Source organism: Pseudogemmatithrix spongiicola (genome assembly GCF_030623445.1).
GTDB classification, from domain to species: domain Bacteria; phylum Gemmatimonadota; class Gemmatimonadetes; order Gemmatimonadales; family Gemmatimonadaceae; genus Pseudogemmatithrix; species Pseudogemmatithrix spongiicola.
This window is the reverse complement of record NZ_CP130613.1, coordinates 919,103-976,773: the sequence shown is the minus strand read 5'-3', so window position 1 is coordinate 976,773 and position 57,671 is coordinate 919,103. Positions and strand designations below refer to the sequence as shown.

At 69.8% G+C, this 57,671-nt stretch carries 48 protein-coding genes and 1 riboswitch (2 of these 49 running past the window's edge); of the genes, 14 read left to right on the top strand and 34 right to left on the bottom strand.

Annotation, left to right across the window (positions count from 1 at the left end; translation table 11 throughout):
- Positions 1-49: the start of a YgaP family membrane protein gene (locus Strain318_RS04340; protein ID WP_367887307.1), read on the bottom strand. The gene continues 155 nt to the left of window position 1, outside the view; 49 of the gene's 204 nt are visible here — the first part of the coding sequence; the start codon lies at positions 47-49; the stop codon falls past the left edge of the window.
- 187 nt (positions 50-236) lie between these two features.
- On the opposite strand from Strain318_RS04340, the gene Strain318_RS04335 reads away from it, so the two are divergent.
- Together Strain318_RS04335 and Strain318_RS04330 are read left to right on the top strand one after the other, a co-directional pair.
- Positions 237-2,273 (top strand): Ig-like domain-containing protein, encoded by a 2,037-nt coding sequence (locus Strain318_RS04335; protein ID WP_367887306.1) that lies wholly within the window; start codon positions 237-239, stop codon positions 2,271-2,273.
- Positions 2,270-3,544: a YncE family protein gene (locus Strain318_RS04330; protein WP_367887305.1), complete on the top strand. Its 1,275-nt coding sequence runs from the start codon at positions 2,270-2,272 to the stop codon at positions 3,542-3,544. Before Strain318_RS04335 ends, Strain318_RS04330 begins: the two co-directional genes overlap by 4 nt.
- Positions 3,545-3,688: 144 nt before the next feature.
- On the opposite strand, the gene ahcY is transcribed toward Strain318_RS04330, so the two are convergent.
- The 4 genes from ahcY to Strain318_RS04310 form a co-directional block, all read right to left on the bottom strand.
- Positions 3,689-5,206: an adenosylhomocysteinase gene (ahcY, locus tag Strain318_RS04325; protein WP_367887304.1), complete on the bottom strand. Its 1,518-nt coding sequence runs from the start codon at positions 5,204-5,206 to the stop codon at positions 3,689-3,691.
- Positions 5,207-5,329: 123 nt separating this feature from the next.
- Entirely contained in the window at positions 5,330-6,268 is a 939-nt protein-coding gene (locus Strain318_RS04320; protein ID WP_367887303.1) for an ArsR/SmtB family transcription factor, read from the bottom strand.
- A gap of 43 nt (positions 6,269-6,311) precedes the next feature.
- Positions 6,312-6,959, bottom strand: a complete 648-nt coding sequence (locus Strain318_RS04315; RefSeq protein WP_367887302.1) for a phosphoribosylanthranilate isomerase — start codon at positions 6,957-6,959, stop codon at positions 6,312-6,314.
- A 30-nt stretch (positions 6,960-6,989) separates the two neighbouring features.
- A complete protein-coding gene (locus Strain318_RS04310; protein WP_367887301.1) occupies positions 6,990-7,589 on the bottom strand; it encodes a class I SAM-dependent DNA methyltransferase in 600 nt (199 codons plus the stop codon).
- A gap of 40 nt (positions 7,590-7,629) precedes the next feature.
- Between Strain318_RS04310 and Strain318_RS04305 the strand changes: the two genes are divergently transcribed.
- Positions 7,630-8,886 carry an NAD(P)/FAD-dependent oxidoreductase gene (locus Strain318_RS04305; protein WP_367887300.1) on the top strand — a complete coding sequence of 419 codons (1,257 nt, stop codon included), beginning with the start codon at positions 7,630-7,632 and terminating at the stop codon, positions 8,884-8,886.
- Here the strand turns inward: Strain318_RS04305 and Strain318_RS04300 are convergent, their stop codons facing one another.
- Both Strain318_RS04300 and lspA read right to left on the bottom strand, forming a co-directional pair.
- Positions 8,887-9,570 (bottom strand): hypothetical protein, encoded by a 684-nt coding sequence (locus Strain318_RS04300; RefSeq protein ID WP_367887299.1) that lies wholly within the window; start codon positions 9,568-9,570, stop codon positions 8,887-8,889. It lies immediately after the preceding gene.
- Complete coding sequence (lspA, locus tag Strain318_RS04295; RefSeq protein WP_367887298.1) at positions 9,567-10,118, bottom strand: signal peptidase II; 552 nt, start codon at positions 10,116-10,118, stop codon at positions 9,567-9,569. The genes Strain318_RS04300 and lspA overlap by 4 nt, the downstream gene beginning before the upstream one ends.
- A gap of 124 nt (positions 10,119-10,242) precedes the next feature.
- Here lspA and hrpB point away from each other — a divergent pair, with 124 nt between their 5' ends.
- A complete protein-coding gene (hrpB, locus tag Strain318_RS04290) occupies positions 10,243-12,714 on the top strand; it encodes an ATP-dependent helicase HrpB (protein ID WP_367887297.1) in 2,472 nt (823 codons plus the stop codon).
- A gap of 1 nt (position 12,715) precedes the next feature.
- Here the strand turns inward: hrpB and Strain318_RS04285 are convergent, their stop codons facing one another.
- Positions 12,716-13,279 (bottom strand): hypothetical protein, encoded by a 564-nt coding sequence (locus tag Strain318_RS04285; RefSeq protein WP_367887296.1) that lies wholly within the window; start codon positions 13,277-13,279, stop codon positions 12,716-12,718.
- A 95-nt stretch (positions 13,280-13,374) separates the two neighbouring features.
- Here Strain318_RS04285 and Strain318_RS04280 point away from each other — a divergent pair, with 95 nt between their 5' ends.
- Positions 13,375-15,582, top strand: a complete 2,208-nt coding sequence (locus Strain318_RS04280) for a BamA/OMP85 family outer membrane protein (protein ID WP_367887295.1) — start codon at positions 13,375-13,377, stop codon at positions 15,580-15,582.
- Positions 15,583-19,920: a translocation/assembly module TamB domain-containing protein gene (locus Strain318_RS04275; protein WP_367887294.1), complete on the top strand. Its 4,338-nt coding sequence runs from the start codon at positions 15,583-15,585 to the stop codon at positions 19,918-19,920. It begins immediately after the preceding gene.
- Positions 19,921-19,938: 18 nt separating this feature from the next.
- On the opposite strand, the gene Strain318_RS04270 is transcribed toward Strain318_RS04275, so the two are convergent.
- Positions 19,939-20,382 carry a DinB family protein gene (locus Strain318_RS04270; RefSeq protein WP_367887293.1) on the bottom strand — a complete coding sequence of 148 codons (444 nt, stop codon included), beginning with the start codon at positions 20,380-20,382 and terminating at the stop codon, positions 19,939-19,941.
- Between the two features lie 84 nt (positions 20,383-20,466).
- Between Strain318_RS04270 and Strain318_RS04265 the strand changes: the two genes are divergently transcribed.
- A complete protein-coding gene (locus tag Strain318_RS04265; protein WP_367887292.1) occupies positions 20,467-21,192 on the top strand; it encodes a DUF481 domain-containing protein in 726 nt (241 codons plus the stop codon).
- Between the two features lie 84 nt (positions 21,193-21,276).
- On the opposite strand, the gene Strain318_RS04260 is transcribed toward Strain318_RS04265, so the two are convergent.
- Genes Strain318_RS04260 through Strain318_RS04245 form a run of 4 tightly spaced genes read right to left on the bottom strand, consistent with a single transcriptional unit; the run spans position 21,277 to position 25,895 of the window.
- Positions 21,277-21,819, bottom strand: a complete 543-nt coding sequence (locus Strain318_RS04260; RefSeq protein WP_367887291.1) for a DinB family protein — start codon at positions 21,817-21,819, stop codon at positions 21,277-21,279.
- Positions 21,820-21,850: 31 nt separating this feature from the next.
- Positions 21,851-23,422 carry a GAF domain-containing sensor histidine kinase gene (locus Strain318_RS04255; RefSeq protein WP_367887290.1) on the bottom strand — a complete coding sequence of 524 codons (1,572 nt, stop codon included), beginning with the start codon at positions 23,420-23,422 and terminating at the stop codon, positions 21,851-21,853.
- A gap of 31 nt (positions 23,423-23,453) precedes the next feature.
- Positions 23,454-25,355: a monovalent cation:proton antiporter-2 (CPA2) family protein gene (locus Strain318_RS04250; RefSeq protein ID WP_367887289.1), complete on the bottom strand. Its 1,902-nt coding sequence runs from the start codon at positions 25,353-25,355 to the stop codon at positions 23,454-23,456.
- A 3-nt stretch (positions 25,356-25,358) separates the two neighbouring features.
- Positions 25,359-25,895, bottom strand: a complete 537-nt coding sequence (locus Strain318_RS04245) for an NAD(P)H-dependent oxidoreductase (RefSeq protein ID WP_367887288.1) — start codon at positions 25,893-25,895, stop codon at positions 25,359-25,361.
- Between the two features lie 177 nt (positions 25,896-26,072).
- Here Strain318_RS04245 and hemN point away from each other — a divergent pair, with 177 nt between their 5' ends.
- On the top strand, positions 26,073-27,416 hold the full coding sequence (gene hemN, locus Strain318_RS04240) for an oxygen-independent coproporphyrinogen III oxidase (protein WP_367887287.1): 1,344 nt from the start codon (positions 26,073-26,075) through the stop codon (positions 27,414-27,416).
- Positions 27,413-28,000, top strand: coding sequence for a bacteriochlorophyll 4-vinyl reductase (bchJ, locus tag Strain318_RS04235; protein ID WP_367887286.1), 588 nt, complete (start codon positions 27,413-27,415; stop codon positions 27,998-28,000). The genes hemN and bchJ overlap by 4 nt, the downstream gene beginning before the upstream one ends.
- 19 nt (positions 28,001-28,019) lie before the next feature.
- On the opposite strand, the gene Strain318_RS04230 is transcribed toward bchJ, so the two are convergent.
- The 5 genes from Strain318_RS04230 to Strain318_RS04210 all read right to left on the bottom strand — a co-directional run bounded on the left by Strain318_RS04230 (position 28,020) and on the right by Strain318_RS04210 (position 35,398).
- Positions 28,020-30,419, bottom strand: a complete 2,400-nt coding sequence (locus Strain318_RS04230) for a zinc-dependent metalloprotease (RefSeq protein ID WP_367887285.1) — start codon at positions 30,417-30,419, stop codon at positions 28,020-28,022.
- Positions 30,420-30,452: 33 nt separating this feature from the next.
- Positions 30,453-31,934, bottom strand: a complete 1,482-nt coding sequence (locus Strain318_RS04225) for a SulP family inorganic anion transporter (protein ID WP_367887284.1) — start codon at positions 31,932-31,934, stop codon at positions 30,453-30,455.
- 32 nt (positions 31,935-31,966) lie between these two features.
- Complete coding sequence (locus Strain318_RS04220) at positions 31,967-32,632, bottom strand: hypothetical protein (RefSeq protein ID WP_367887283.1); 666 nt, start codon at positions 32,630-32,632, stop codon at positions 31,967-31,969.
- 66 nt (positions 32,633-32,698) lie between these two features.
- A complete protein-coding gene (locus Strain318_RS04215) occupies positions 32,699-34,957 on the bottom strand; it encodes a serine/threonine-protein kinase (protein ID WP_367887282.1) in 2,259 nt (752 codons plus the stop codon).
- A gap of 6 nt (positions 34,958-34,963) precedes the next feature.
- Positions 34,964-35,398 carry a hypothetical protein gene (locus Strain318_RS04210; protein WP_367887281.1) on the bottom strand — a complete coding sequence of 145 codons (435 nt, stop codon included), beginning with the start codon at positions 35,396-35,398 and terminating at the stop codon, positions 34,964-34,966.
- A 154-nt stretch (positions 35,399-35,552) separates the two neighbouring features.
- Here Strain318_RS04210 and Strain318_RS04205 point away from each other — a divergent pair, with 154 nt between their 5' ends.
- Both Strain318_RS04205 and Strain318_RS04200 read left to right on the top strand, forming a co-directional pair.
- On the top strand, positions 35,553-35,978 hold the full coding sequence (locus tag Strain318_RS04205) for a DUF4399 domain-containing protein (RefSeq protein ID WP_367887280.1): 426 nt from the start codon (positions 35,553-35,555) through the stop codon (positions 35,976-35,978).
- 19 nt (positions 35,979-35,997) lie between these two features.
- Positions 35,998-36,402: a DUF2177 family protein gene (locus Strain318_RS04200; protein ID WP_367887279.1), complete on the top strand. Its 405-nt coding sequence runs from the start codon at positions 35,998-36,000 to the stop codon at positions 36,400-36,402.
- Here Strain318_RS04200 and Strain318_RS04195 read toward each other — a convergent pair.
- The 7 genes from Strain318_RS04195 to Strain318_RS04165 form a co-directional block, all read right to left on the bottom strand.
- Positions 36,385-38,652: a hybrid sensor histidine kinase/response regulator gene (locus Strain318_RS04195; protein ID WP_367887278.1), complete on the bottom strand. Its 2,268-nt coding sequence runs from the start codon at positions 38,650-38,652 to the stop codon at positions 36,385-36,387. The two genes, Strain318_RS04200 and Strain318_RS04195, sit on opposite strands and share 18 nt — an antisense overlap.
- A gap of 167 nt (positions 38,653-38,819) precedes the next feature.
- Positions 38,820-40,859 (bottom strand): phenylacetic acid degradation bifunctional protein PaaZ, encoded by a 2,040-nt coding sequence (gene paaZ / locus Strain318_RS04190; protein WP_367887277.1) that lies wholly within the window; start codon positions 40,857-40,859, stop codon positions 38,820-38,822.
- Positions 40,856-41,458 (bottom strand): acyltransferase, encoded by a 603-nt coding sequence (locus Strain318_RS04185; protein ID WP_367887276.1) that lies wholly within the window; start codon positions 41,456-41,458, stop codon positions 40,856-40,858. Before Strain318_RS04185 ends, paaZ begins: the two co-directional genes overlap by 4 nt.
- Before the next feature lie 12 nt (positions 41,459-41,470).
- Positions 41,471-42,682 (bottom strand): 3-oxoadipyl-CoA thiolase, encoded by a 1,212-nt coding sequence (pcaF, locus tag Strain318_RS04180; RefSeq protein ID WP_367887275.1) that lies wholly within the window; start codon positions 42,680-42,682, stop codon positions 41,471-41,473.
- Positions 42,679-43,086: a PaaI family thioesterase gene (locus Strain318_RS04175; protein WP_367887274.1), complete on the bottom strand. Its 408-nt coding sequence runs from the start codon at positions 43,084-43,086 to the stop codon at positions 42,679-42,681. Before Strain318_RS04175 ends, pcaF begins: the two co-directional genes overlap by 4 nt.
- Positions 43,083-44,279, bottom strand: a complete 1,197-nt coding sequence (locus tag Strain318_RS04170) for a 3-hydroxyacyl-CoA dehydrogenase NAD-binding domain-containing protein (RefSeq protein ID WP_367887273.1) — start codon at positions 44,277-44,279, stop codon at positions 43,083-43,085. The genes Strain318_RS04175 and Strain318_RS04170 overlap by 4 nt, the downstream gene beginning before the upstream one ends.
- 2 nt (positions 44,280-44,281) lie before the next feature.
- Entirely contained in the window at positions 44,282-45,067 is a 786-nt protein-coding gene (locus Strain318_RS04165) for an enoyl-CoA hydratase-related protein (protein ID WP_367887272.1), read from the bottom strand.
- A gap of 229 nt (positions 45,068-45,296) precedes the next feature.
- Between Strain318_RS04165 and Strain318_RS04160 the strand changes: the two genes are divergently transcribed.
- Together Strain318_RS04160 and Strain318_RS04155 are read left to right on the top strand one after the other, a co-directional pair.
- Positions 45,297-47,399: a transketolase C-terminal domain-containing protein gene (locus tag Strain318_RS04160; protein ID WP_367887271.1), complete on the top strand. Its 2,103-nt coding sequence runs from the start codon at positions 45,297-45,299 to the stop codon at positions 47,397-47,399.
- Positions 47,400-47,667: 268 nt separating this feature from the next.
- Positions 47,668-49,095 carry an MATE family efflux transporter gene (locus Strain318_RS04155; protein WP_367887270.1) on the top strand — a complete coding sequence of 476 codons (1,428 nt, stop codon included), beginning with the start codon at positions 47,668-47,670 and terminating at the stop codon, positions 49,093-49,095.
- A 1-nt stretch (position 49,096) separates the two neighbouring features.
- Here Strain318_RS04155 and paaD read toward each other — a convergent pair whose 3' ends face one another.
- From paaD to paaA, 4 genes are read right to left on the bottom strand one after another with little or no spacing between them, the layout of a single operon-like run.
- Complete coding sequence (gene paaD, locus Strain318_RS04150) at positions 49,097-49,594, bottom strand: 1,2-phenylacetyl-CoA epoxidase subunit PaaD (protein ID WP_437436311.1); 498 nt, start codon at positions 49,592-49,594, stop codon at positions 49,097-49,099.
- A complete protein-coding gene (gene paaC, locus Strain318_RS04145) occupies positions 49,588-50,430 on the bottom strand; it encodes a 1,2-phenylacetyl-CoA epoxidase subunit PaaC (protein WP_367887268.1) in 843 nt (280 codons plus the stop codon). The genes paaD and paaC overlap by 7 nt, the downstream gene beginning before the upstream one ends.
- Positions 50,430-50,720, bottom strand: coding sequence for a 1,2-phenylacetyl-CoA epoxidase subunit PaaB (paaB, locus tag Strain318_RS04140; RefSeq protein WP_367887267.1), 291 nt, complete (start codon positions 50,718-50,720; stop codon positions 50,430-50,432). The genes paaC and paaB overlap by 1 nt, the downstream gene beginning before the upstream one ends.
- 43 nt (positions 50,721-50,763) lie before the next feature.
- Positions 50,764-51,726, bottom strand: coding sequence for a 1,2-phenylacetyl-CoA epoxidase subunit PaaA (gene paaA, locus Strain318_RS04135; protein ID WP_367887266.1), 963 nt, complete (start codon positions 51,724-51,726; stop codon positions 50,764-50,766).
- Positions 51,727-51,753: 27 nt separating this feature from the next.
- On the opposite strand from paaA, the gene Strain318_RS04130 reads away from it, so the two are divergent.
- Positions 51,754-52,539, top strand: a complete 786-nt coding sequence (locus tag Strain318_RS04130) for an enoyl-CoA hydratase/isomerase family protein (RefSeq protein ID WP_367887265.1) — start codon at positions 51,754-51,756, stop codon at positions 52,537-52,539.
- A 9-nt stretch (positions 52,540-52,548) separates the two neighbouring features.
- Here the strand turns inward: Strain318_RS04130 and Strain318_RS04125 are convergent, their stop codons facing one another.
- The 5 genes from Strain318_RS04125 to Strain318_RS04105 all read right to left on the bottom strand — a co-directional run.
- Entirely contained in the window at positions 52,549-53,490 is a 942-nt protein-coding gene (locus Strain318_RS04125; protein ID WP_367886306.1) for an IS481 family transposase, read from the bottom strand.
- Positions 53,491-53,546: 56 nt separating this feature from the next.
- Positions 53,547-54,728 (bottom strand): trans-sulfuration enzyme family protein, encoded by a 1,182-nt coding sequence (locus Strain318_RS04120; RefSeq protein WP_367887264.1) that lies wholly within the window; start codon positions 54,726-54,728, stop codon positions 53,547-53,549.
- Positions 54,715-55,695, bottom strand: coding sequence for a homoserine dehydrogenase (locus Strain318_RS04115; RefSeq protein WP_367887263.1), 981 nt, complete (start codon positions 55,693-55,695; stop codon positions 54,715-54,717). The genes Strain318_RS04120 and Strain318_RS04115 overlap by 14 nt, the downstream gene beginning before the upstream one ends.
- The gene (locus tag Strain318_RS04110) at positions 55,692-56,726 is read right to left on the bottom strand and encodes a homoserine O-acetyltransferase family protein (protein ID WP_367887262.1); all 1,035 of its coding nucleotides are present in this window, start codon (positions 56,724-56,726) and stop codon (positions 55,692-55,694) included. The genes Strain318_RS04115 and Strain318_RS04110 overlap by 4 nt, the downstream gene beginning before the upstream one ends.
- Before the next feature lie 111 nt (positions 56,727-56,837).
- Positions 56,838-56,911, bottom strand: a riboswitch (SAM riboswitch).
- Positions 56,912-56,972: 61 nt separating this feature from the next.
- Positions 56,973-57,671, bottom strand: partial view of a hypothetical protein gene (locus Strain318_RS04105; protein WP_367887261.1) — the 3' portion only. 480 nt of this gene lie beyond the right edge of the window; the window shows 699 of its 1,179 coding nt (coding positions 481-1,179); the start codon falls outside the window, past its right edge; its stop codon occupies positions 56,973-56,975.

The window sequence follows — 57,671 nt, the reverse complement described above, 5'->3', positions numbered from 1 at the left end:
CGACGGCGCGGAAGATGCGGTCGAGAGTGCCTTCGTTGACCTTGAACATGGTGTGCTCCATGCGGGGAGATTTCCTGTACTGCACCTGACGTATCCTGCTGTGTTGCAAGCAGTTCCGGCGTCCGGCAGCTACCGCATCGCCTGCGAGGGAAACCTCTACGCCGACGCTCGGTATATTCCCACAGCCATATCCCGTTCCCTGCTCCGACGGCCCGTTCCCACAACCTGGAATGCCGATGCGCGCACTGTTGCTCGCCACGCTGCTCCTCCCCGTCTCGCTCGCCGCGCAACAATCGCCGGCACCCACGCCAGCTGCGGCACCCGCTGCCAAGCCGCGCGTCGCACGCGTGATCGTGACGCCCGTGCGCCGGGTCGTGAACGCCGGTGAGACGCTGCAACTGAGCGCCGAGGCGCGGGACGAGGCGGGTAACGTCGTGGACGGCGTGACGTTCCGCTTCTCGCAGACGGGCGCGTACTTCGAAGGATCACTGTCGCCGGCTGGCTTGGTCACAGCAGGGGCGACGGGCGTGATGCCGGCCGCCGTCGTGGCGATCCGCCAAGGCGAGCAACCCGTCGTCGAGCGCTTCGAGGTGCGCATGGTGCCAGGTCCCGCCGCGCGCATCGCGCTGTCGCCGATGCCCGAGCGCCTCGTGCCGGGCCAGCGCATTCGTCTCAACGCCGAGGTGCTCTCCGCCATCGGCGACCGACGCGAGGATCGCGTGCAGTGGTCCTCGTCGAACCCGCGCGTGCTGACGGTGAACGAAGTCGGCCTCGTGACGGCCGTCGCGGCAGGGCGCGCGCGCATCACGGCGAAGGTCGGTGACGTCGAGCGCGCGCACGAGATCCAAGTGCTGGCCGCCCAGGTCGCGTCGCTGAGCGTGGAACCGGGCGTCACGGATGGGCGCACCGGCGACGTGCTACGCTTCCGCGCGGTCGCGCGTGACGCACAGGGCCGCGAGATCGCCGGCGTCACGCCGGTGTGGAGCTTCTCGCCCGGCCAGGGCATGCTCGACGCGGACGGCAGCTTCGTCGGCTACGAGCCCGGCAGCTACACGGTGACGGCGTCGCTGGGCAACCGCACGGCGGATGCCGTGGTCACGCTCACGGCGCGCGGTGTGCGCCGGCCGCTGACGGTGGTGGGCCGGTTGCCGCGCACGCGTTTCAACACGGAAGAAGTCTGGCTGCACCCGAACGGCCAGGTGGCGTACCTCGGCTCCGGTGGTGGCGGCGACGTGCTCTACGCCATCGACATCTCGAACCCCGCGGCGCCGGTAGTCACGGACTCGATCGTCGCCAACACGCGCCGCGTGAATGACGTGATGACGACGCCGGACGGCAAGTACCTCGTGTTCACGCGCGAGGGCGCGGCCGACCGCCGCAACGGCGTGGTGTTTGCGTCGCTGGAAGACCCGCGGCATCCGAAGGTCATCAGCGAGTTCACGCAGGGCGTGACCGCCGGCGTGCATTCGAGCTTCATCTATAAAGATCCGCGCCACGGCCAGCACGTGTTCCTCACGAACGACGGCACCGGCGCGCTGCACATCCTGAACATCGACGATCCGGCCAACCCGCGCGAAGTCGCGCAGTGGAAGACGGAGAATCGGCCCGACGCCGGCCGTACGCTGCACGACATCGACGTGCAGGACGGCCTGCTCTACGGGTCGTGGTGGAATGACGGCCTCGTGATCCTCGACGTCGGCAACGGCATCAAGGGCGGATCCCCAAGCAACCCCGTGATGGTGTCGCAGTACAAGTACGACTTGAACGCGTTGTATCGCGACGTGGAGGCCAGCGGCGGCCCGGGATTCATCCGCGGCACGCACACGGCGTGGCGGCATCGCAACTATGTATTCATCGCCGACGAGGTGTTCCCGTCGAGCGGCGTGCGCGGGGCGAAGGATGCCGCGGCGGGGCGTGCCTATGGCCGCCTGCAGGTGATCGACGTGAGCGATCTCGAGAAGCCGCGTTCCGTGGCCTGGTACGAGCCGGAGTTCGGCGGCGTGCACAACGTCTGGGTGGCCGGCGACTCGCTCTACATGGGCGCATACAACGCGGGCTTTCGCGTGTTCGATGTGTCGGGCGAACTGAAGGGTGACCTTCGCGCCCAGGGCCGCGAGATCGGGCATCTCAACACCGCGGACATGGACGGGCGCGCCCGCAATACGGCGATGACGTGGGGCGTGGTCGTGCGCGACGGCCTCGCCTACGTGAACGACATGAACAACGGCTTGTGGATCGTGCGGATCGAACCGAAGACGGGCGTGGTGCCGTGACGTCGAGCCGCGCGGCGCCGCCGCGCCCTCGTCTACACCCCGTCGCCGCCGCGCTCGCGCTCGTCGTGATCGCGGTGGCAGCCTGCGGCCCGCGGCCGGAGGAAGCCGAGCTCCGGCCGCGCATCCTCACGGAGTCGCTGCCGCCGGATACCGCCGAGCTGCGTCCGCGCATCCTGACGGAGTCGCTGCCGGCCGAGCCACCGACGCGCGAGTATCGCGCGATCGTCGTCTCGGAATCGGTGGATGAGATTGCGCGCATCACCTTCGGCCCCGGTGGTGCGCGTGTCGAGAAGGTGGCGCCGGTCGGCATGTCGTTGATCGACCCCGACGGCCCGCACGGCGTGGCCCTCGCGCCGGACGGCCAGCACTACTACGTGTCGACCGCGCATGGGCTGCCGGGCGGCTCCCTCTGGAAGTTCCGCACGGCGACGGACGAGCCAGTCGGGCGCGTGGTGCTCGGCCCCTTCCCCGCCACGGCGCAGGTGAGCCCCGACGGCTTCTTCGTCTGGGTGGTGAACTTCAACCTGCACGGCGACATGGTCACGTCGTCGGTGTCGGTGGTCGAGGCGCGCGAGATGCTCGAGATCGCCCGCATCCCGACGTGCACGATGCCGCATGGCTCGCGGCTGAACGCCAGCGGCACGCGGCACTACTCGGCGTGCATGATGGACGAGATGCTCGTCGAGATCGACGCGGCACGCTTTGAAGTGGCGCGGCACTTCTTGCTGACGGCCGGCAAGGAGAGGGGCATGCCGGGCGCCCCGCCGCGGCGCGGTGCCGATGCGCACGCCGGCCACGACATGGGCGGCCACGGCATGGAGCCGCCCGCACCCGGCGACGTGAGCTGCTCCCCGACCTGGGCGCAGCCCTCCCCCGACGGACGGCGCGTGTGGGTGGCCTGCAACAAGAGCAGCGAGATCGTGGAGATCGATGTCGCCTCGTGGTCGTTGGTGCGCCGCCTCCGCGCCGGCGACGGTGTCTATAACCTCGCCGTCACCCACGACGGCCGGCGCCTCGTCGCGACGAACAAGCGCGGACAGTCGGTGAGCGTGTTCGACGCCGTGAGCGGAGTTGAGCTCGCGCGCATCCCGACCACGCGGCGCGTGGTGCACGGCGCGGCCATCAGCGCCGATGACCGCTACGCGTTCATCTCCAACGAAGGCGTGGGCTCGGAGAAGAGCACGGTGGATATCATCGACCTGCGGGCGCTGCGGCGCGTGGCGAGCGTCGAGGTCGGGCAGCAGGCCGGCGGCGTGGACGTCTTGCCCTGAGCCGCGAAAAGCCAGGCTGAGCATCAAGACAAGAAGAGCAAGGGGTGAAGGCCGGAGGGCGTGAAGCGAAAGCTTCCTTCCCTCCAACCTTCACCCCTCGTATTTCACTCCTTGCTCTTCTCTTTCGCTCTTCGCTTCTCGTTCCTAGTAGCGATAGTGATCCGGCTTGTACGGCCCGTCCACCGGCACGCCGATGTACGCGGCCTGCTTCTCGGTGAGCTTGGTCAGCTTCACGCCGAGCTTGTCGATGTGCAGGCGCGCCACCTTCTCGTCGAGCTTCTTAGGCAGCACGTACACCTTGTTCTGGTCGTACACCGTGCCCGAGACCGTCGGCTTGCCCTGCGCCGCGAGGTGCAGGTCGATCTGCGCGACGACTTGGTTGGTGAACGAGCAGCTCATCACGAAGCTCGGGTGGCCGGTGGCGCAACCGAGGTTGAGCAGGCGGCCTTCGGCGAGGATGAGCACCGAGTGGCCGTCCGGGAACACCCACTCGTCGAACTGCGGCTTGATGTTGTTGCGCTTGATGCCCTTCAGGTTCTTGAGACCGGCCATGTCGATCTCGTTGTCGAAGTGGCCGATGTTCCCGACGATGGCCTTGTCCTTCATCTTGGCCATGTGCTCGACGGTGATGATGTTGGCGTTGCCCGTCGCCGTGATGAACACGTCTGCCGTGCTGACGACCTCGTCGAGCGTCGTGACCTGGTAGCCTTCCATCGCCGCCTGCAGCGCGCAGATCGGGTCGATCTCGGTGATGACGACGCGCGCACCCTGCGCACGCAGCGACTGCGCCGAGCCCTTGCCGACGTCGCCGTAGCCGAGCACGACGGCGACCTTGCCGGCGAGCATCACGTCCGACGCACGGAGGATGCCGTCGGTGAGCGAGTGGCGGCAGCCGTAGAGGTTGTCGAACTTCGACTTCGTGACGGAGTCGTTGACGTTGATCGCCGGGAAGAGGAGCTTGCCCGCCGCCGTCATCTCATAGAGGCGGTGCACGCCGGTGGTCGTCTCTTCCGAGACGCCCTTGATGGCCTTGCCGACATTCGTCCAGCGCTGCGGGTCTTCCTTGAGCGTCTTGCGCAGCAGCTCGAGGATCACGCCCCACTCCTCCGGATCGTTGGCCGGGTCGAAGGCCGGGACCTTGCCCGCCGCCTCGAACTCCGTGCCCTTGTGCACGAGCATGGTGGCGTCGCCGCCGTCATCCAGGATGAGGTTCGGGCCCGTGCCGTCGGGCCACATGAGCGCCTGCTCGGTGCACCACCAGTACTCCTCGAGGGTCTCGCCCTTCCAGGCGAAGACCGGCGTGCCGCGCGGCTGCTCGACCGAGCCGTCCTTGCCGACGACGACGGCGGCGGCGGCGTGGTCCTGCGTCGAGAAGATGTTGCAGGACACCCAGCGCACGTCGGCGCCGAGGTCGGTGAGCGTCTCGATGAGCACGGCCGTCTGGATGGTCATGTGCAGCGAGCCCATGATCTTGGCGCCGGCGAGCGGCTTCTTGCCCTTGTACTCCTCGCGCAGGGCCATGAGGCCCGGCATCTCGTACTCGGCGAGGCGGATTTCCTGGCGGCCCCAGTCGGCGAGCTTGATGTCGGCGACCTTGTAGCCCGGGCGGCCGAGCTTGGCGGAGGCTTCGAAGGGGTGGAGAGTGGGTGCGACGGCGGTCATGCCTACCTCGAGCGGAAGATGGGAGACGGTGAAGCTGAAAGCTGTGAGCTATGAGCGGTAAGGAACTGCAACTGCACGGTGAGACGGTGACGGCACAACTGACTTCACTGCACTTGCTTGCGACTACGCGGTGAGCACGGCGACGAACAGGCTCGGGCCCTTTGCGGCCGGACTCGGGGGCAATGCGTTGATGCGGACCGCGGAGAATCCCGCCGCGCTACCCCACTCCTTCACTTGCTCCGCATCGAAGCCCAGCCAGACATGGCCCATCGTCTGCCGATACTCGGCGCGGTCGTGCGGCAGCATGTCCACCAACAACAACTTGCCGCCTTTCGGCTTCAGCGCGCGACGGAGGCCGGTGAGCACCGCCACCGGATCCGCCACGTAGTGCAATACCAGACTGAGCACGGCGACATCCAGCGTCGCGGCGTCGATCGGGAGCTCCTCGATGCTGCCGGCGCGCAACTCGACGTTGTCGAGCGCCGCCAGCCGCGCCTTCGCCGCCTTGAGCATCGCGCTGGACTCGTCCACCGCGATCACCTGCCGCACGAACGGCGCCATCACCTCGGCGAGCTGGCCCGTGCCGCAGCCGAGATCGCCGACGACCTGCGTGGGCTCAAGCAGCCCGACCAACGCGAACAATTCCGTGCGCGTGCCAAACAGCTCCGCGCGCACCTTGTCCCACTGCGCCGCGGAGCTCGCGAAGAACTGCTGCGAGCGCGTGTGCCGATCGGCGAGCACGCCCTTCACGCGCTGGGCGTCGCGCGCCGCAGCCGGAATCCCATCGGCTTCATCGCGCACCGCCGTCCACAACTTGCGCGTACCGGCATCCAGCGCCTTCGGGTCGAGCCGATACCGATTGCTCGTCCCGTCTTCACGCGCGACCAACCACCCTGCCCCGGACAGCACCTTCAGGTGCCGGCTGACCGTCGACTGCGGCAGCTGCAGCACGCTGCAGAGCTCCGACACCGTCAGCTCGTGCCGCTCGAGGAGCAGCAGGAGCCGCGAGCGAATCGGGTCGGCCAGTGCCGAGAGGCGGTCAAAGAGGGCGGGTCGCTTCATCCGTATATCCGGATGAAAGGTTAAGGCAATTCCGCCGCGGGCGCTAGGCCCGCATGGCCCCCGCGAGGGCCTGCAACCGGACTCGGTCGAGCTTGCCATCGCGGCGCACCCCGGAGCAGACGTCGAGGCCATGCGGCTGTACGGTCGCAATCGCCTGCGCGACGTTCTCGGCGCGGAGTCCTCCCGCGAGCCACACGGGCACCGGGCTCTCGCGGACGATTCGCGCACTGAGCGCCCAGTCGTGCGTGCGGCCGGTGCCGCCGAGTTCCTTCACCGCGAGCGACGGATTGCCGGAGTCGAGCAGGAGCTCGTCCACCTCGGGCGCGAGGCGCAATGCGTCGTCGACGTCGGCCGCGCTGCGCACGTGGATCACCTGCACGATGCGCACGTCGGGCGCGAGGCGCCGCAGCTCGCGGTGCGCGCCGTCCGCGAGCGCATCGACCAACTGCACGGTCTCGGGGCGCAGCGCCGCTAGCTGCTCGGCGATCGCCGGCGGATCGCGGCGCGACGTGAGCAAGAACGTGCGTGCCTTGCCATGCGCCCACGCCGCGACCTCGCGGATCGTCGCGTCATCCACGACGCCAGGGCCACTGGGCATGGCCGACACGAGGCCCAGCGCGTGCGCGCCGTGGGCGACCGCGAGCTCGGCTTCCGCAATCGACGCGATGCAGCAGACTTTGAGATGTGTCATCGTTGGCTCCGGTCGCGCGGCGCCCCGTCCTCAACCGCGCCGCTCAAGCGCCGCGGTGTTCTCGCGCAGCGCCTCACCCACATAGCAGTGCATGCCGACCCCGACCAAGCCCGCCGCACCGAAGCGCGCGAGGTACTCCCCCGCGCTCCGCTCGTGCCAGGCGGCCCGGTCGCCCTCGATGGCGTCTTCCTTGGCATACGCTTCGAGATACGCCACGCCGCCGAGCAACGCGGCGACCGCCGCGAGGCCGGGTCCAAGCTCCGCATCGGGGACGTACTGCAAGACATCGCAGACCACAATCATGTCGTAGGGGCCGTCGAGCGGCAGCGACGCGAGCGTGCCGAAGCTGCCGCGCCGGATGTCACGCGTGCGGCCGAAACGCTCGATGACGTATTCGCTGGACTCGACGCCCGTGTAGCGGATGCTCGGCCGTTCGCGGCGCAGATGCTCGCGCCACGCGCCTTCGCCGCAACCGACATCGAGCACGCTGCGCACCGGTCGCTCAAGCAGCGCTTCGGCGATGCCAAGCACGAGCCGCACCTTCCGCGCCACCGCCGCCGGCGTGATGACCCGACGGCTGGGATCGTGGTACCACTGTTCGTAGTATTCGCGGTCGTAGGTCTTCGGCATCGGCAGGAAACTAGCACCCTGTCTAGGGCATTGTACGGACATGGCACAGCATGACGTGATCGTGATCGGCGGCGGCCTCGCGGGACTCGCGGCGGCACGCACCCTCCTCGCCGCGGGGGTGACGCCGCTCGTGCTCGAGGCCGCCGACGAGGTCGGCGGCCGCGTCGCGACGGATGAAGTCGACGGGTTCCTCCTCGACCGCGGCTTCCAGGTGCTGCTCGATTCGTATCCCGAGGCGCGCCGTCAGTTGGATCTCGCGGCGTTGCAGCTCGGCCGCTTCGCACCCGGCGCGATGATTCGCCGGGAGGGGGGATTCGGGCGCGTCGCCGATCCGTGGCGCGATCCCGTCGCCGGCCTCCGGTCGCTGGTCTCCGGTGCCTTCACGCCATTCGACGCGTTGCGAATGCTCCGCCTGCGCTCGGACGCGATCCTTGCGCTCGAAGGCGAGCCGGCGCTGCGGGGCGACGAGACGGCGGCGCGTGGACTGCACCACCGCGGTTTCTCGGACCGCGCCATCGAACGCTTCTTCCGACCCTTCTTCGGCGGCGTGTTCCTCGACAGTCAGCTCGGGGCGCCGGTGCACTGGTTCGACTTCCTCTTCGGCATGTTCGCCACCGGCCACGCCACGCTGCCGACCGGCGGCATGCGCGCGATTCCGCGGCAACTCGCCGCCGGCCTCCCGCCCGAGGCCCTGCGCACGCAGGCGCGGGTGCGCTCGCTCAAGGGCACGCGCGTCGAACTCACGAGCGGCGAGACGCACGACGCCGAGGCCGTGATCCTCGCGACGGACGCGCGGAACGCGCCGGTGCTGCTGCCCGGCTCTCGCACGCCACAGTGGGCGTCCTGCGTGACGCTGTACTACGCCGCACCCGAGTCGCCGACGCGAGCCCCGCTGCTGGTGCTCAACGGCATGGGCCGCCGCGAGCCTGTGAATCACGTGTGTGTGCCCAGCGACGTGAGTGCGAGCTATGCCCCGCCCGGACAGGCCCTGGTCTCCGCAACCGTCGTCGGCAGCGGCCACGCCGACGACGGCGTGCTCGATCGCGACGCGAGGGCGCAGCTGTCCGGCTGGTTCGGTGCGCCGCGCGTGAACGCGTGGCGCCTCCTCCGTGTGGTGCGTGTACCCTTTGCGCTACCGCGCAGTGTGCCGGCGCCGGACCATGTGGCGGGCGCCGTGCGGCTTGGGCCGACGCTCTACGGCTGCGGCGATTACCTCGAGACGCCGTCCATCAACGGCGCCCTGCGCAGCGGCCGGCGCGCCGCTGAGGCGCTGCTCGCCGACCGCGGCGCCGGCTGATCAGACGGCGTTGAGGACGCCGCAGCCGAGCTGCTGCGCGTGGCAGGTCGCGAACACACCCGTCGGCATCTTGTAGATGCCCGGGATCAGGTTGTCGTTCACGAGCGCGAGGCCATCCTGCCGCGGGATGTTGCGACGCCGCGCGATCATGCCCGCGTAGTTGGTCAACGCGAGATTGCACGCGAGGACGATCACGCCGCGCGCGATCAAGGTGTCGAGCGCGCCATCCGGCCACGTGAGCGCATGCCGCGCGCCGGCTGGCACGTTGATGAACGGGTTCCGCTTCGCGACCTCGCCGCTCTCCGGATCCTTCAGCTTGTTCTCCTCGCCGAAGAAGCCGTCGGCCCAGAGCGCGTCGTTCATGACCATCGGCACGGCGGCGTGGCGGATGACGAGCACGGCGCTGACGTCCGTGTCGGCCAGCCCGTAGACGTCCTTGTAGCCCTGGAGGAAGGAGCGTGCCTGGTGCAGGCACACGCCCTCCGAGATCTCGTGGGCGTCGAAGCACATCTTGTGGCGGCCCGTGACCCGCGTGGCCCACGACATATCCCAGCTGCCCTGCGCGAGCGCGTGCAGGTCCGCGTCGTCGGGACGCGGCGCCGCCTCGGCGGCAGCGAGCGGCGCGGCGAGGCTGCCGGCGGCCAGGAGGGAGGCGTGGCGGATGAACTCTCGGCGCTGCGTCATCGGTCGGGGCTCTCGGGTGATTGGGACATCTGCAACTTGTGGGCGACGCGGTCTTCGCGCCACAGCAACAGCGCCAGCAAGATCGCCCCGCAGCTGACCCCGATGTCCGCGACGTTGAAGGTCCAGAACCGCCAGGAGGCGGTGCCGACGTCGATGAAGTCAACCACGCCGCGGTCGTGGCGCAAGCGATCGATGAGATTGCCGATCGCGCCGGCCGCGAGCATGCCAAGCGCCGCCGGGACAGCCCGCGCCTGCGCCGGCGCCTGCCGCAGCAACATCAGCAGATAGGCGACCATCCCGATGGCAACGATGCTGAAGAACGCCCGCGACGACTCGCCGACCGAGAGGCTCATCGCCGCACCGGTGTTGTACGTCAGCGTCCAGCGCAGCGCAGCCCCGACGACCTCCACCGGTGTGTGCAGCGCCAACGTCGCCTCCGCCCAGCGCTTCGTGACGACGTCGAGCACGAGCACGACGGCGAATGGCGTGGCGAACGCGTGGTTGCGCGGTGAAGCCAGCGGGAAGAACGAGTGGGGCGTGACGGACATTCGGCGCGCTGAAGGGAGTGAAGACCTAACTTACCCGGCGTCCACCGTTGTTCCTACCACCGTCCACTCGTCCGGGTTTCCCCTGCCGACGCTCCGCGACGCTCCGCCGCTGCCGATCGATACCGTGCTGCCCGCCGTCGCGTCGGCGCTGGCGGACAGGGGCGTCGCCGTCGTGGTCGCCGCGCCCGGTGCCGGCAAGACCACGCGGCTCCCACTTGCCCTGCTCGACGCTCCGTGGCGCGGCGACGGACGCATCCTCGTGCTCGAACCGCGTCGGCTCGCCGCGCGCGCTGCGGCGGAACAGATGGCGCGCCTGCTCGGTGAGCCGGTGGGGCGCCGCGTCGGCTACCGGGTGCGGCTCGACGCGCGCGTGAGCGCGGCGACCCGCGTCGAAGTCCTCACCGAAGGCATCTTCACGCGCATGGTGCAGGACGATCCGTCGCTCGAGGGCATCGCGGCGGTACTGTTCGATGAGTTCCACGAGCGCCACATCGGCAGCGACCTCGGCCTCGCGTTGGCGCTGGAGTCTCGCGCCGTGCTGCGGCCGGACCTGCGCCTCGTGGTGATGTCCGCCACCCTGGAGGCCGCGCCGGTGGCGCGGCTGCTCGGCGACAGCGCGCCGGCTCCGGTGATCGTCAGCGAAGGCCGCGAACATCCCGTCACCACGGCGCACCGACCACCGCGCGACGGCGTGCCGATGGCCCTCGCCGTCGCCAATGCGGTGCGCAGTGCACGGCGCGAGCACGGCGGCGACGTACTCGTGTTTCTGCCAGGCATCGCCGAGCTACAGCGGGTGCGTGCAGCCCTCGAAGACGAGCCGCTCGATGCGCGGGTCGAGCTGCTGCACGGCTCGCTCGCCCTCGAAGAGCAGGACCGCGTGCTGCGCCCGCGTACGCCAGGTGCGCGCGTGATCCTGAGTACTGCCATCGCGGAATCCTCCGTCACGCTGGATGGCGTGCGTGTGGTGGTGGACGCGGGACTGGCCCGCGTGCCGCGCTTCGACGCACGCAGCGGCATGACGCGGCTCGAGACCGTGCGCGTCTCACGCGCCGCCGCGGACCAGCGCCGCGGACGCGCCGGCCGCACCGCACCCGGGCACTGCATCCGCCTGTGGGACGAAGGCCAGCACGCCTCGCTGCCGGAGCGGCCCGTGCCGGAGATTCTCGAGACGGATCTCGCACCGCTGGCCCTCGAGCTGGCCTGCGCCGGCCTCGCCGATGCGACGGCGCTGCGCTGGCTCGACGTCCCAAGCGCGGGCGCGCTCGCGCAAGCGCGGGCGCTGCTGCGGGACCTCGGCGCGCTCGCCGACGACGGACGCGTCACTGCCCACGGCCGCGCGATGGCCGCCCTCGGCATCGCACCGCGACTCGCGCACCTCGTGCTGCGCGGTGCCACGCGCGGCATGGCGTCCCTCGCCTGCGAGATCGCGGCGCTGCTCGCCGAGCGCGACATCTTCCGGCGCGAGGCGGCCGAGCACGATGCCGACCTCGCCACGCGAGTCGAGGCCCTGCGCCGCGGGGACCGCGGCGGCGTGGATGTCGCGCGCCTGCACCGCGTGCGCGAGGAAGCGCGTGCGTTGCGCCGCGCCTTGCCGCGCGAGGCGCACGATGGCGCCGAGGATCTCGAGGCCATCGGCATGTTGGTCGCGCTGGCATATCCCGATCGCATCGCCCAACGGCGCAGCGGGGACGCCCCGCGGTACCTGCTGCGCAACGGCCGCGGCGCGCGATTCACGAGCCAGCAGCCGCTCAGTCGCAGCGCGTATCTCGCCATTGCCGACCTCGACGGTGACCCGAGTGAAAGCCGCATCTGCCTCGCCGCGGCGCTCGACGAAGCCGCGTTGCGCAGCGCCATGGGCGAGCAGATCGCCACGGTGCGCGACGTCGAGTGGGACGACGCCACCGAGCGGGTGCGGGCGCGCGAGGTGGAGCGGCTCGGCGCGATCGTGCTGCGTGAGCGACCGCTGCGCGATGTCGAGCCCGGCGATTACCAAGCCGCGCTGATCGACGCCGTGCGCCGGCGCGGCATCGCCGCGCTGCCGTGGAGGGAGAGCGATCTGCAGCTCCGCGCGCGCGTGGCGTTCGCGCATCGGCACGTTGGCGCGCCCTATCCCGACGTGAGCGATGCCGCCCTGTTGGCCAACCTCGATGACTGGCTCGGGCCTGCGCTTGGTGAGGCACGGCGATGGACTGATCTCGCGGGCATCGCGTTCGGCGATGCCTTGCTCGCGCCGTTGCCGTGGGCGGCCCGCGAGCGCCTCGACCGACTCGCGCCCACGCACCTTGAGGTCCCCAGCGGCTCCCGCATCCGCGTCGACTATTCGGACGTCGCGCACCCCGTGCTGGCGGTGAAGCTGCAGGAGTGCTTCGGCCTCACCGAGACGCCGCGGCTCGCCGAGGGCCGCGTGCCGGTGACGATGCACCTGCTGTCACCGGCCGGACGGCCGGTACAGGTGACGCAGGATCTCGCCAGCTTCTGGCGGCAGGGCTACTTCGAGGTCCGCAAGGACCTCAAGGGCCGCTATCCGCGGCATCCGTGGCCGGACGATCCGCTCGCCGCCCCCGCGACGCGGCGCGCCAAGCCGCGGGGGACCTGAGTCAGCGGACCCAGGCCGGACGCGCGATCGACGTCCAGCGCGACTCGCCATGCGAGTACGCGAACCACGCCGTGTCGCCCGCCGTGCCGCGCGGGTACGCGCGCACGAGCTGATCGGCGCCGCCGAAGCCGAAGCGATCGCCGCCCGCGTAGCCCTCGCGCTGATCCGCCGCGAGGTCGGCGATCGCAAAGCGCCCGATGCCATCCCCGCGGTCGGAGTACGCATAGAGCGTGCCCGTGCGTGTCGAATCGTCGGTGTGCGTCGAGACGATGAACTCGCCGCGCCCGTCGCCATCCACGTCGGCCGTGCCGATGAAGCCGACGATGCCCGTGCGCGTCTCCGTCAGGGTCTCGAGCGTATCGGCGCCGCGCGTGAACACCACCTGGAAGCTGCCCGAGGCACAGGTTTCGCCGGCGGGAATCACGACCTCCGCGACCAGGTCGCGATACGAGAGGATGCGGGTCCCGAAGCATCGGGCATCGCGTCCAGCGTCGGCTTCGGCGGGCGGCGCGTCCGAGGCACAGGCGGAGAAGAGGACGAGGGCGGCAGGCAACAGGCGACGCATGGGGGCTCCGGTACAAGATCGCTGGATACGGGTACTAGAATATAGAATCGCGCGAGACACTCCGCGCACGCCGCCGAGCCCTTCGACCCGAGCTGATGTCCCGCGCCCTCCTCCGTGCACTCTGCTGCCTCGCGCTCGCCGCCGTCCCGGCCGCCGCGCAGCGCGATGGGTGCACGCGATTCCGGCCGCGCGTCGAACGCCTCGCGTTCGAGGGCAACACGTCCATCACCAACTTCGACCTCGCGCAGATCCTCTACACGGAGCGCGCGGGTCGCCTGCGGCGCTGGTTCGGCTGGAACGTGGGCCCCACCGCCTGCCTGGACACGCTGGAGCTCGGCCGCGACGAACGACGCATCGCGGCGTGGTACAACATGCGCGGCTATCCCGGCACGACGGCACGCGCCGAGGTCGCGCGCACCAGCTCGCGCACGGCCAACGTGACCTTCCGCGTGCGCGAAGCCCCGCCGGTGGTGATCGACACCGTGCGTTTGGCCAACGTGCCGCGCGGGCTGGTGGATCAGGCGCGCTTGGTGCGCGCGCTCCGCGGGGCGCCGCTCGATGATTCGGTCCTCGTCGCGACGATGGACTCGGTGCAGCAGATCCTGCGCGCCGAGGGCTACGCGCGCGCGCGGCCGCCGACCCGCAGCGTCACGGTAGACACCGCCGCGCGGCGGGCGCGCGTCACGCTCACGTTCACGCCGGGTCCGTTGATGCGCGTGGGCGCCATCGAGGTCGCGATGACGCCCAACGATTCCGGGCGTCCGGCGCTGCGCGAAGACGAGGTGCGCGCCCTGCTGCGGTTCGAGAGCGGCGACGTGTACAGCGCCCGCTCGGTGGGAGCGAGTCAGCAGCTGCTGTACTCCTACGACCTGTACCGCACGGTCGCCATCGATACGCTGCCCTCCCGCAGCACCGGCGACACGCTGCCGGTGCGCGTGCGGCTCGTCGAAGGCCGGCACAACGCGCTGCGCGTCGGCGGCGGATGGGGCACCATCGACTGCTTCCGTACGCAGAGCCGCTTCGTGGAGCAGAACTTCCTCGGGCGCGGCCATCGCCTGCAGCTCGACCTCCGGCTCTCCAAGCTCGGCGTCGGCACGCCCTTCGACGGCGCACCGGGGCTCTGCGCGCCGGCCGTACGCGCCGACACCTTCAGCCTGCGCCTCAACTACTACGTCGGCGCGACGGTGAATCTCCGCGGCGTGCTCGGCGATCGCTGGCATCCGGTGGGCACGCTGTACAGCGAACGCCGCACCGAGTTCCAGAGCTACGTGCGCGAGACGAGCATCGGCGGCATCGGCAGCTTCGATCGCCCGCTGGTGCCGCGCGTGAACACCACCTTCGCGTATCGCTTCGACGCCGGTCGCACCACCTCGGATGCCGCGGTCTCCTGCGCCACCTTCGGCCTCTGCCGCTTCAACGACCGTTTCCTGCTCAACAGCCCGAGCGTGATGCATGCCGCGGGCGTGACGTTCTCGCGCTCGGCACCCGCCATCACCGCCTTCGCGTCCAACGATGAGCGTTGGGCCATCGAGTCGCGACTCGGCACGGTGAACGTCGGGCGCCCCGGCACGCGCGTGAACTTCAACCGCACGCAGCTCGAATACGCGCTGTATCGCCCGCTGACGCGCACGCTGGTCGGTGCGGCGCGCCTCTCCGCGGGCTTCGTCGCCACGCGCCGCGATCTCGAGGCCTTCGTCCCGCCGCAGGAGCGCTTCTACTCCGGCGGCCAGAACTCCGTGCGCGGCTACAACCAAGGCCAGCTCGGGCCCACGGTCTACATCGTGCGCGCCCCGAGCGATACGGTGACCGTCGGCGGCGCACTCGTCGGCAACGCCGACCCGAGCGCGGGCTTCGATCGCACGGCACCCGCGGGCGGCACGGCGACGGCACTGCTCAACCTCGAGTTGCGCTCGCGGGTGGGCTGGCCCAGCGACCTGCTGCGCTGGGTGCTGTTCCTCGATGCCGGCCGCGTGTGGAACAACTCGGGCAACTACGCCGTGACGGGGTTGCGGGCCACGCCTGGCCTGGGCGTGCGTCTCGTCACGCCGCTCGGGCCGTTCCGTGTGGACGTCGGCTACAACCCGCATCCGCGCGAGGCCGGCCCCGCCTTCTACCTGCAGCGAGCCAGCGCGACGACGCTCGGCCGCGCCATCTGCGTGTCCCCCGGTTCCACGGAGCCCCTGGACGACGCGGCAGCGGGCGCGCTCGGCCCCGTGCCCTGCCCCGCCTCGTTCCGTCCGCTGCCGCCGCGCGGTCTGCTTCCGCGGCTCACGTTCCACTTCAGCATCGGCGAGGCCTTCTAGGTGCGTCGGCGCCTCCGCCTCCTGCTGCGCGTGACGTTCGCGCTCGTGGTGCTCGCCGTTGCGGGCGCGGCGCTGGCGGTGACGCTTGCCCTCAAGACGGCGCGCGGCCGCGCGTGGACGACGGCGCGCATCGAGGCCGCCGTGGCGACGAGTCTCGCGCCGGGCGTCAGCCTGCAGCTCCACGGCCTCTCGTTGCTGCCGTTGGGTCGGGTTTCGCTGGATTCGCTGGTCCTGCGCGACAGCAGCGGGACTCGCGTCGCAGCGCTCGGGGCCGTGACGCTCGCGCTGAACCTGCGCCCGCTGCTCGACCGTGAGCTGCATCTCACGGAGGTCACGCTCGACGGCCTCGCACTCGACCTCGTGCAGGACCGTGACGGGACCTGGAACGTGCAGGCGCTCACGGCCGCCATGGACAGCGCGAGCGCTGGCGGCGGCAGGGCGTCTGCGGCGCCCTGGCGCGTGCGGCTCGACACACTCACCCTGCGCAACGGCCGCGTGGCCATCACGCAACCGGACTCGCTCCCGCAACGGCCGCCGATTCGCCGCGAAGTCCGCGAGGTGGCGCTGGCCCTCGGCGCGTCGACGGTCTTCACCGACGGACCGCGCGGCAGCCTCAGTCTCGCCGCGGCAAGCGCCACCAGCACGGAGCCGGCTCTCGACATCGCGCTGCGCGGCGGCGGTGTGGACTTCGCGTCGGACTCCGCTGCGCTGCAGCTCCCCGAGCTGCGCTTCGGCAACTCCCGCGCCGCAATCCGCGGCACCGCACGTTGGGCCGACACGACCCGCGACCCACGCGTCGCCATGCGCGTGGACGTCAGTGAACTCGATCTCGCGGATGTCGCCTGGGTGGATGCGCTGGTGCCTCGCCGCGGACGCGCCAGCGCCAACCTGCGCGTCGTGAATGGCCCGCGCGATGGCGAGTACCGCGCGATCGTCGAACGCTTCTCCGTGGAGTCCGGCAGCTCGCGCGTGGCCGGGCGGCTCGTCACGGACATCGGGGGCCGCACGGCGCTGCGCGACGTCGATGTCACCGCGTCACCGCTGGATTTCTCGTTGCTGCGCGAGCTGTTCGGCGACTCGTCGCCGCCACCGCCGTGGGACGGGACGCTGCGCGGGCGCCTTCGCGGACCGGGTGGTCCGTTGAACGACTTCGTCGTCGCGCCGTCCACCGTGGAGTTCGAGGACCGCCGCATCGGCGGCGCGCGTTCGCGATTCACCATCGACGGCCGCTTGGACCTCGAGGCCGCGCAGACGGTCCTGCAGCCGCTGCAGGTGCGCATCGACTCGCTCGATGTGCGCACGGTCGGCGCCGTCACGGACATCGCGGACTCCCTGCACGGCTTCCTCCGCGGCCGCGTCACGCTCGACGGGCCGATCGACGACCTGCGCTTCCGCGAGCTCGATCTCGTCCACGTGGACGGCGGCCTGCCGCCCACACGCGTGCTCGGCGCCGGCCGCATCGCCGAGGACACGACGCGCACGTGGTTGGAAGCGGACCTCACGCTGGAGGCCGTGTCGCTCGCCGCGTACGGGCCGGCGGTCGCCGGAATGCCGCTGCGCGGCGTGCTGCGCGGAACCCTCAACACCGCCGTGCGCGGTGACTCGGTGTCGCTCGATCTCGCGCTCGACGGCGAGGGCGCGCAGATGCGCTTCACGGGGGCCACCTCGATGGACACGGCGCGGCTCGTCGCCAAGGGGCGCCTGCGCATCGATGGGCTCGACGCCTCTCGCCTGCTCGTCGAACAGTCGCTCCCTGCTCACCTGCTGCACGGAGACGTCGAGCTCGGGATCGACGGCGGTTGGGACGAACCCAGCGGCCCCATCGCTTTCCGCCTGGACACCGCCTCGCGCCTCAATGGCTTCCCCATATGCGAGGGCATCGGGCAGCTGCTGCTGGAACCCGGCGGCCTCCGCGTGGATACGCTGCGGCTCGCGCTCGACGCCGGCCACGTCACGGCTCGCGGACGCCTCGCGCGCGATCCGCAGCTCCGCGACACGCTGCGCTTCACCGCCACGTTGGATTCCGTGCCCGCGTTGGCGGCGCTACTGGGCGACTCCCTCGCCACCGCGTGGGCCGATTCGCTCGGCGGGCGCCTGCGCATCGAAGGCCTGGCGCTCGGCTCGCTGGATACCATGGCCGTGCGCGCCACGCTGAGCGGCGACTCGCTGCACGCGGGGAGTTACGCGGTGCGCCACATCGACGGCGAACTCCTGCTCGACGGCGTGCCGAGTGCGACGCAGGGCCTCGCGACGTTCGACCTCGTCGACGCCGTCGCCGGCACGGCGGCGATCCATCGCCTGAGCGCGGAAGCCACCGTGCGCGACCCGCGCTGGGTCGATGCGTCGTTCCGCATGATCGCACTGGATACGCTCGTCGCACAGGGCCGCGCCGATCTGCACCTCATGGGCGACAGCCTGGAGCTCAAGGTCGACTCGCTGAGCGCGAGGACCCGCGACGCCGACTGGCGGCTGGCACGGCCGAGCCGCCTCTACCGCGGACCGGATCGACTGGAGATCGACTCGCTGCTGCTGCTCAGCCGTGACGGCGCGCGCTTCGCCCTCTCGGCGCGCCTCGACTCGGCAGGTCCAATCGCGCTGCGCGCGCAGGCCCTGCGCGTGCCACTCAAGCACGCGCGCTTCACCGGTGCCATCCCCCCGCGGATCGACGGCCTGCTCACCGCGGACGCAGACCTCGGCGGCACGATGGCCGAGCCGACGCTGGCGATGACGCTGCGACTCGATTCCACGCGCGTCGAGGACCGCGAGGCGCCGGAACTGCGCATGACGGCCCGCTACGCGGACCGCCGCGCCGACCTCCAGCTCGACACCCGCATGCTCCAGCGCGACGCCATCGCGCTGACCGCGGAGTTGCCGGTGGATCTCTCGCTGGAGGCGATGCCGCTCGACGAGCGTCTGCTCGAGCGCCCGCTGTACGTGCGCCTCACCGCGAACGGCACGCCTCTGGCCGGCTTCGAGGCGCTCACCACCGGCGTGCGCGAACTGCAGGGCGGTCTCGATGCGGATGTGCAGGTCACCGGGACGTGGCGCAACATCGAGCCGCGCGGCCTCCTCCTCGTGCGCGATGGCGCCTTCGTGGTGCCGGCCCTCGGCACCGGGTTCCGCGACCTGCTCATGGACGTCTCGTTGGCACCGGACTCCATCATCATCCAGCGCGCGCGGCTCAATGACGAACGCGCCGAGCAGGACACGGCCGCCATCGAAGGTGCCGTTTACCGCAGCGCCGACGGCTGGCGCGCGGACCTGCGCACCGTGGCGCGCAACCTCCGCGTCATCGACGATCCGCGCACCGCCGAGGCGGACGTCAGTTGGCAGCTCCGGATGCGCGGACCGCTCGATTCGCTCGCGTTGGGCGGCGATGTCACGGTGCCCCAGGCCAACCTCTTCATCGGGCGCCAGCGGCGGCGTGCGTTGGCCCTCGAGGAGGACCGTGCCGCGGAGGAGGCCGCCTCGCAGTTCGCCCCGCGGCTCGAGGGCGTGCGCTTGCGCCTCGGCAACGAAGTGCGGCTGCGCTCGCCGGAGGCCAACGTGCAGCTCACCGGCGAAGTGGCCGCCGCGGGCACCTTGGATGAACCAGACATCCGCGGCGAGATCTTCGCCACGCGCGGCACGTTCCGGCTCGACCTCGGCCTGCTCCAGCGCACCTTCCAGGTGGACAGCGGACTCGTGCGCCTCAACGGTCCCCTGAGCATCCCCCCGACGCTCGACATCCATACCTCGTACACCGTCCGCCAGGCGCAGCGCGAGGATGTGAAGATCGGCGCGCGCCTCAGCGGCTCCGTGGAGTCGCCACGCCTCATCCTGTCGTCTGGAGACCTCGGCACCACGGCCAGCGACACCGAGATCATCTCCTACCTGCTCTTCGGCGCCCCAAGCTTCGTGCTCGATGGGCAGAGCGCGTCGGCGGTGCGGCTCGCCACGGCGGCCCTGGTACCGTCGCTGGGCGGCGCCGCGGAACGTGCCCTCGGCGCGCGCTTGCCCTTCTTGAGCGAACTGCAGGTGGTCACCGTGGCCGGCGACTCGCCGCGCGATTTCACGCTCAATTCGTTCGAAGGCCTGCTCAACTCGTTCGCGCTCACGGCCGGTACGCAGGTCGGGACGGACTCCTACCTGCGGCTCTCGGGCGGCGTGTGCCGGGGCGAGAACCGCGCGGCCCAATCGCTGCCGGCCTGGTTCGGCGTGACGGCCGAGTACAGTCCGCGCGAGCGTTTGAGTGCGGAGCTCTCGCTCACGCCGGGGTCCGCCCCCTGCAACCGCATCGGCACCTTCACGCAGATCTACCAGCTCGGTCTCGACCTCTATCGCGACTGGCGCTGGTAAGCTGCCCGCGTGGCGCGGTTAGACCCCGAACTGCCGGAGGTGGTGGTCGGTGTGCTTGTGCATCAGCACGCCCCAGTCGTCGATGCTCATGTCGCCGAAGATGGGGTGATCGCCGATCGGCGCGCCGGGATCGGGGCGCGTCGCGCGCGCAATGGCGCTGCGCAACGCGGCGACATCGGACTCCCACGAGGACGGGACGCGCCGGAGCAGTTGCGGAGCCGTCGGCGCACCCCTGGGGAACGGCAACACGTACAGCATCACCCAGCGCACGAGCGGGCGCAGGGGCACGAAGCTACGGCGGATGCGCAGGTCGCCGGACGGCATGCGAAACGCCTCCAGCATGTGCGTCACCATCTGCGGAGCGGTCATTCGCCCCCAGCGCGGGGGGAGGTCGGGACGCAGGGTGTCCAGGCGTCGGAGCAACTCCCGTCGTGCCGCGTCGTCGTAGATGGTCGTCGCCATTGGCGCGGAGTGTAACCGGCCGCCGATCGTGCCGCCAGCGACGCGCCCGCGTTAGATTGTCTCCTTCCCTTCACACTCGGTCCCATGTCCCGACTGCATCGCCTGGCGCCGTTGGCGCTCGCGCTCCTCGCGGCCTCTGCCCGTGCGCAGGAGGCCACCCCGGTCGTCACCAAGATCACCGCCGACTTCGGCTACGTGCAGGCCGCCGGCAACTCGCAGGTCACGACGACCAGCGTGGGCCAGAAGCTGACGCAGTCGCGCGGCCGCCTCGGCCTCGAGCAGACGTTCAACTTCGTCTACGGCGAGCAGCAGGGCACGGTCAACACGAACTTCCTCAGGGCCGGCCTCCGCGGCGACTACAAGCTCGGCGGCGTGTTCAGCGCCTTCGCAACCGTGGCCTACGACCGCAACACCTTCGCCGGCATCGAGCGCCGCTTCGAGGAGAACCTCGGTATCGCGTGGCGCGCCATCGGGGCGCCGAAGGACACGCTGCGCATCGAAGCCGGCGGAAGCGTCACGCAGCAGAAGTCGACGACGGGCGTGATCAATGATTTCCCCGCCGGCCGCGCGGCATTGGCGTACCGCCACATGTTCTCCGCCGCCTCGTACTTCCTCCAGGCCGTCGAGGGCATCCCGAACTTCAAGGATACCGAGGACTGGCGCGTCAACACCGAGTCGTCGCTCGTGGCGCCGATCTCGGCGCGCATCGGCGTGAAGGTCTCGTACGTGGTCCGCTTCGACAACCTGCCGGAACCCGGATTCCAGACGACGGATCGGATCTTCACGACGGGCGTGCAGATCACGTTCTAAGGATCGTGGACGGCGCATTACTGCCAGGCACGCACCACGTGGACGAAGGGCCGACCCATCTCGGGTCGGCCCTTCGTGTCTCCGTCAGTTTCCGCCGCCCGACCACGGAGGCGTGACACCGTTCATGCGCGCGTAGGCGATGAGCTGGCCGAGGTGCTCACCGTTGTGGTCTGCATTGAAGTAGAGGAAATGCCGCGCCGTGATCTGGGGCGGCCCGAAGAATGGCACCATGCGTCCGGCGTCCGCCTCGGGGAAAGCCTCGACCGTGCCGCGAAAATGTGCGAAGGCCGCGCGGAGGTGTCGCAGCACCTCCGCCTTCGCCGTCGTGCTGCGCTCCAGACCCTGCACGTTCACGCCGGCCGGCAGTTGTCCGCCAAGTCGTGGCGCGAGCCCGTAGTTCGCCGTCGCCACATGCAGCAGCACCTCCGCGATGCTGCGGACACCGGGCGCCGGACGCCATTCATACTTGTCGGCTGGAATCGCCTCGGCCAGCTGGATGTACTTGTCCGCCGTGCCCTGCATGACGGCCAAGTACTCATTGCGCCAGCCCTGCGGCGCGGCTGGCTGCGCCGCGAGCGCGCAGGATAGCAGGGGAATCGCACAGGCGGCGCGCAACAACGGACGCATCGGAACCTCTGGCTTGGGTGTGCCCCTGAACCTACGGCGCAGCGAGACGCGTCGGCAACGTGAACGCGAAGGTCGTACCCTTCCCGACCTCGCTCTCGACCCAGATGCGTCCGCCATGCTGGAGCACGATCGTGCGGGCGATCGCAAGGCCGAGCCCGCTGCCGCCCTTCTCCGTGGCATCGCTGCGCTGCACCTGCGCGAAGCGCTCGAAGATCCGTCCAACGTCCGCCGCGGGAATGCCGCGCCCGGTGTCCGTGACGCGCACCTGCACCTGGCCCTCGTCCTCCACGCAATGGACGCGGACGTGGCCGCCCGCCGGCGTGAACTTGATGGCGTTCGCGACGAGGTTGATGACGACGTGGGCCAGCCACGTCGCATCGCCGAAGATGACGGACGCGCCAGGGCCGAACTCGAGATGCACGCCCTTCTGCTCGGCCAACGGCTGCGTCGCGTCCCGGGCGGTCGTGAAGATCTCCGCCATGCGATGCAGCGCGGGTTCGAACGGCGCCGAGCCAGCCTCGAGGCGATCTAGGTCGAGGAGGTCGTTCACCAGCGTCAGCAGGCGATCGGCGTTGCGCTTGGCGAGGGCGACCAGTTCCGCGACCTTCGGCGGCACGGGGGATGGCAACAGGCGTTCGAGCAACTGCATCGCGCCCTGCACCGCCCCGATGGGCGTCCGGAGCTCATGGCTCACGAGGCTGATCACTTGGTCCTTCGCGCGCTCGGCGCGCCGCAGGTCGGTGACGTCGTGACCATACACGCGCACGCCGCGCGCGATACCCTTGGTGCGCACGGGAACCAAGCGCAGCTGCACGAGGGCAGTATCGCCATTCGGCAACAGGAGACCGAGCTCGAGATCATCGCTTGGCTCGCCTGCCTGTGCGTCGGCCCAGGCAGCGTCGAAGCGCTCGCGTCCCACACCCGAGAGCTTCGACTGCAGGTAGCCCGCCACGGGGGGCTCCGGCGGATGCCCCAGCAGTCGACGCCACGCGGCGTTCGCATAGGTGAGCGCGCCGTCGAGACCGAAGCGCGCCACGAGCTCGTCGGTGTTGTCGAGCAGGGCGCGCAGCTGCTCGCCCTGTTCCTCGAGCAACCGCCCGGCGAAGCGCAGCTCGATCTCCGTCATCGCCGCCTGCGCGAGGTCATGCAGGATCTGCAGGTCGCGCTCCGACCACTCGTGTGGTTTCGTGTCGAAGGCGCAGAACGAGCCCAACGCCTGTCCGTTCGAGTCGATCAACGGCATGCCGGCATAGGCGCGGATGCCGTCCTTGAGCGTCGCGAGGTTGTCGTACACCAGCGGATGACTCACGGCGTCCGTCACCACCATCGGCTTGGCGCTCGCGACCACATGCTGGCAGTAGGAGTAATCGAGACTCGTCTGCCGCGACGCCGCCAGCGTCTCCCCGAGGCCGCTCGCGCCCGCGAAGAACTGGCGATCGCGGTCGATCAGCGTCACCACCGATGCCGGCACGCCGAGCAGCTGCGTCGTCAGCCGGGTGAGGCGGTCCAACGCGGGACTGGCCGGCGAGTCCAGCAAACCGGTGGCTTCCACCGCTTTCACGCGCTCCGGTGCGGCAATGACGGCTGCATCGGCATTGGGCATCCTTCAAACTGACGAAATCTTTCGGCCTAGGCTACTGCGGGACAGGTGGCTTCCCGTCGGTCATGCCCTTGAACTCCCGCCGCAGGCTCTCGGCGTCCCACGCCGCTTCGTCTTGGACGGCCGGCGAGAGCCGATCGTCGCGCAGGGTACGCTCGAGGTCCCGGATCGCGGCGCGGGCCTCCGAGAGGTGGGCCTCTTGGTCCCGGAAGATGCTCGCCAGCCGCTGCGTGTTCGCCTCGTCCCGCTTGCGAAAGGCCTGCGCCAGTCGCCAGCTCGCATGGGCCCGCCACCCAAGCGCCTGCAGCGCATCGGCCCCCAGTCGCACGGCCGCATCCACCGACTCGCGGTATACGTGCGCCACACCGGCCTCATAGAGCTCGTAGGCCGAGAGCCGCCCGGCCGCGCGCGCGAGCACGCGCACATGGGGGAACGCGTGGGAAATGCGGCGTGCGAGTTCGAGGTTCGCGGCGGCATCACCGACGCAGAGGATCACAAGCCGCGCCCGCTCGATGCCGGCACTGCGCAGCAGGTCCTCGCGGGACGCATCACCGAAGTACACCCGCAGGCCGAGTCGGCGCAGCACGTCCACGCGATCGGCATCCAGGTCGAGTACCGTGCACTCCACGCCCGCCGCCGTCAGCAGGCGCCCCACGGAGCTCCCGAAGTCGCCGAACCCGACGATCAGCACGGGATGCTCGGACTCCGGGCGGTCCATCGCACGCACCGGCCGGGACGCCGCCTGCGCCCGAGGGGCAATCACGCGTTCCCAGAACAGCAGGAGCAGCGGTGTCGCCGCCATCGACAGCGCAATGGCCGCCACGAGCACGCCAGACACGGCCTCGCCCAGCACGCCATTCTGCGTCGCGAACGACACCAGCACGAAGCCGAACTCGCCGCCCTGCGCCAACGCCAGCGCAAAGAGCAGGTGCTGGTCGCGCGCCATGCCGGCCACGCGCCCGATGCCCCAGAGCACGGCGAACTTGAGCGCCACCAACCCGACCACCGCGCCGCTCACGAGCAGCAACCGCTCGCCAATCAACCCGAAGTCGATGCTCGCGCCCACCGCAATGAAGAACACGCCGAGGAGCAGTCCCTTGAACGGCTCCACGTCGCTCTCGAGCTCGTGGCGGAACTCGCTGGTCGCCAGCACGACGCCGCCAAGGAAGGTGCCGAGTGCCGGCGAGAGGCCCACCAGCTGCATCAGCACCGCGATGCCGATCACGAGGAGCAGCGCGGCTGCGGTAAACGTCTCCCGCAGCCGCGCCTTCGCGATGCTGCGGAACGCGGGAGGTACCACGAGCCGGCCAACGCCGACAATCGCCGCCACGGCACCGAACGTCACCAACGCGCGCTGCCACCCCGGCAAGTGCTCCGCCCACGCGCCCGCACCATGACCGTCCCCACCCGCGACCACCGCCTGCGTCGCCAGCAGCGGCAACAGCGCGAGGATGGGAATCACCGCCAAGTCCTGGAAGAGCAGCACGGCGAACGACTTCTCGCCGGCATCACTGCGCATCCAGCCCTTCTCCTGCAGCGACTGCAGCACGATGGCCGTGGACGACAGCGCGAGGATCGCACCCGTCGCCAGGCCCTCCTGCCACGCGAATCCGAACGCGGCAAGAATGCCGGCCACGGCAAGCATCGTGATCACGACCTGCGCGCCGCCGAGCCCCAGCAGCGCGCCGCGCAGGCGCCACAGCAACGCGGGCTCGAGTTCCAGCCCGATCACGAACAGCATCATCACCACGCCGAACTCCGCGGCGTGCATCACGTCCTGGCCCTCTGCACCGACAACACCGAGCACCGAGGGCCCGATGACCACGCCGGCGATGAGATAGCCAAGCACGGAGCCGAGGCCGAGGCGCTTGGCGATCGGGACGGCGATGACCGCCGCGGCGAGATACACCGTCGCCGACAGCAAGAAGTCCTGCATCGCCTAGCCCTCCCCGAGCCGGCGGATCAACGCCGCGTACGACTCCGCCGCCGCCGCGATGCCGGCGGCATCCATGACATGCGTGCCCGGCACCACCCAGGGTTCCGCAAAGTGCATGCGGCACAGCCGCGCCGTCGCCTCGACGGGTACGAGGAACTCGCGAAAACTGAAGCGGTTGAATCCCTCGGGCCCATACGCCTGCTCACGCCCGCCCGCGGTCATCGCCACCTGCAACGTCTTGCCCTCGAGCGCGCGGCCCGACGCACCGTAGGCCCAGCCGTGCTCCAGCACCAGGTCCATCCACTGCTTGAGGATCGGCGGGACCGAATACCAATAGAAGGGATGCTGGAACACCACGACTTCGTGCGCGGTGAGCAGCGCCTGCTCCCGCCGGACGTCGATATCGAGGTCGGGGTACTCCTCATAGAGGTCGTGGAACGTCACGCCCGGCAAGTCACGCACGGCGGCCGCGACCGCGACATGCACCCGCGACTTCTCGTACGCGGGGTGCGCGAACAGGATCAACACGGGACGGGACATCGACGGCGTGGGCACGAGTGCCGGAAAGCGGGGGCCGGGACCCGCGGCGCTCCAGTACGCACCGGGAGGGAAGTGTGCGCCCGACCCCCGGCAAAATCCCTACGCCACATGCGGGGTTCTCCGCATTGTAGCCCCCGGCGCGCCCGGCGAAGTTCGGGAGTACCTCAGCCGAGCCCCATGGTCACGATCGCCGAACCGCTCATCCATCAGTACGACGTGCCCGGCCCGCGCTACACCAGTTACCCGCCGGTCCCGTCGTGGTCGTCCGACTTTCCCGCCGAGCGCTGGACGGACGCCCTGCGGGCCGTTCCCTCACAGGATCCCTTTGCGCTTTACGCGCACTTCCCCTTCTGCGCCACGCGCTGCCTCTACTGCGGCTGCAACGCCATCCCCACGCAGCGGCGCGACAAGGTCGACGCCTACCTCGACGACGTCGCGCATGAACTCGCCCTGCTGACGGACGCACTCGGGTGGGGCCGACCTGTCCACCAGATGCACTGGGGCGGCGGCACGCCAAACCTGCTGACGGGCGCGCAGACCGAGCGCGCGCTCCGCCTGCTCACCGACGCCTTCCGCTTCGAGCCCGGCGCCGAGCTCTCGGTCGAGTGCGATCCGCGCGTCGTCACGGATGGGCAGTTGCAGCACCTGCGCAGCCTCGGGTTCTCGCGCGTCAGCTTCGGCGTGCAGGACCTCGACGATCACGTGCAGCGGGCGATCGGGCGCATCCAGCCCGTCGCACTGGTCCGCGACGTCGTGCAGCAGGCCCGCCGCGCCGGCTTCGCGCAGATCAACCTCGACCTCATCTACGGGCTGCCGCACCAGACCCGCGCCAGCGTCGACGCGACCATCGACGAGGTCCTCGCCCTCCATCCGGACCGCATCGCGTCGTTCGGCTACGCGCATTTGCCGAATCAGCGCGCCCACCAGCGCGCGATCCCGCTCGAGGCGCTGCCGGGCACCGTCGACCGCGTCGAACTCTTTCGCCACATCGTGGACCGTTTCACCGATGCCGGCTACGCGTGGATCGGCTTCGATCACTTCGCGCGCCAGGACGATCCGCTCGCCGTCGCCCAGCGCGAAGGTCGCCTGCACCGGAACTTCATGGGCTACACCACCGAGACCGGCCCGCACCTGCTCGGCATCGGCATGAGTTCCATCTCCGAGGTGAACGGCGTCTTCGCGCAGAACGCCGCGACGCTCGGCGAGTGGCGCGAGCGCGTGCAGGCCGGCGCGCTCCCCCTCGTCCGCGGCCACGTGCTCACGGACGACGATCGCCTTCGCGGCGGCCTCATCAAGCAGCTGCTCTGCAACCTCGAGCTGCCGCGCGCGAGCGTGCCGGAGTCGCTCGCCCCGGCGCTCGACGCGCTCGAGGCCACCGCCCGCGACGGTCTCGTCACCGTGCAATCCGAGCGCGTCGCGGTCACCGAGCTCGGTCGCTACTTCCTGCGCAACCTGTGCTTGCCCTTCGACGCCTACCTGCCGCCCCGGACCACCGATCGGGTGTTCAGCCGGACGCTGTGACGAGCGGCCGCATCGGCCCCAACGTCCTCATCCAGACGGCGCACGCGCTGAGTGATCGGCTCGGTCGGGATGCCACGGCACGGCTGTTGTGGCAAAGCACCGCGCACGACCTCGAGCACCTGCCGCAGGATATGGTCGAGGAGTCGAAGGCCACCGCGTTGGTCCGCGCCGTCCATGACGCATACGGCGTCGTGTTCGCCCGCAGCGTCATGCAGGAGTCCGGTCGCCGCACCGGCGACTACCTGCTCGCGCACCGCATCCCCAAGCCGGCGCAGTGGCTGCTGCCGCTGCTGCCGAGCGGGATGGCCCTGCGCGTCCTGCTCACAGCCATCGGCAAGCACACGTGGACGTTCGCCGGCAGCGCGAACGTGCACCTCACGCCGGGCGATCCGGCTGAGATCACCCTGCAGAACTGCCCGCTCTGCGCCGGTCAGCATGCCAGCGAGCCCATCTGCGATTTCTACGCCGGCACCTTCGGCAGGCTCGCGCAGGCCCTCCTCGGCCCCAAGGGTTGGGCCGAGGAGGTGAGCTGCGAAGCCCGCGGCGATTCCGCCTGCCGCTTCCTGATGGGCAGCGGACGCTAAGCGCGTCCGCCGCGCACACTCAGGGCCAAGGGAGCGCGATCACCGGGTACCGCGTCCGCTTCGACGGATCATCGCGTCCGTCGAAGAACACGGCGATCTCCCGCAGGGCCGCCTCGCGCAACGCCTGGTTGGCGATCGCCGGCGTCGGCGACTGCCCCTGCAACCGCTGCCGCAGCGCGTCCAGATGGTAGGCCACCACCTGCCGCACATCGGCGTCGGCGCGTGCATCACCCGCGCGGTCGAGCATCGTGTTCAGCACCACGCGACGCAGCGCGCGCTGTAGCGCCTGCTGGCTCGGCGTCGTCGCATCCGGCGCGTACCAGCTGCGGTTGAGGATCGTCTCCATCAGCTCGTGGATGTTCATCTGCTGACGGTCGCGCGCGAAGAACAGCGCCACGCGGTTCATGCGCTCGCGGTCCATGAGGCCTTCGATGACCTCGGTGGCGAGGCCGCCGCCGAGTTCGACCTGATCCACCGTCGAGCCGGCGCGCGGCAGCCAATCGTAGGTCGCGTCGCCACCCGGCGGGACCGGCGGAATCAACGCGAGGACGCGCTCCGGCACCTCGAGCTGCGCCGGTTGCACGGCGTCAAGCACCATCGTCAAGGCCGCGCGCTGTTCGGCCGCCGGGATCACCGTCGTCGGCACCTGGCCGTCGCCGCGCAGCGCGTACCGGAAGTCCATGCCGCCGACCGTCTTGATCAGCCCTTCCAGCGAATAGCGGTGATGCAGATACACGTGCAGGAAGCGCATCGAGAGCAGGTACATCGGCTCGCCCGGCTGGATGGCGCGCTCGTCGAAGGCCTGCATCGCGACGCGGCGCACGGCCATCGTGCGGTTCACGGCGTCGGTCATCGAGGCGCCTTCCACCCAGCGCGTGGCGTTGGGGATCGACCCGTCGGCGCCGGCATGCTGGTCGGCGATGAAGCGCACGTCGCGGCGGAGCATCTCCTGCGTGATGCGGTCGAGGCCGGCGCGCTCCGCCTGCGCGTTCGGATACCAGGTGTAGCCGTAGCGGATCGCCAACGAGTCCCACGCACCCGCCATCGGCGCATACGCCTGCGAGAGATCGATCGTGTTGTTCGCGCCCACGCTCACCAGCGGGAACGGATAGTCCATCACCGACGAGCGGCCCTGCGAGGCGGCGATGAAGTTGTGCGAGAGCCCGAGGGTGTGGCCGATCTCATGCGCCGTGTGCTGCCGACGGCGGGCCATTGCGAAGGCTTCAGCGCTCACGCCCAGTCCGCGTGCACCCGCCGCGGGAACCAGGCCCGCCCAGATGTTGTAGTCCACCAGCGAGCGGTAGGAATCCATGCGGACCACGGTGCGCACGATCTCGCCCGTGCGCGGATCGCTGAACGACGGGCCCACCGACGGGCCGGGGCCGTTGCGATGCACCCAGTAGATGAGGTTGTAGCGCGCGTCCATCGGGTCGGCGCCGGCCGGCAGGTCGCGCACCTGGAACGCGTTCTTGAAGCCCGCGGCCTCGAACACCGTGTTCCACCAATTGCCGCCCTCGCGGAACGCCGACTTGTACGGCTCCGGGATGCCCGGATCGAGATAGTAGATGATGGGATTCGTCGGCTCCGTCGGCACGCCGCGTGCGTACGCCGCGGGGTCCTTGGGAATCAACCGCCAGCGGTTGATGAAGCCCGCGCGATAGGTGCCGTCCAAGCCCTGCGAGAAGTCCAGGAAGCCCGTGCCGAAGTACCCAGAGCGTGGATCGGCCTGCCGCGGACGGAAGCCATCCGCCTCCGGGAGCGCGACGATCGAGTGGTGGATCTCGAACACCGGTGCGCTGGGATCGGCCGCCCACCGCCGCAGCGCCGGTCCGGCATTGTCCACGCTGAACGTGAGCACGGCGTGGATTTCGACGTTGCGCGGGAAGGCCTTCGTGCGATCGGACTCGAACCAGCTGCGCGCCGCGTCCACGCGCGCACTGCCCTGCTGCGCGCGGCGCAGCGACTCACCCACGCCATAGGTGTCGGTGAGGAAGAATCCCGTGGCATCCACCGTCAGGAGGCCGTCGGCCTCGCTCTCGATGGGGAACGACGCGAGCACCGCACGCGGGAACGCCTCAGCCGCGGCCCGCTGCCCCGCCGCGTCGGCCGCCGGCGCGCGCGAGGTCCAGTTGTCCGCGACCATCAGGACGCGGCGGCCACGACGCTCGAAGCGGAACACCACCTCGCCGCCGACCTGTCCGCGATCCAGGCCCAGCGCGTTCACACCCGCGCCGGTCGCCAGCACCGATTGGTGCAGCAGGTCCTTGTTCAGCTGCGCCTGCGGGATCTCCAGCAGCAGCTTGTTGCGGTCGGCATCGACGCGGACGCCGACTAACGGCGCGGGAGATTGCGCGGCCAGCGTGACGCCCGCGAGCGGCATCAGCACGGCGGCCCGGAGGAAGCGGAGGATCGTTCGCATGCTCGGTCGAGGTTGAGGGTCGAAACAGAGAGTCTAGTGCCCGCCGCCCGGCGCGGCCATCGATAGATCGATGCCCGTCACCGTGACGAGGATGCTGCGCCGTGGCGCGTCCGCGAGGAACGACGCCAACACTTCCTTCACGTCATGGTCGATGTACTCGCCGGTGCCGTCCACCAGCACGCGCTCGCCGTCGGGGATCGCCTCGAGCATCTCGACGATCGCCGGCTTCGAGAGAAAGGTGCCGTCGCGCCGGAACCGCAGCAGGAGCTGGCCGCTCGGCGAGCGTTCCTGGACGATCGCCCCGCGTGAGTTCTGATACAGCACGAACGCGATGCCGACGATGATGCCGACGATCACGCCCTTGAGCAGGTCCAGCGCGAGCACCGCGGCGATCGTCAGCGCAAAGGGGGCGAACTGCGTCCAGCCAAGCTTCACCTGCGTGGAGAACAGGGCCGGCTTGCAGAGGTTGAGCCCGACCTGGATCAGCACCGCCGCCAAGGCCGCGAGCGGAATCTTCGTGAGCAACGGCGCCGCATAGACCACGGCTACCACGAGCAACACGCCATGCACCAGCGCCGACATGCGCTCGCGCCCGCCGGCGGCGAGGTTCGCCCCGCTGCGCACGATGACCGCCGTCACGGGCAGGCCGCCGAGGAACCCGGACACGGCGTTCGCCGTGCCCTGCGCGATGAGCTCGCGGTCCGGGGGGCTGCTGCGGCGCAGCGGGTCCAACCGGTCGATGGCCTGCAACGAAAGGAGCGTCTCGATGCTCGCGACCACGGCGACCGTCACCGCGGCGACCCACATCTCCGCGATGCCGAAGCCCGACCAATCCGGGCGCGGCATGGCGTCGAGCAGCGCCGTGGCGCCGCCGATGGGGACGTCGACGAACTGCGCCGGCGCGAGTGCGAGGCCCGACACGCCGCTGAACACCGCCGCCAGCACGCTCGTCAGCAGCACGACGACCATCGCCGGGGAGAGCACGGCGATCTTCGCGAGCGGCGTATGCCGCCAACCATAGAGAATCACCAGCGACAGCAGCGTGAGCAGCGCGGCGCCTACGTTGAACGACGTCGCGAGGTCCGCGAGGCCTGCCGCGCCCACCGCGACGGGGAGCTGCTTCCACACGATGGTGATGCCGATCGCGGCGAGCATGCCCTTGATGACCGCCGACGGGACGAGAGCCGCGAAGCGTCCGCTTCGCAGGAAGCCGAGTCCGGCCTGCAGCACGCCCGCGACCAGCGTCGCCGTCAGGAACAGCTCGAACGACCCAAGCGCCTGCGTCTCGGCGAGCACGATGGCCGTCAGGCCGGCCGCCGGACCCGTCACCGACAGCGGGGATCGGCTGATCCAAGGCACCACCAGTCCACCGACGGCGCCCGCCACCAGCCCCGAGACGGGCGGTGCTCCCGATGCGATGGCGATGCCCAGGCACAGCGGGAGCGCGACGAGGAATACGACGAATCCGGCGACGGCGTCCTGTCGCGGGTAGGCAAACATGTTCGCAGTGGGCATCCCGCAACCTACGCAGGGGCCCACCCGAACGCTTACGTCGTCGGTCGCGAATCCGCGCTGGGCGGGAGCGCTTGCGCGGCATCCTGCATCGCGCGATTCGCCAGCAGCTGGGTCACGAAGCGCTGGCCTTCGCCGATGCGCTCGACTTCCAGGGCCGTGGTCTCGATCGCGCGATCGATCGAATCGAGGCGGCGGTCAAGCTCCGGGGTCATCGAGACCGTCACCGCCGCCTTCTTCCAGAGACGCCGCGCGTAGGCAATCACCAGCGGGAATCCCATCGCGAGTGTCAGGAGCACGCCCACCGTCATGACGACCTCGAAGCGATCGGCGCTGCTCTCCTCCGGTGACGGCGTGGTACTCCCGGGCACCGCCGCCGCTTGGGACTCGCGCAACTGCGCATCGGCCAATTGCTGGCGCAGGTCAAGCACGCGGATGTCGAGCGCGCGCAGATGCTGCTCAAGCCCCTCCTTGTCCACGCCCTCGACACCCGGCTGGCGCAGCTGCCGCGCCACTTCCTCGCGCTCGCCCTCGGCGTTGGCCAGCTGGTCGCGGATGAGGCGCCGCTGCGTGGAGGCGGCTTCGTACATCTCGCGTGCCGTGTAGGGACCGCCGGGCAGCACCGGACTCTGCGGCGCGGTGGTCTGCGGGGCGCTTGCTGCAGGGGCGGGCGCGGGCTGCGCGGAGGGGGTCGCTTGCATCGGCGGTACGGGTGGAAGGGCGCGTCGTAGGTGCAGGGCACCTACGGGCCAGGACCGCCCCGGGATTCAGCCCTCGAGATACCGACGGGCGATGCTCGCAGCCTCGGCGCCCCGCCCGGTGCTGCGCAGCAGGTCCGCCAGCGCCCTCGCGGTCTCGACGAGATTCCGGTCGCCCGGCTGCAGCTTCGCCGCCCGGATGTCCAGCGCGCGCCGCCAGTACGACTCGGCGCTGCGGGTATCCCCACGATCGCGCATCACGCCGCCCAGCGCGTGGAGCGTCACCGCGAGCGACGCATCGGTGGCGGTCAGACGCGTCTCCTTGATCGTGAGCGACCGCCGCAGGAGGCTCTCCGCCTCGGCGAGGCGCCCGAGCTTCCACTGCGTCTCGCCGATGTTGTTCAGCAACGACGCCATGTTCGGATGGTCGGGATCCAGTGTGCGCTCGTAGATCTCCCGCGTCCGCTCGTAGTGGCGCAGCGCGTCGTCGTAGCGCGCGAGCGAGTAATAGATGGCCCCGAGATTGTTGTTCGCACTCGCGAGATGGGGGTGGTACGGCCCGAGTGCGGCCTCGCGCAGGGCAAGTGCCCGGCGCATGTTCGGTTCCGCCTCGGCGAACCGCCCTTGGCTCCAATACGCGATGCCGAGACCCGAGAGATCCCGGGCGAGCCGGAGGTCGTCCCGCTGCTGCGACGCGTCGTGGAGGCGGACGGCTTCCGAGAACAGCGATTCCGCCGCCGCGTACTCGCCCATCCGCCAGCGCAACAGCCCCATCGCACCAATGACTACCGACGTCTCGTCGCTACCCATGCCGTACCGCTGCTGGCGTGCGGTCAGCACGAGCCGGAACATCGAGTCGGCCATCGCCCACTCGCCCATGGTCCGAAAAACTTGCCCGAGCGCGTAGTAGGTGTCGAAGCGCTCGTCGGCGTCGGGGGCCAGCGCCGCCTCGCGCGCGCGCGCGGCGTCCTTGAGCTGCTCGAGGGCATCCGGGAAAAGCCCGAGCGACAGGTACGCCCGGCCGATGGTATGCAGGATGCGACCGCGCTCTTCGGGCTGCTCCGCGAGTTCGACGCGCGCACGCTCGGCACCGCGCGCGAGGAGCTCGCGGGCGGTGATGTCGCCGGCGGGCACCGGCGCACTGAACTGCTCGGGATCGAACACGCCGAACAGTCCCACGACGAAATCCGTCACGGACTGCGCCGCCATGGCCTCGATGCGCGCCCGCTCCTCGGCGCGTCGGGCACGCACCAACCCCACCGTCGCCAGCACCGTACTCACGAAGAGTGCCGAGAGCGCCAAGCTCGCCGCCGCAACGCCTGCCCGGTGCCGTCGCACGAACTTCCCGACGCGATACGCCGCGCTCGGCGGACGCGCCGCGATGGGTTCGTCCATGCGGGACCTCTGCAGGTCCAGCACGAGGGCGTTCGCCGTCGGATAGCGCCGGGCGCGATCCGGCTCCAACGCGTGCAGGACGATCCAATCGAAGTCGCCCGCGAGATCCCGCTGCAGCCGCTCAGGGTCCGTGCGCCGCAGGTGGGCCACCGTGGTCTTCTCGTACTCCAGTCCCGCGAAGCGTACGCTGGGCAGCGGCACCAGCCATTCCCGCGACGCCAGCCCGGCGAGGAAGACGTGATACCCCATCTGCTCGGGATCCATCGGCAGCTTGCCGCACAGCAACTCGTAGAGGATGACGCCGAGCGAGTAGATGTCGGCGCGGGTATCCACGTCGAGCGCACTGCCGTCCGCCTGCTCCGGACTCATGTACGCCGCCGTGCCCAGCGCGACGCCCACGTGCGTGATCAGCGTGTTCTCGGTGAGTCGCCCGCCCACCGCCTTGGCGATGCCGAAGTCGATGATCTTCGGCCGCGGCTCGCCGTCCTCCTCCACCACCAGGATGTTGCTCGGCTTCAGGTCACGATGGATCACGCCCTTCTGGTGTGCGTGCTGCACGGCGTGGCACACCTGGATGAACAGATCCACGCGCTGCGCGATCGTCAGGCGGTGCGAATCGCAGTAGGTCGTGAGCGGCATCCCGCGCACGAGCTCCATCACGACGTAGGGCAGGCCGTTCTCGGTCGCGCCGGCGGCGAGCACCTTGGCGATGCCGGCGTGGTCCATGAGGGCCATCGCCTGGCGCTCGGCGTCGAAGCGGGCGATGACCTCCCGCGTGGCGAAGCCGCTGCGGATGACCTTCAGCGCGACACGGCGGCGGACCGGGCCCGTCTCATCCGCCTCGTACACCACGCCCATACCGCCCTCGCCGAGCACATCGAGGATGCGGTACGGGCCGATGCGATCCGGGACGGGGGCGCCGGACGCCGTCACGACGGGCTAGAGCTCGACGATGATGTCGGGGTCAAACTTCGCGGGCGGCCCGCCCGGGCATGCGCCCTGCGCGTTATAGCGATAGTGGCCTTCCGCGTTCGGCTTCATGTCCGCTGCGGCGGCGCGATTGCCGGGGCCGCCAGTCAGCTGCCGCGTACGGTACGGCCACGCGCCGGGAAGAATCCCTATCCGCGGCTTCGGCGTCACGACGAAGTTGCTGACGTCGGAGTCCGGCGAGAGCTCGATGTAGACCGTATCGCCTTGCTTGATGCGCAACGTGTCGGGCGAGGCGAATCCGTCGCGCGTCTCGCACTTGAGCGTGATGGTAATCGTGTGGGACGCTCGACGGACGGCGCCTTCGTCAGCCCGGTCGGCCGGTGGCAGGGCGAAGGCCATCGCAGCGAGGGCCAACGAGGAGAGGACAGCCAGCCGGCGAATCAAGGAGGACTCCAAGCGATGAAGGTTGCATGACGATGCGCCACGAACCTCTGTGCCGCAAGCCGCGACGGAGCGAACTTGTACGGGGTGCCAGGGGTTTACTTCCCTGTGCCGGTCTCACCGGTATCCGCCCGTTCGTCCCTCACTCGCCCGCCCGATGCCGATCCGCTTCCTCGCCGCCGCCCTGCTCGCCGTGGTCTCCGCCGCGCCCACCCTCCGCGCGCAGGCGACGCCCGCCCAGACGCCCGCCCCGGAGATCTCCATCCGCGAGCCCCGCGACGGCGCGACCGTCCCGCGCACCTTCACCGTCGTGTTCGGCCTGAAGAACTGGGGCGTCGCACCGGCCAGCGTGAACTTTCCGCGTACCGGGCACTTCCACATCCTGATCAACACCGATGCCGGCGCGCCGGGCACACTCATCCCGGCCGACTCGCTGCATCGCCACTTCGGCACCGGCGCCATCGAGACCACGCTCACGCTGGCCCCCGGTACCTACACGCTCCGCGCCGTGCTCGGCGACCACGAGCACAAGGTGATCTCGCGCGAGCTCGTGAGCGCGCCGATCCGCATCACCGTCCGCTGACCCGACGGAGCCGCGCCCCATGGCCTTCTACCTGAAGCTATACGCCGCCTGCACCGCGACGTTCTTCGCCCTCGACATCGCGTGGCTTGGCTTCGTCGCGAAAGGCTTCTACCAGCGCCAGATGGGCCATCTGCTCGCGGAGCAGACCAAGTGGGGCGCGGCTATCGCCTTCTATCTGATCTACGTCGCGGCGATTGTCGTGCTCTGCGTGCTGCCGGGCATCGAGAAGCAGAGCGTGCTGCGCGCCGCCGCCCTCGGCGGGGTCTTCGGCCTCGCGGCCTACGCCGCGTTCGACCTGACGTCGCTGGCGTTGCTCAAGGGATTCCCCTCCGGCGTGGTGCCGGTGGACCTCGCGTGGGGCGTCGTCCTCACGGCGAGCGTTGCCGCGGCCGGCACCTGGGTGGGGCTACGCCTGACGGCTTGACCGCGCGTGGCGCACGGCGCGCCGAAGCGCCGCGTGCAACGCCGAAGCCGTGAACGGCTTCTCGAGGATCACGGGGCGGCTGGCGAGGTCCGCGGGGATCCGGTCCCGAACGTCGGCGTATCCGCTCACGAGGATCACCGGCAGGTGCGGGAATCGTTCCCGCAGCACGGCCGCGAACGCGATGCCGTTCATGCCGGGCATCATCACATCGGAGATGACCGCGATCGGGAACGACCCGGCGGGGCAGGTCTCCAGCCACGCGAGGGCGGCGTCGGCGGTCTCGTGCGCGTGGACCCGATGCCCCCCGGCCTCGAGGATGCGCTTCATCACCATGCGCGTCGAGGGATCGTCCTCCGCGAGCATGACGAGGCCTGGCACCAACGCCTCGCCGGTGATCGCCAAGGCGCGCGACGAAGAACCGGGATTCGCCGAGTCAGGTTCAGCCTCCTGCGCGGGCCGCACCAGCGGGAAGTACACGCGCATCGCGGTGCCCTTCCCGGGCTCGGACTGCGGCACGATGCGCCCCCCTGCCGCCTGTGCGATGCCGTGCACCGTCGCCAGCCCCAGCCCGGTGCCCTTGCCCAGCGGCTTGGTCGTGAAGAAGGGATCGAAGACGCGCGCCAGGGTCGCCGCGTCCATGCCGACGCCGGTATCGCTGACCTCGAGGCATACGCAGTCCTCTGCCGGCGCCGTGGAATCCGCCCCATGAAGCCCCGACAGGCGCGACCGGCTCGTGCGGATCGTGAGTCGCCCTCCGTCGGGCATCGCGTCGACCGCGTTGACGACGAGATTCACCAAGACCTGCTCCATCTGCGTGGCGTCCGCCTCGATCGGCGGGAGGTCCGTGGCGAGCTCGATGCGCCGTTCGACGTTGCTGGGAATGAGGCGGGCGAGCATCGAGTCCGTGTTGCGCACCACGCCGTTCAGGTCCAGCGGCTGCACGTCGCTGAGTCGCTGCCGGCTGAAGGTCAGCAGCTGCCGCGTGAGCGCCGTCGCCCGATCGATCGCCTTCAGCACTTCGTCAAGATCATGCGCCTCGGGCGAATCGGGGGCGAGGCCCTCGCGGGCCATGCCGGCATACGAGGCCATCACCGTCAGCAGATTGTTGAAGTCATGGGCGATGCCACCGGCCAAGCGCCCGACGGCCTCGAGCTTCTGCGCTTGCAGCACCTGCTCGTCGAGCCGACGCCGTTGCTCCAGGCGTTCTTCCAACGCCGCGTACGACTCTTCCAGCTGTCGCAGTTCGTCGGCCGGGTCTGCCGCGGCGAGCCCCGGCTCGGCGGCGGGCGGCGCGCCGTGAGCGGCCAACGTGCGATCGAGTTCCACCGCGACCACGCGGATGCGCGCGGCGAGGTAGCGCGCCAGTAACCACGCCAACGCCGCGCCGACACCCGCTATCACGAGCGTCGCCAGCCACATGCGATCGAGGAACGACCGGATGGGCGCCATGATATCGGCCTCGGGCCGCTCGACCCACACCAGCCACGGCGTGCCGGGGACCGCCCGCCCGAGGCCCAGCGCGGTCACGCCACCCGGCGACGCGACGCGCTGCACCGAATCCGGCGCAGCGGTGAACTCCGGACCTGGCACGATGCGATCGAAGTCGCTCCAGACCGTCCACTCGGTCGAGCCCAGCAAGAGGCGTTCGATGCCGATCAGCGCGCGGATCTCCGCGGCGCCCGTCCCGCGCGCCACATGAACCTCCTCGAGCCATCCGAGCAGGGCCCCGTCCTCGCTGACCACCGGCGCCACGGCCACGAAGCCCGGCGTCGTGTCGCGAATGGCGACCACGGGCCCGATCGTCGCCGAATCGCGTGGCAACGTGCCTTCACGTAGGCCACCGATGGTCCACCCCATCGACGTCGCACCGGCGACGCGCGTCCACGAGGCGCGCACATCGCCGTCAGGCGTGAGGAGTCTCGCGGCGGCACGCGTGCCCGTCTCCGGTGCCGACGCATAGGCCTCGAGCAGCGCCGCCGCCTCCGCCTCCGAGCTTCGCGGACCGAGCGCACGCCGCAGCTGCGGGCCGCGCGCCGCCTCCGTGAGCGTGCGCCGCGCCGCCGGGATGCCGTTGCCCAGCAGCTGCGCGAGCTGTGTCGCGCCGTGTTCAAGGTCCGCGCGGGCCGCGCTCACGAGCACCTCGCCGATCTCGCGGTTCGCGAGTCGCCCCGTCACCACCGCCACCGCCATGACGATCGCGGCAAGCAGCAATGGAAACCGAATTGCGATCGAGCGAAGTATTCGGGTCACGCCACCGGTCTCGTACAGGGGGGATGGCGCGGGGACGCCAAGTCACGCAACGATTGTCAGGGAAACACTGATTCGCAATGTCAAATACCTTGACACGGTCCAGTTCTATACGGAACGCAAAACGGGGTGCCGCAGGGCACCCCGTCAGTTATCGGCACAAGTCGGATCTATGCCGCGCGCCGCACGAGGGTGAGGATGCTGTACAACGCGACCGCTTCGCCTGATTGGTTTGTCACTTCGACATCCCACTCGACGACGCCCTGCGGGATGCCACCCTCCGGCGTGTCCTTCGCCGTCTTCTGCTTCACGGTCAGCCGCACCTGGATCGTGTCGCCTGGGTACACCGGCTTCGTGAAGCGCAGGTTCTCGAGTCCGTAGTTCGCCAGCACCGGTCCGAGCGAGGGCTCGACGAACAATCCCGCCGCCGCCGACACAATGAAATACCCGTGCGCGACACGGCCCTCGAATATGCCGTTCGACCGCGCCTCCTCGTCGTTCATGTGCGCATAGAACTTGTCGCCCGAGAGCTCGGCGAACTTCACGATGTCATCCAGCGTGATCGTGCGCGTGCCGGTGACCAGCGTATCGCCGATGTGGAGTTCGTCGAAGGTCTTCCGGAACGGATGCACCGCGTCCGTCGTCTCGGTCGCGCCCTTCGTCCACTCGCGGGTGATGGCCGTGAGGACACTCGGGGACCCCTGCACCGCCGTGCGTTGCATGTAATGCAGCACGCCGCGCGCGCCCCCCATCTCCTCGCCACCCCCGGCGCGGCCCGGTCCGCCGTGCACGAGATTCGGCAGCGGCGAGCCATGCCCGGTGCTCTCCTTCGCGCTCGAGCGGTCGAGCACGAGGAGGCGACCATGGTACGGCGCGACGCCGAGCACGACCTTCTGCGCCGTCGCCGGATCGGCCGTCACCAGCGAGCCGCAGAGCGAACCGCGTCCGCGACGCGCCAGCTCGATCGCCTCGTCGAGCGTCTGGTACGGCATCACGGTGTTCACGGGGCCGAAGGCCTCGACGTCGTGCGGCTCGGTCTTCGCGAACGGATCCGCGCAGTACATCAGTTCCGGCTGGTAGAAGGCGCCCTTCTCCCGATCCGCACCGACCACCGCGAAATCCCCGCCACCCACCACGCGCTCCGCCGCCGTGCGGATGCGCTCGGCGGCGAGCCCGACGTCGCGCACCTGCGCCTTGCTGGCCAACGGCCCCATGCGCACGCCTTCGACGGACGGATCGCCGACCGTGGTCTTCTCCAGCCGCGCGCGGATCGCCTTGATCACGTCCTCTTCCATGCCGGCGGGCACGATGGTGCGGCGCACGGCCGTGCACTTCTGCCCGGCCTTCACCGTCATCTCCTTCACCACTTCCTTGATGAAGAGGTCGAACTCCTCCGTACCCGGCGCCGCGTCCGGCGCGAGGATCGCGCAGTTCAGCGAGTCCGCTTCCATGTTGAAGCGTACCGCGTGCTCGACGATCGCCTTGCTCTCCTTCAGCATGCGCCCCGTCGCCGCGGAGCCCGTGAACGCCACGGCGTCCTGCTCCGTCACGTGGTCGAGCAAGTCGCCGGCGCTGCCGCAGATGAGCTGCACGGCGCCCTCGGGCAGGATGCCCGACGCGATCATCTCCTTGAACACGGCTTCGGTGAGATAGCTCGTCGCCGTCGCCGGCTTCACGATCGCCGGCACGCCGGCCAACAGCGTCGGCGCCAACTTCTCCATCATCCCCCACACGGGGAAGTTGAACGCATTGATGTGCACCGCCACGCCCTCGAGCGGCACGCAGATGTGGCGCCCGATGAAGGTGCCGCCCTTCGACAGCGGCTCCGTCGGACCCTCCACATGGAAGGTCTCGTTCGGGAACTCGCGGCGCCCGCGGCTCGCATACGCGAAGAACGTGCCGAAGCCGCCGTCGATGTCGATCCAACTATCGATCTTCGTCGCACCCGTGTATGCGCTGACCGCATAGAACGCGTCCTTGCGCTCCGTCAGGTACTTGGCGACCGCCTTCAGCATCGCCGCCCGCTGATGGAAGGTCATCGCGCGGAGCTTGGGCCCGCCGACGCGCCGCCCGTACTCCGCCATCGCCTTGAAGTCCAATCCACCGCTGGAGGCCTCGGCCACCGGCTCGCCGGTGACGGCATTGAACAGCGTGGTGGACTTGCCCGTCCCCTCGACCCACTGGCCGAGCGCGTAATTCTTGAGCTTCATCGCGATTCCTTGGTCTGCTTCCAGGTCTTGAGTGCGTTCGACTGCGCGGGCCGGTCCTGCGGGACCTCGCGCAGCGGCTCGACTTCCCGCCAGCTCGCGCGCATCTGCGCGGGGAGCTGCTGGTACAGCGCCGTGCCCTCGCCCTTCCACGCGAGCATGTCGTCGCTGACCTCCTTCACGATCTTCGCCGGATTCCCCACCACCACGCTGCGCGGCGGGATCTGCATCTCGGTCGGCACGAAGCACAGCGCCCCCACGATGCTTCCCGTGCCGACCGTCGCGTTGTCCATGATCACGGCGTTCATGCCGATCAGGGCGTTCGCGCCGATGCGCGCCCCGTGCACCACCGCCCCGTGCCCGATGTGCGCGCCGGCTTCCAGCACCACCGTCACGCCGGGGAACATGTGCACCGTGCAGTTCTCCTGCACGTTGCAGCCGTCTTCGATCACGATGCCGCCCCAGTCACCGCGGATCGCCGCGCCCGGGCCGATGTACACGTCCTTGCCGATGATCACGTTGCCCGTGACCGACGCCTTGGGATGCACGAAGGCGCTCTCATGCACCACCGGAATGAAACCGTCGAAGGCGTAGATGCTCACGGCGGCGATCCCTTACGCGCGCTCGAGGATCACCGCGTAGCCCTGGCCGACGCCGATGCACATCGTCGCCAAGGCATAGCGTCCCTTCCGCCGCTTGAGCTCGCGCGCTGCGGTCAATGCCAGGCGCGCGCCACTCATGCCGAGCGGGTGCCCGAGCGCGATCGCGCCGCCGTTGGGATTCACGCGCGCGTCGTCATCCGCCACACCGAGCTCGCGCAGGCACGCCAACCCCTGCGCTGCGAACGCCTCGTTGATCTCGATGACGTCCATCTGGTCGAGCGTCAGCCCCGCGCGCTCGAGCACGAGTCGCGTCGCCGGCACGGGGCCCATGCCCATGATGCGCGGCTCCACGCCGGCCGCGGCGCTGGCGACCACGCGGGCCAGCGGGCTGAGCTTCTCGCGCTGGAGCGCGGCGTCGCTCGCGATCAACAGCGCCGCGGCGCCGTCGTTCAGCCCCGAGCTGTTGCCCGCCGTGACGCTTCCCTGCCCGTCGTGGCGGAAGGCCGGCTTGAGCTTCGCGAGCTTCTCCAGCGTCGTGTCCGGCCGAATGAACTCGTCGTGCTGCACCGGCAGCGGATCGCCCTTCTTCTGCGGGATCAGCACCGGCACGATCTCCTCGGCCAGCCGTCCGTCGTTGCGTGCCGCCAGCGCCTTCTGCTGCGAGCGCAGCGCGAAGGCATCCTGGTCCTCGCGGCTCACGTGGTACCGCGCCGCCACGTTCTCCGCCGTCTCGCCCATCGAGTCCGTGCCGTGCGCCTGCTTCATCAGCGGGTTCACGAAGCGCCAGCCCAGCGCCGTATCGAAGAGCTGCATGTCACGGCCGAACGGCTGGGCGCTCTTGCTCAGCACGTAGGGCGCGCGCGTCATCGACTCCACCCCGCCGGCCACGTACAGATCGCCCTCCCCCGCCTTCACGGCGCGCGCGGCGTTCGCCACGGCGCTCAAGCCGGACGCGCAGAGGCGATTCACCGTCTCACCCGGCACCGTCTGCGGCACGCCGGCCAGCAGCAGCGCCATGCGCGCCACGTTGCGGTTGTCCTCGCCCGCCTGGTTCGCGCAGCCGAGGATCACATCGGCGATGCGCGCCGGATCCAGCGCCGGATGCCGCTTGAGCAGCTCGCGGATCGCGTGGGCGCCCAAGTCATCGGGGCGAATGGCGCTGAGTGCGCCGCCGAGGTTGCCGATCGGCGTACGGATGCCGTCTACGAGGAACGCGTCGATCATCGATGGGGCTTCTGGGTGCGGTACACGGTGCCGCGGAAATGCCCCACGGTCACGTCGTCCTGGTTGGTCACGGTGACGCGCGCGAATCCCACCTTGCGCGACGTCGTCTCCTGTTCGCCCACCGCGGTGAGCACGTCGCCGGGCTTCACGGCGGCCGGGTAGCTGATCGTACAGTCGAGCGCGACGCTGATCTCGCCGCTCGCGTTGGTGCAGAAGGCCAGCGCGGTATCGGCGAACGAGAACACGATGCCGCCGTGCGCCGTGCCGAATCCGTTCGTCATCTCCTCGCGCACCGTCATCTGCAGGCGGCAGTAGCCCTCGCGGGCCTCCAGCACCTGGATGCCGAGCCACTGCGAGAAGGCATCCTGCGCGAACATCCGCGCGATCACATCCTGCGCGCTCACGGCAGCAGCTTCCCGCCGCCCTTGGCGACCCGACGCAGCAACGGACTCGGCCGGTAGCGGTCCTCGCCGTACTCCTGCTGCAGCGACTCGAGCGTGGCGAGCACCGCGGCCGGACCCAGGGCGTCACCCCAGCTGAGCAACCCGCGGGGATAGTTCACGCCCTTGGTCATCGCGAGCTCGATGTCCTCCGGCGAGGCCACGCGGAGCTGCACCGCATCCACCGCCTCGTTGATGAGCATGGCGACGACGCGGTCGCGAATCGTGCGGCCGAGCACTTCGTCCTCGGTCGGCGTCGGTGCGGCGATGCCGTCGCGGTAGTCGTAGTAGCCGCGCTTCGCCTTGCGCCCCAGCCAGCCGCTTTCGACCAAGCGGCGCTGCGTCAGCGACGGCCGATAGCGCGGATCGTAGTACATCGCCTCGAACACGCTGCGCGTCACCGCGTAGTTGACGTCGTTGCCGATCAGGTCCATCAGCTCGAAGGGTCCCATCTTGAATCCGCCGAGCGTGCGCATGGCCCAGTCGATCGTCGCGACGTCGGCAATCCCTTCCTCGAGCACCCGAAGCGACTCCCCATAGAACGGGCGCGCGATCCGATTCACGATGAAGCCCGGCGTGTCGGACGCCACCACCGGACGCTTGCCCCAGCGCTCCACCAGCGCGCGGCTCGCCTCCAGCACCGCGCGGTCCGTCGCCAGCGCCGGGATCACTTCCACCAGCGCCATCACCGGCGCCGGATTGAAGAAGTGGATGCCCACCACGCGCTCGCCGTGCTGGCAGCCACCGGCAATCGCCGCGATGCTCAGGCTCGACGTGTTCGACGCCAGTACCGCCTCGCGCGCAACCACCGCTTCGAGCGCGCGGAAGAGCGCCTGCTTGATGCCGAGGTCCTCGACGATCGCTTCGATGACCAGACCGCAGGGCGCGAAGGCCGCGAGCTCCGTGGCGCCGACACCGTGCAGGTACTGGATGCGCGCGAGCACGGCATCCGCGTCGGCCTGCGTGCGCTTGCCCTTCTCAAGGTCGCGCGCCATCGCCTTCGCATGCCCGTCCTTGGCCTTGGCGACCGCCGCCGCCGACGCATCGGCGAGCACGACGCGGTGCCCATTGGCGGCGGCCACCTGCGCGATGCCGGCACCCATCGTGCCCGCGCCGATCACCCCGACGACAATCTCGCTGCCGAGTGCGTGCGCCATCGTCACTGCCCTCGGTATGTCGGCGCGCGCTTTTCAAGGAAGGCGCGCACGCCTTCCTCATAGTCCTTGGTGCGCCCGGCTTCCTGCATGCAGCGGGCTTCCATCTCGAGCTGCTCGTCGAGGCCATTTGCCCACGATGCGTTCATCGCGCGCTTCGTGAGCCCGAAGCCGCGCGTCGCCTGCGTGGCCAACGACGCGGCCAGCGCTCGCGTGGTCGCCAGCAGCTCGGCGCCCGGCGCGGTGTCCCAGATCAGACCCCACTCCTTGGCCTGCTTGGCGCTCACCTTGCCGGCAAGGAAGAACATGCCGGTGGCCCGCTGCGACCCGACGAGCCGCGGCACGAAGAACGTGCCGGAGGTATCGGGAATCAGCCCCAACTTCGCGAAGCTCTCGACGAAGCTTGCCTCTTCGGCGGCGATCGTGAGGTCGCAAGCGAATGCGAGATTGGCCCCGGCGCCCGCGGCGATGCCGTTCACCGCGCAGACCACCGGCTTTTCCAGCGTGCGGATGGCCTTGATGATCGGGTTGTAGCTCGCACGCACAATCTCGGAGATGTCGGGCATCGGCCCGTCACCCTGGGGCAGCGCCTCCTGGAGGTCCTGCCCCGCGCAGAATCCGCGCCCGGCGCCGGTCAGCAACACCGCCCGGATCTCCGGCTCGCCCGCGGCCCGCGCCAGCTCCCCCTGCAGTGCCTGCGCCATCGCGCGGTCAAAGCTGTTCAGCACGTCCGGCCGGTTCAGGGTCAGCTCCAGGACCCCGTCCTTCAGTTCGCTCAGGATGCTCGGCATAGGGGGAAATCTACAGCGTGGTGCTGCCCAAGGGCACAGACTACGACACGCACCACGAAGACACGAAGACACGGAGGAAACCGTCCGGCGTCGTGTCCAATCAGTGCCCGGCACTCCTATCCTCCGCGCGCGGCGGCATCGCTGAGCGCGCAGGGCCTCACGGCGCCGATTCCTTCGTGTCGTCGTGCCTTCGTGGTGAAAGCAGTTCCAGATGCTAGATTTGGCCCCAATGCCGCCGAAGACGAAACCGCCCGCCGGGCCCGCCCTCGATTGGCGCAAGGTCGCCTACCACGTCCTGTGCTCGCGCGCCCTCGACGATGTCGAGGAGCAGACGAACCGCAACCGCGCGACGGTCCCCAAGGACCACGTGGTCCTCTACCAGTTCTCGGCCCGCGGCCATGACATGGCACAGGTCATCCTCGGCCAGCTGCTGACCGGCAAGCGCGACGCCGCCGGGGCGTACTACCGCAGCCGACCGCTGCTGCTCTCGCTGGGACTCACCCTCGAAGATGCGCTCGGCTCACCGCTGGGCCGCGCCGGAGGGTTCTCCGATGGCCGCGACATCGGCGTCGTCTGCAACTTCCCGCGCGAAGAAGGCTGCATCGTCCTGCCGATGGCCGGCGACGTCGGCTCGCAGTACACACCCACCGCCGGCTGGGCGCAGGGCATCACGTACTATCGGGATATCCTCAAGGACTATCGCTTCAACGGCTCCATCGGCGTCGCGCTTGGCGGCGATGCCTCCGTGGCCACGAGCGGCTTCTGGGCGGCGCTCACGATGGCGACGACGCTCAAGCTGCCGATGCTGTTCTACATCGAGGACAACAACCTCGGCATCTCCGTCAGCGGCGATTTCCAGACGCCTGGCGCGAACATCGCCGAGAACCTGGCCTCGTTCAAGAACCTCCTGATCCGCGATGGCGACGGGACGGATCCCGCGGAGTCCGCGCGGTTGCTCGAGGAAGTCGTCGCGCACGTGCGCAGCGGCGAGGGTCCCGCGCTCGTCCGCCTCACGGTCCCGCGCCTGTCGTCGCACTCTGGGCCCGACAACCAGAAGGGATACCGCAGCGACGCCGAGATCGCCGCCGACCAGAAGCGCGATCCCCTGCCGCGGCTCCGCAGCTTCCTCGTGCCCAGCGTGATGAGCGCGGCCGAATGGAGCCAGCTCGAGACGGAAGTCGCGCGCGACGTCGAGCGTGCGCTGGCGGCGGCGCGGAATCGCCCGAAGCCTGACGCCAGCAAGATCGCCGAGCATCGCTACGCCAATGACACCGACGACGCGCCCGAGGCCTTCGGCGGCCTGCGTCGCGCCGAGCGCCGCAAGCTCGGCGGCAGCGATGCCGCGCAGGACGAAGGCGAGCTGCTGCGCTTCGCCGAGGCGGTACGCCGCACGCTGCGCCATGAACTCGCCGTGAACCCGAAGGTCGTCGTCTTCGGCGAGGACGTCGGCAAGAAGGGCGGCGTGCATCTCGTGACCGAAGGCCTGCAGAAGCAGTTCGGCTCGGACCGCGTCTTCGACACCTCGCTCAGCGAGGAGGGGATCATCGGCCGTGCCGCCGGTCTCGCCATCAGCGGGCTCATGCCCGTCGCCGAGATCCAGTTCCGCAAATACGCCGATCCGGCCACGGAGCAACTGAACAATGCCGGCACCTTGCGCTGGCGTACGGCGAATCGCTTCGCCTCGCCGATGGTGGTGCGCATGCCCGGCGGTTTCGGCAAGGACGTGGGCGATCCCTGGCACTCGCTGAGCGACGAAGTGCGCTTCGCGCATGCGTATGGTTGGCAGGTGGCGATGCCGTCGAACGCCGCCGATGCCGTGGGCTTGCTGCGCGCCGCGATGCGCAGCCCGAATCCGACGATCTTCTTCGAGCACCGCGCGCTGCTCATGACCGGCGATGGCGCAGCCCGCTATCCCGGCGACGACTACGTGCTGCCGTTCGGCAAGGCGAGGCTCGTCCAGGAGGGCAAGGCGCTCACGCTCGTCAGTTGGGGCGCCATGGTGCATCGCATCGCCGATGCCATCAAGCCCATGGGCGACGCGGTCGAGTTCCTCGACCTGCGCAGCATCGCCCCCTGGGACCGCGACGCCGTGCTGGCCAGCGTGCGTAAGACGGGCCGCTGCCTCATCGTGCATGAGGACAACATCACCGCCGGCTTCGGCGCCGAGATCGCCGCGACCGTCACGCAGGAGGCCTTCTGGTATCTGGATGCCCCCGTCGAGCGCCTCGCGCCGCAGGACATCCCGATGCCGTACCATCCGGACCTCCTCGCCGCGGTACTCCCGGGTGAGGCCGAGATCGTGTCGGCCGTGGAGCGCATACTGCGCATCTAGACCCATCGGGGATTGCCCGACTTTGAATCCCGCTGTACCTTCCGACCGCTTCCCCAACCTGAGCCTCACGTCGATGATCCTGCTCGCCACCACCCACGCTGCCGTCCGGCTCCGCCCGGCGATGACCGACGTCGTCGGTCCGGTATGCGTTTGCGAAGCAGGGCACCTCGGGTAGCCGCGCCACTCCGGCCGCGCCTCGCGGACTCCACGCCCCTCCTGCTTCGCTCAGCAGTGGGGGCGTCTTCTTTTGACTCCGTGAGCGTTCTGCATGCATAGCAGTCCCGAATCCACCGCAGCCCCCGCACCCGCGTCGAGCGGTCTCTGGCGCGACATCCGCGACGCCATCCGCGGCGCGGAGCACGATTACACGCAGGGTCCCATCGGGCGCGCGATCTTCCTGCTCGCGGTGCCGATGGTGCTCGAGATGTCGATGGAAAGCATCTTCGCGGTCGTCGATGCCTTCTTCGTCGGGCGCCTCGGCCCCGCCGCCGTCGCAACCATCGGGCTCACCGAATCGCTGATGGTCGTCATCTACACCGTCGCGATGGGCCTGAGCATCGGTGCCACCGCCACGGTGGCACGCCGCATCGGCGAGAAAGACCCAGACGCCGCCGCGCGCGCCACGGTCCAGGCCCTGCTCCTCGGCCTGCTCCTCTCCTCCGTGCTCGGCGTCCTCGGCGCGATCTTCGCGCCCGACTTGCTCGCGCTGATGGGTGCCGATGCCGAGGTGCTCGCGGTCGGCACGGGCTTCGCGCGGGTGTCGTTGGCGGCGAACGGCGCGGTGTTCCTGCTCTTCCTCGTGAACGCGGCCTTCCGTGGTGCCGGCGATGCCGCCGTGGCGATGCGCGTGCTGATGCTTGGCAACGCCATCAACATCGTGCTGGACCCGCTGCTGATCTTCGGCGTCGGGTTCTTTCCGGAGCTCGGGTTGGTCGGCGCCGCGTGGGCCACGTTCATCGGCCGCGCCATCGGGTTCCTCTGGGCGCTGTGGCACCTGAGCACCGGCGAGGGCAACCTGCACGTGCACAAGCACCACCTCGGCGTCGAGCCGGCGACGATGTTCAGCATCGCCAAGCTCTCCGGTTGGGGCACGGTGCAGGTGGCGCTGAGCTCGATGAGCTGGATCTGGCTCGTGCGGCTCACGTCGACGTTCGGCGCAGCGGCGGTCGCCGGCTACACGATCTCGATCCGCATCCTGTTGTTCGCCTTGATGCCCGCGTACGGCGTCGGGGCCGCCGCAGCCACGATGGTGGGCCAAGCCTTGGGCGCGGAGAATCCCGATCGCGCCGAACGCTCGGTGTGGGTGGCGGCGCGCATCAACATGCTCGTGCTCGGCCTGACGGGCGTGGCATTCTGGATCTTCGCGCCGACCATGGTGAGTTGGTTCAGCGAGGCAGCCGACGTGCGTGCGGTCGCGAGCTATGCGCTGCGCGTCATGTCGCTGGGCTTCCCGCTGTATGCGCTCGGCATGGTGCTCGAGCAGTCCTTCAACGGCGCGGGCGACACGCGCACGCCGAGTTGGATCAACTTCTTCGTCTTCTGGGTGCTGCAGATCCCGCTGGCCTGGTGGATGTCGCAGCGCACCGACCTGGGATTCCGCGGCGTGTTCATCGCCGTGCCGATGGCGTACTCCGCGCTGGCGATCGTCAGCGCGATCCTCTTCCGGCGCGGTCGCTGGAAGGTGAAGCAGGTGTAGGCTAGATCGCCTTGAACTCGTCGAACGGCTGCCGGCAGTCCTTGCAGACATGGATGGCCTTGCAGGCCGTGGACCCGAACTCGCTCTTGAGCGTGGTGTTGCGCGAGCCGCACCACGGGCATTGCACCGGCGGCTTGGCGCGCACCAGCGTGACCAAGCCGCCGTCGTTTGCCGGCCCCGGCGGCGCGATGCCGTACTTGCGCAGCTTCTCGCGCGCCGTCTCGGGGATCCAATCCGTCGTCCACGCCGGGGAGAGCACGGTCTTCACCTCGACGGACGGCGCACCGGCCGCCTCGAGCGCGGACACGACGTCGCGCTCGATCTCGAACATCGCCGGGCAGCCGCTGTAGGTCGGCGTGATCGTCACCTCGACGGTCCCATCACTGCGCTGCGCGGCGTCGCGCACGATGCCAAGCTCGACGACGGAGATGACGGGCACCTCGGGATCGGGGACGGTCCCGAGGATCTCGAACACCCGGTCGCGGCTGAAGGTCACCAAGTCGCGCCGGGATGCGCCCGCGCCACGCTCTGCATGGTCGCGAGCAGGTGGCCGATGTGCTCCGTGTGGCGGCCGCGCCGCCCGCCGCGCTGCATCGGGCCGTCCGCGGGCCGCGTCAGCGTCGCGCGCCCGAGTACGTCGTTCACGATGGTGTCCCAGCGCGCCTTGATGCCCGCCATGTCAATCGAGATGCCCGCCGCGGCAACGGCGCGATCCACCTCGTCGGTCGCGAAGAGCTCGCCCGTGTACCTCCACAGGCGATCCAGCGACGCCTGCACGCGCGCGTGACTCTCGTCCGTGCCGTCCCCGAGGCGCACCACCCACTCGCTCGAGTGGCGCAGATGATACTTGTCTTCCTTGATCGCCTTCGCCGCGATCGCCGCGAGCTCGGCGTGCCCGCACTTCGTCAGCTCGTCGAGCACGAGCACGCTCTGCGCATCGAACAGGAACTGGCGGACCATCGTGTCGCCGAAGTCGCCCTTCGGGAGCTCCACGAGCAGGCAGTTCCGGAACTGCGTCCCGTCCCGAAAATAGGCCAGCGCGTTCTCATCGCGCCCCTTGCCCTCGGTCTCGCCCGCCAGCTTGAGCAGCTGCGACGCCTGCCCGATGAGATCCAGCGCGATGTTCGCCGTCGCGATGTCTTCTTCGAGAATGGGCCCGTGCCCCGTCCACTCGGACATCCGATGCCCGAGGATGAGGCGATCGTCCCCAAGCCGCAGGAAGTACTCAACCAGCGGCGCACCTAGCTGGGGCCCCCGCGTCCCGGCCACCGCGCCGACGCCCGCCTTCGCCTCACCGGCCGCGATGCCGCCTTCTTCCTCCTCGTGCTTCGCCATCAAAACACACGCACGCCTTGCGGCACCTTGTAGAACTGCGGGTGCCGGTAGGCCTTCTCGTTGCCGGGCTCGAAGAACGGCCCCGCATCCGACGGCGCCGAGGCCGTAATCGCCGACGACGGCACCACCCACAGGTTCACCGCCTCGCCGCGCCGCGTGTACACATCGCGCGCGTTCTGCAGCGCATGCTCCGCGTCCGTCGCGTGCAGCGAGCCCGCGTGCTCAAAGGGTTCACCCTGGTTCCCCTGGGTAAACACTTCCCACAACGGCCAAGACTGTTCAACGCTCATCGAAAAACCCCTTCGTGTCTTCGTGCCTTCGTGGTGACAGCAGTTACGCCGCCGAGGACTTCGCCGACCGCTTCGCGGCGTGCGCCAACGCCGCCTCGCGCACCCACTGCCCGTCATCGTGCGCCTTGTTCCGCGCCGCCAGCCGCTCGGCGTTGCACGGCCCGTTGCCCTGCACCACTTCCCAGAACTCCGACCAGTCGATCTCGCCGAACTCCCAGTTCTTGGTCTCGGCGTTGTACTTGAGATCCGGATCCGGCAGCGTCACGCCAATCGCCTGCGCCTGCGGCACGGTCAGGTTCACGAAGCGCTGACGCAGCTCGTCGTTGGTCTTCCGCTTCACGCGCCACTTGAGCAGCTCGGCGGAATTCGGCGAATCCTTGTCGGATGGCCCGAACATCATCAGCGACGGCCACCAGAACCGGTTCACGGCGTCCTGGAGCATCTCCTTCTGCGCCGGCGTGCCCTTGGCGAGCGTCGCGCAGATCTCGAAGCCCTGGCGCTTGTGGAAGTTCTCTTCCTTGCAGATACGCACCATCGCGCGGGCGTAGGGCCCATACGAGGCCTTCGCCAACACCGTCTGGTTCACGATCGCCGCGCCGTCGACGAACCAGCCGATCACGCCCATATCGGCCCAGCTCAGCGTCGGGTAGTTGAAGATCGACGAGTACTTGGCCGAGCCGTCGAGCAGCTGGTTGAACAGGTCGTGGCGGTCCACGCCCAGCGTCTCGGTGCCGCAATAGATGTAGAGGCCGTGCCCCGCCTCGTCCTGCACCTTGGCGATGAGGCTCATCTTGCGCCGCAGCGAGGGCGCGCGCGTGATCCAGTTGCCCTCGGGGAGCATGCCGACGATCTCCGAGTGCGCGTGCTGCGCCATCATGCGCGTCAGCTGCTTGCGGTAGCGCTCCGGCATCCAGTCCTTGGGCTCGATGCTCTCACCGGCGGCAATGCGCGCCTCGAAGGCGGCGAGGAGCGCCGGATCCTCTTGGGGAACGGTCGTCTGGGCCATAGCCCGCAATTTAGTATGTTTCCCGCTATGACGCCGACCAGCCCCGCCCCCAGCGCCCTCACGGACGGACGCGTCCAGCTTTCCGTCGCCGACGGCATCGGAACCGTCGAGTTCTTCCACCCCAAGGGCAACTCCCTGCCCTCCGCGCTGTTGCGCGAGCTGGCCGCGGGTATCACCACCCTCGGCAACGACCCCGACGCCCGCGTCATCGTCCTGCGCTCTGCCGGCGAAGGCGCCTTCTGCGCCGGCGCCAGCTTCGACGAGTTCACCGCCGTCGCCACGCCCGAGCAAGGCCAGGACTTCTTCTCCGGCTTCGCCCGCGTGATCCTCGCCATGGTCCGCGCGCCGAAGTTCGTGATCACGCGCGTGCACGGCCGCGCCGCCGGCGGAGCCCTCGGAGTGATCGCCGCCAGCGATTACTCCTTCGCCGTCGAGACCGCGCAGGCCAAGCTCTCCGAGTTGCAGGTTGGTATCGGGCCCTTCGTCGTCGGCGTAGTGCTCGAGCGCAAGCTCGGTCCCGCGCCGTTCATGAACCTCGCCGTCCACGCCGACTGGCACGATGCCCAGTGGTGCGAGCGCCACGGCCTCTACTCGCAGGTTGTCGACAACACACACGCCCTCGACGCCGTGGTGCAGTCGTTTGCGCAGCGCCTCGCCGGCTACAACCCCGAGGCGATGCGCGAGATGAAGCGCATCTTCTGGCGCGACATCGACGACTGGGAATCACGCATGGCGGAGCGTGCCGCCATGAGCGGCCGCATGGTCCTCAGCGACTTCACCAAGGCCGCGCTCGACAAGTTCCGCGCCCGCTAGCTGTCGGTTCTAAGGACGTTGTTCACGCTGCATGAGGAAGTGGAGCAGCGGCGGGACGCGGCCGAGCGACCGGTGCGGCCGTTCGACGTTGTAGCAATCTAGGAAGTCGGGCAGCGCCGCGTTGCGGTGCGCCGAGGTCCGGTATGGCTTCTTGTAGGCCCAGCGGCGGAGCGCGGTCTGGATGAAGCGCTCCGCCTTGCCGTTCGTCTGCGGGCGGTAGGGCTTGGTGCGCAGGTGCCGGATCCCGTGCGCGGCCAGCGCGGCCTGCACCGCGTGGCTCGTGTACGCCTTGGCGTTGTCGGTCATCACACCGGTGACGGCGATGCCCAGCTGCGCAAACCAGCGGCGCGCCGCCTCGAGGAAGCGGGTGCACGCCGCCGCGTCCTGTGTCGGTAGCAGCGCCGCGTACGCGAGCCGCGTCGCGTCGTCGACCGCGACGTGGAGATGGTCCTGCCCGAGCCCCCGACGGCGGCCGACCTTCGAGCGGTTGCCGTGCGCGCGATGGCCCGCCGTGACGAAGCGATCGAGGGCCTTCGTGTCGACATGCACGAGCTCGCCGGGCGTCTCGCGCTGGTAGCGCGGCCCGCCCGTCGCCCCCGGGCCCTTCAGCCGGCCCTGGCCCGCGCGCGTGAGGACCCGGCCCACGGTCGAGACCGCGAGCCCGAGCCGCTCCGCGATCTCCGGCCCGGTGAGCCGCGTCGCGCGCAGGCGGAGAATCCGCTCGATGAGCGCCGGCCGCGTGGCGGTCGGCGAGCGATGCGGGCGCGAGGAGCGGTCGGCCAGCGCCGCCCAGCCCCCGGCCGCGAAGCGGCGCAGCCACTTGTAAGCCGTGCTCGGGCTGATGTGGAGGGCCGCGGCGACGGCGCGCACCGGCTCGCCGTCGAGGACCACCCGGCGGACGAGCTCGGCTCGCCCCCAGGCGGTCAATCGCGCATTGTTGTGGATGTTCACTGAGGCCTCTGGCTGAAGGTTGGGTGGCTCGCACCTCCAGCTTCCTCAGTTATGCCTCAGTGAACAACCTCTTTAGAACCGACAGCTAGCGCAGCCCGTAGGTCCGCGACAACATCGTCGGGATGCTCGAGCCCGACAGAGATGCGCAGCAGCCCCGGCGTGATGCCCACGCGCTGCCGCTCCTCCTCGGTCAGCTTCGAGTGCGTCGTCGACGCCGGATGCGTCACGATTGTCCGCACGTCGCCGAGGTTCGGCGAGTGTGAGCAGAGCCGCAGGCCATCGATGACCCGGCGCGCCGTCTCGTAACTCCCCACATCCAGCGTCAGCACGCCCCCGCCCCAGCGCATCTGCCGCGTCGCGAGCGCGAACTGCGGATGCGACGGCAGGTGGGGATAGCGCACCCGCCGCACGGCTGGATGCGTCTCCAACCAGCGTGCCACGTGCAGGGCGTTCGCCGAATGCTTCTCGAGGCGCAGCGCCAGCGTCTCGAGGCTCTTGCTCAGCACCCAGGCGTTGAACGGGCTGAGGGCCGGTCCCGAATGCCGCGCGAGGAACCGCGCCTCGGCGACGAGCGCCTTGTGCCCGACGATCGCCCCGCCAAGCGTACGGCCCTGACCGTCGATGAACTTGGTGGCTGAGTGCACCACCAACGACGCGCCGAGCGCGATCGGCTGCTGCAGGATGGGCGTCGAGAAGCAGTTGTCCACGACGAGCGGGATGCCGCGTGACTGCGCGAGCCGCCCGAGCGCCTCGAGATCCACGAGGTCGAGGCCGGGGTTCGACGGCGTCTCGACGAAGATGAGCTTGGTCGCCGGCGTGATCGCGTCGGCGAAGGCCTCCGCCTCGCCGCCGTCCACGTAGGTATGCGTGACGCCCCACTTCGGAAACACCCGCGTCAGCAGCTGGTGCGAGGAGCCGAAGAGCGCACGCGCCGCGACGATGTGGTCCCCCGAGTGCACCAGCGACGCGATCGCCGTGAACACAGCGCTCATGCCGGACGCGGTGGCAATTCCGTCCTCCGCACCTTCGAGCAGGCAGAGCTTGCGCACGAACTCGTCCGTGTTGGGATTCGAGTACCGGCTATACACCGGCCCCTCGAGCTCCTCCGCGAACAGCGCGCGCGCCTGCTCGGCGTCGTCGAATACGAAACTGGACGTGAGGAACAGCGGCACCGAGTGCTCGCGGTTCGGCGTGGTCGGATGCTGCGTGCGAATGGCGAGCGTTTCAGGATGCGGCATTGGTGGCTCCGTGGCGAAGGATGTCGGCGAGGACGGCGGACGCGGTGGCGGAGCCACCGGCGCCCGCACCGGCCACGGTCAACGTGCCGGCGCTCTCGCTCTCGAGTTGGATGAGGTTCTGTTCGTCGCGCACCTGCGCGAAGGGATGCCCGCGCGGCACCACGCGGGGGGCGACGGTGGCATGCACGCCGTCGCCGATGCGGACAGCGGTCGCGACGAGGCGCACGGCGCGTCCACGCCGCGCGGCCGCGCGCGCCTCGAGCGCCAACGACGCATCGATGCCCGTCGCGCGCACGCGCAGCGCCGCCGGATCCACGCCGAAGCCCAGCCACGCCAGCACGGCGATCTTGTCCGCGGCATCGGTGCCGTCGAGGTCGCGCGTGGGATCGGCTTCGGCGAAGCCCGCCCGCTGCGCCGCCGCGAGTGCGTCCGCAAACGGGACGCCCTGCTCGACACGCGAGAGGATGTAATTGGTGGTGCCGTTGAGCACGCCGCGGATGCGATGCAGTCCGTGGCCGGCCAGCGACTCGCGCAGCAGGCGCACCACCGGCACGCCGCCCCCGACCGCCGCCTCGAAGTCGAGCGTGGCACCGGCCGCGCGATGCGCGCGGGCCAGCGCATCCAGCGCCGGCCCTTCGATGCGCAACAGGGCCTTGTTGGCGGTCACCAATCGCCGGCCGCGCACCAACGTGCCATGCGCGACGGCGCGCGCCGCCGTCGTGCCGCCGATGGCTTCGACCACGATGTCCGCGGGAGTCTCAAGGAAGTGGTCCACGCGATCGGTGAACAGCGCGCGGTCCACCGACACCGCGCGCGGGCGATCGGCATCCCGCACCAGCACGCGCGTGACTTGGTAGCGCACACCGCGACGCTGCCGCAGTGCCTCGCCATGCCGCTCCAGCAAGTCAAGCAGCGCCGCACCGACGGTGCCGCAGCCGGCCACCGCGACCTTCACGACTGACGTCATGCGGCCACCTCCACCGCGCTCGCCGCAGCAGTCGCGGACTCGCCCAACGCCTCGCGGAGCAGTGCGGACACCTGCGCATGCTCGATGAGGAACGCGTCGTGCCCATGCACCGAGTGGAGTTCCCGATACGCGCCGCCGGCCGCACGGACCCACGCCTGCACTTCGCTGGCGTCGCAGAACAGGTCGCCGGGAATCCCGACGCCCGTGAACTGCGTGCGCGAGGCCCGCAGCCGCTCGCCGATGCCCCCGCGATCGCCCGCGACATCGTGCGTGTCCATCACGTCAATGAGCGTGCGATACGTCTCGGCATCCATGCGCGCCACGAGTCGCTCGCCGTGCCGCGCCAGCCACTCGCTCACACGGAAGCTGCCGTCACGACCGCGCTCGCGGCCGAATCGGGCATCGAGCCCCGGTGCCGTTCGGTATGAGAGCATGGCGATTTGCCGCGCCAAGGCCAGTCCCGCGTCGCCTCCCAACGCGAGCGCCTGCCGCTGCACCGCCGACCATGCAATCGCACCCGCGCCGAGTCGCGCCGGCGCCGCGAACACCAAGGCCCGCAGCGCACGGCCGGGAAAGCCGGCCGCGAACTCCAACGCCACCATGCCGCCGAGCGATCCGCCGACCACGAGCGCGACGCGCTCGATGCCGAGGCGCTCCAGCAGCACGGCGATCGCACGCGCCTGGTCGCGCACCGTCAGCACCGGGAATCCGTCGATGCTACTCGGTCCCGAGCTGCCGTAGCACGAGCCGAGCAGGTTTGGCGCAAGCACGGCCCACCGCGTCGTATCGATGGCGCGCGCGGGCCCGATCTGCGGCGCCCACCAATCGCCCGCAGCATCAGCCGAGCCGGTGAGTGCATGCAACACGAGCACGACGTTGTCGCGGCGGGCGTTGAGCGCACCGTCCACGTGGTACGCGATGGTGGCATCGCGAAGCATTCGCCCGCTGTCGAGCGCGAGAGGCGGCAACGCGAGGCGCTGCGGCGCACGCGATGCGGACGAGGGATGCGGCGGGATGGCGGACGGGGACACAGGCGCTCCACGGATGAAAGGACACCGCGAAACGCAAAGGCCCTCTCGATCGAGAGGGCCGCAGGGGACGGTCCGGAAGCGACACCGTGTGAACGAAAAAACCCACGGGGTCGCCGCGGGCTCGTAGCGTTTTAGCACTTTGTTTAGCGTGGCGGCAATCGCGGCAAATCACCACGGGCTTCGGTTGTGATGGGAAGGCTATCGGGCGCCGACGCGCACGTCAAGGCGTCGGCGCCCAGTGTCCCGTCATGCGTACAACGCCGTGACCGCCGTCTCGAAATCCTCGCGATGCCCACCCGCGATGATGCGCGCCGTCGTCTCGTACCCCGCCACCTCCAGTCGCTTCGCCGCCTCGAGCATCGTCGCCACCTCGAAGCGCTTGCCCTCGATCACCGCGAGATACTGCTCCACCGCGGTGAGATAGCCCATCATGCCGCCAAGCTCCGTGGGCGCGTACACCTTCTGCGCGGCGCGCAGCGTCTCGACCCCGCGATGTTGGTCCGGCATCACGAGATTCTCGCTGCCGCAGACGACCTTCAACCGCGCGTTCGCCGCGCATGCGGCCACGGACACGGAATCCAGCGTCGCGCCCGCCGCGTTCACGACCAACGCGTCCATGGGCAGCGCAAGGAACTCCTGCTTCCGCTCCGGGCCCCAGGTGCGGATGCCCATCGCCTCCAACTCGGCGCGGCGCTCGTCCCGCGATTCGCAGGCGAGGATCGTCACGCCCGCGTGCTGCCGCAGCTGCGCGATGATGTGCATGCCGATGTTGCCGCAGCCAATCAAGCCGACAGTGGTGCGCTCGAGCGGCAATCCGAAGGCCCGCAGCATCCCGTGCAGGATCTGGTAGTTGCCCTCACCCGTCGGCACCGACGTGTCGGCGACGACGCTGCCCGCGAAACGCGCATTGAGGAACTCCAGCGATCCCATCGCGCCGCCATGCAT

Coding starts and splice junctions, on each gene's coding strand:
- Strain318_RS04335 (WP_367887306.1), top strand. CDS start 237: ATGCGCGCACTGTTGCTCGCCACGCTGCTCCTCCCCGTCTCGCTCGCC.
- ahcY (WP_367887304.1), bottom strand. CDS start 5,206: ATGACCGCCGTCGCACCCACTCTCCACCCCTTCGAAGCCTCCGCCAAG.
- Strain318_RS04320 (WP_367887303.1), bottom strand. CDS start 6,268: ATGAAGCGACCCGCCCTCTTTGACCGCCTCTCGGCACTGGCCGACCCG.
- Strain318_RS04315 (WP_367887302.1), bottom strand. CDS start 6,959: ATGACACATCTCAAAGTCTGCTGCATCGCGTCGATTGCGGAAGCCGAG.
- Strain318_RS04310 (WP_367887301.1), bottom strand. CDS start 7,589: ATGCCGAAGACCTACGACCGCGAATACTACGAACAGTGGTACCACGAT.
- Strain318_RS04305 (WP_367887300.1), top strand. CDS start 7,630: ATGGCACAGCATGACGTGATCGTGATCGGCGGCGGCCTCGCGGGACTC.
- Strain318_RS04300 (WP_367887299.1), bottom strand. CDS start 9,570: ATGACGCAGCGCCGAGAGTTCATCCGCCACGCCTCCCTCCTGGCCGCC.
- lspA (WP_367887298.1), bottom strand. CDS start 10,118: ATGTCCGTCACGCCCCACTCGTTCTTCCCGCTGGCTTCACCGCGCAAC.
- Strain318_RS04285 (WP_367887296.1), bottom strand. CDS start 13,279: ATGCGTCGCCTGTTGCCTGCCGCCCTCGTCCTCTTCTCCGCCTGTGCC.
- Strain318_RS04280 (WP_367887295.1), top strand. CDS start 13,375: ATGTCCCGCGCCCTCCTCCGTGCACTCTGCTGCCTCGCGCTCGCCGCC.
- Strain318_RS04270 (WP_367887293.1), bottom strand. CDS start 20,382: ATGGCGACGACCATCTACGACGACGCGGCACGACGGGAGTTGCTCCGA.
- Strain318_RS04265 (WP_367887292.1), top strand. CDS start 20,467: ATGTCCCGACTGCATCGCCTGGCGCCGTTGGCGCTCGCGCTCCTCGCG.
- Strain318_RS04260 (WP_367887291.1), bottom strand. CDS start 21,819: ATGCGTCCGTTGTTGCGCGCCGCCTGTGCGATTCCCCTGCTATCCTGC.
- Strain318_RS04255 (WP_367887290.1), bottom strand. CDS start 23,422: ATGCCCAATGCCGATGCAGCCGTCATTGCCGCACCGGAGCGCGTGAAA.
- Strain318_RS04250 (WP_367887289.1), bottom strand. CDS start 25,355: ATGCAGGACTTCTTGCTGTCGGCGACGGTGTATCTCGCCGCGGCGGTC.
- Strain318_RS04245 (WP_367887288.1), bottom strand. CDS start 25,895: ATGTCCCGTCCCGTGTTGATCCTGTTCGCGCACCCCGCGTACGAGAAG.
- hemN (WP_367887287.1), top strand. CDS start 26,073: ATGGTCACGATCGCCGAACCGCTCATCCATCAGTACGACGTGCCCGGC.
- Strain318_RS04230 (WP_367887285.1), bottom strand. CDS start 30,419: ATGCGAACGATCCTCCGCTTCCTCCGGGCCGCCGTGCTGATGCCGCTC.
- Strain318_RS04225 (WP_367887284.1), bottom strand. CDS start 31,934: ATGCCCACTGCGAACATGTTTGCCTACCCGCGACAGGACGCCGTCGCC.
- Strain318_RS04220 (WP_367887283.1), bottom strand. CDS start 32,632: ATGCAAGCGACCCCCTCCGCGCAGCCCGCGCCCGCCCCTGCAGCAAGC.
- Strain318_RS04205 (WP_367887280.1), top strand. CDS start 35,553: ATGCCGATCCGCTTCCTCGCCGCCGCCCTGCTCGCCGTGGTCTCCGCC.
- Strain318_RS04200 (WP_367887279.1), top strand. CDS start 35,998: ATGGCCTTCTACCTGAAGCTATACGCCGCCTGCACCGCGACGTTCTTC.
- paaZ (WP_367887277.1), bottom strand. CDS start 40,859: ATGAAGCTCAAGAATTACGCGCTCGGCCAGTGGGTCGAGGGGACGGGC.
- pcaF (WP_367887275.1), bottom strand. CDS start 42,682: ATGATCGACGCGTTCCTCGTAGACGGCATCCGTACGCCGATCGGCAAC.
- Strain318_RS04170 (WP_367887273.1), bottom strand. CDS start 44,279: ATGGCGCACGCACTCGGCAGCGAGATTGTCGTCGGGGTGATCGGCGCG.
- Strain318_RS04165 (WP_367887272.1), bottom strand. CDS start 45,067: ATGCCGAGCATCCTGAGCGAACTGAAGGACGGGGTCCTGGAGCTGACC.
- Strain318_RS04160 (WP_367887271.1), top strand. CDS start 45,297: ATGCCGCCGAAGACGAAACCGCCCGCCGGGCCCGCCCTCGATTGGCGC.
- Strain318_RS04155 (WP_367887270.1), top strand. CDS start 47,668: ATGCATAGCAGTCCCGAATCCACCGCAGCCCCCGCACCCGCGTCGAGC.
- paaC (WP_367887268.1), bottom strand. CDS start 50,430: ATGGCGAAGCACGAGGAGGAAGAAGGCGGCATCGCGGCCGGTGAGGCG.
- paaB (WP_367887267.1), bottom strand. CDS start 50,720: ATGAGCGTTGAACAGTCTTGGCCGTTGTGGGAAGTGTTTACCCAGGGG.
- paaA (WP_367887266.1), bottom strand. CDS start 51,726: ATGGCCCAGACGACCGTTCCCCAAGAGGATCCGGCGCTCCTCGCCGCC.
- Strain318_RS04130 (WP_367887265.1), top strand. CDS start 51,754: ATGACGCCGACCAGCCCCGCCCCCAGCGCCCTCACGGACGGACGCGTC.
- Strain318_RS04120 (WP_367887264.1), bottom strand. CDS start 54,728: ATGCCGCATCCTGAAACGCTCGCCATTCGCACGCAGCATCCGACCACG.
- Strain318_RS04115 (WP_367887263.1), bottom strand. CDS start 55,695: ATGACGTCAGTCGTGAAGGTCGCGGTGGCCGGCTGCGGCACCGTCGGT.